This is a genomic window from Kumtagia sp., assembly GCF_059502445.1.
This window is the reverse complement of record NZ_JCACER010000001.1, coordinates 56,163-109,629: the sequence shown is the minus strand read 5'-3', so window position 1 is coordinate 109,629 and position 53,467 is coordinate 56,163. Positions and strand designations below refer to the sequence as shown.

Genomic DNA, 53,467 nt, shown 5'->3' with positions numbered 1-53,467 from the left:
AACGCCCGGGGACAGTCCGCCTTCTCCCGCCCGCGCCAGCGCCGGAACCGCCGCAGCATGTCGGCGGGAAGAAAGTGAACCGTCCCCTGCACCTGGTCCTCCCGCGCCCCCACCGCCGCAACGATGGGGGTGACGAGCCTTCCGGCGCGCCAGGGGAGGTTGGTGAAATGGCTGGGCAGGCTACCCCCACCCCTGGCCCCTCCCCACAAGGGGGAGGGGGACCTTGCGGCCGCTTTGCGGGGCAAAACCGTCGACAAGTTGAGCCCAGCGGAAGTGCGAGCCGGTCCCCCTCCCCCTTGTGGGGAGGGGTTAGGGGTGGGGGTACCGCGCGAACGGATCCCATCAAATCGATCCAGACAAACCCGCCACATCGCCGTCACCGCCCCAGATACACTTCGACCACCCGCTCGTCGGAGGAGACGAAATCGAGCGTGCCCTCGGAAAGAACCGAGCCCTCGTGCAGGCAGGTGACCTTGACGCCGAGCTCGCGCACGAAATGCATGTCGTGCTCGACCACGATCACCGAATGGGTCTTGGCGATGTCCTTGAGCAGGCGCGCCGTCTCCTCCGTCTCGGCGTCGGTCATGCCGGCGACCGGCTCATCGACCAGAAGCAGCTTCGGGTCCTGCGCCAGGAGCATGCCGATCTCGAGCCACTGCTTCTGCCCGTGCGACAGGTTGGCGGCGAGATCGTGCCGCTTGTCTCCGAGGCGGATGATCGAAAAGATCTCGTCGATGCGACGCTTTTCCTCGGCCGAGTGCTTGTGGAAGAGCGCCGGAAAGATCGAGCGCGGCCCCTTCAGCGACAGCAGGATGTTGTCCTCGACGCTATGGTTCTCGAATACCGTCGGTTTCTGGAATTTGCGGCCGATGCCCATCATGGCGATCTCGGCCTCGTCGTGCCTGGTGAGATCGGTCTGGCCGTCGAAGAACACCTCGCCGGTATCCGGCCTGGTCTTGCCGGTGACGATGTCCATCATCGTCGTCTTGCCGGCGCCGTTGGGGCCGATGATCGCCCGCATCTCGCCCTTGTCGAGGACGAGCGACAAATTGTTGATGGCGCGGAAACCGTCGAAGGAGACGGAGACGCCGTCGAGATAGAGGATGGTGCCGCTCTTCGACATGGCCTACTCCGCCGGCTGCGGCGCGAGGCCGCCATGCGGGGGCTTCAACTGCGCCGCCGGGCGCGGCTCGACGCGCACGACCACCTCTTCCTTGGAACCGGCGTCGCCGTCCGCCTCGTCCGGCGCAGCCCGGTGCCGCGAGCGCGCCCGCCACTGATCCCAGGTGCCGACGATGCCCTTCGGCAGGAACAGCGTCACGGCGACGAACAAGCCCCCGAGCGCGAACAGCCACAGCTCCGGCAAGGCGCCGGTGAACCAGCTTTTTCCCGCATTGACCAGCAGCGCGCCGACGATCGGCCCGACGATGGTGGCGCGGCCGCCGACCGCCGTCCACACCACCACCTCGATCGAATTGGCGGGGTCGAATTCGCCCGGATTGATGATGCCGACCTGCGGCACGTAGAGCGCGCCGGCGATGCCGGCCATCACCGCCGACAGGGTGAAGGCGAACAGCTTCACGTTCTCGGCCCGCCAGCCGAGGAAGCGGGTGCGGCTCTCGGCGTCGCGCACCGCCATCAGGAGCTTGCCGTATTTCGAGCCGACGATTTTCCAGGTGACGAACACGCCGAGCGCCAGCGCCAGCGCGCTCGCCGCGAACAGGGCGGAGCGCGTCGTATTGGCCTGCACGCTGAAGCCGAAAATGTCCTTGAAGTCGGTCAGCCCGTTGTTGCCGCCTAGACCCATGTCGTTGCGGAAGAAGGCGAGCAGCAGCGCATAGGTCATCGCCTGCGTGATGATGGAGAGATAGACGCCGGTGACTCTGGAGCGGAAGGCGAACCAGCCGAATACGAAGGCGAGCAGGCCGGGCACCAGCATCACCATCAGGGCGGCGAACCAGAACTGGTCGAAGCCGTGCCAGAACCAGGGCAGCTCCTTGTAGTTCAGGAACACCATGAAGTCGGGCAGCAGCGGGTTGCCGTAGACGCCGCGGTCGCCGATCTGGCGCATCAGGTACATGCCCATGGCGTAGCCGCCGAGCGCGAAGAAGGCGCCGTGGCCGAGCGAGAGGATGCCGCAATAGCCCCAGACGAGGTCGAGCGACAGCGCCAGCAGCGCGTAGCAGAGATATTTGCCGGTGAGCGCCACCATGTAGGAGGGCACATGCAGTGCCGAATCCGGCGGCAGGGCGAGGTTCAGGATGGGCACGACGATCGCCACCGCCACCAGGATCGCGATGGTGATGGCGATGCGCCTGTCGGCGCCGGCTGCGAAGAACTTTCCGGAGATCATGGTTGGGATCTCCGACGTCGAATGCCAAGTGAAAGAGTCTTTGCGAGAGAACCCCCACCCCTAACCCCTCCCCTCAAGGGGGAGGGGAACACGGAGGCGTCTCCGCCAAGTTCCCCTCCCCCTTGAGGGGAGGGGTTAGGGGTGGGGGTATTCTTCGCGATCATGCTTCCACCGCCCGGCCCTTGAGCGCGAACAGGCCGCGCGGGCGCTTCTGGATGAACAGGATGATCAGGATGAGAACGAGAATCTTGCCGAGCACCGCGCCGGCATAGGGTTCGAGAAACTTGTTGAGCACGCCGAGTGAGAACGCGCCGACCAGCGTGCCCCACAGATTGCCGACGCCGCCGAACACGACCACCATGAAGCTGTCGATGATGTAGCCCTGGCCGAGATTGGGCGAGACGTTGTCGATCTGGGACAGCGCGACGCCGGCAATGCCGGCGATGCCGGAGCCGAGCGCGAAGGTGAGCGCGTCGACCCACGGCGTGCGGATGCCCATGGAGGAGGCCATGCGCCGGTTGGCGGTGACGGCGCGCATCTGCAGGCCCCACGGCGTCTTCTTCATGACGAACAGCAGCACGAAGAAGACGGCGAGCGCGAAGCACAGGATCCACAGCCGGTTCCAGGTGATGGAAAGATGGCCGAGCTCGAAGGCGCCGGACATCCAGGACGGGTTGCCGACCTCGCGGTTGGTCGGGCCGAACACGGTGCGCACCGCCTGCTGCAGGATCAGCGACACGCCCCAGGTGGCGAGCAGCGTCTCCAGCGGCCGCCCGTAGAGGAAGCGGATGATGCCGCGCTCGATGGCGAAGCCGACGCCCGCCGCGACCAGGAAGGCGAGCGGCAGGGCGATCGTCAGCGACCAGTCGAACAGGTTTGGCGCCGAGGTGCGGATGACGTTCTGCACGACGTAGGTGGTGTAGGCGCCGAGCATCACCATCTCGCCATGCGCCATGTTGATGACGCCCATGACGCCGAAGGTGATGGCGAGGCCGATGGCGGCGAGCAGCAGCACCGAGCCGAGCGAGATGCCGTACCAGACGTTCTGGCCGGCCGCCCAGATCGCCAGCGAGGAGTTGATCGTGCTGATCGCGGCCGCAGCCGCCTCTTTCTGCGGACCTTCCGCCCTGGCCTGGAAGCCGGTGAGCAGCGACAGCGCGTCGCGGTCGCCGCGCGCCGCCACCACCTGGATCGCCGCCAGCTTGTCGGCTTCCGGCAGATCGGAAGCGAGCGCCGCCGCAGCACGTGCCTGTTCAAGCGCTGTCTTGACGCTGGCGACGCCTTCCTTGGCGATTGCCGCGTCGAGGGCCTCGATCGCATCGGGATCCGGGGTCCTGAACATGGTCTGCGCGGCGGCAAGCCGGGCGGCCGGATCCTCGGCGCCGAGCGTCAGCGACCCCAGCGCCTCGCGGATGGCGCGGCGCAGGCTGTTGTTGACCCTGACCTTGGTCACCTCGGCCTTGACGGCCTCGCCAGCCTCCGCGCCGGTCAGCGGATCGGCGAGCTTCACCGCCTGGCCGCTCTCCCTGCCGATGAAGACGGCGGCATCGGATTTGCGGACATAAAGATCGCCTTCGGCCAGCGCCGCCAACGGCTTTTCGACGGCGGGATCGCCGGCCGCGGCGAGCTCCTTCACGACCGCTTCGGTCGCCTGGAAGTTTTTCGCTTGGGCGAATTTGGCAATGGTCGCGCGCAGGGCGGCTTCGTCGGCGGAGGCGGGGGAGATGGAGGCTGCAAGGAAGGTAAGGAGAAATGCCAGTACTGTAAGAGCCGCGCTCCTTCCCACCCCCCTCTGGCCTGCCGGCCATCTCCCCCGCAAGGGGGGAGATGGGCTGTCATCGCCGCTTTCGCCAATCGCCAGCGTTGCATAACAGGCGGGAAGGGAGACGAAGGCTGATCTCCCCCCTTGCGGGGGAGATGGCCGGCAGGCCAGAGGGGGGTGGGAAGGAGCGCTACAGGTCATAAGGACTGTGCCTTTGGGATCAATTTCCCCGGGCGGGGCGATCGAGGAAACCCCGCCCGGGTGCGCGCGTCGCTTGGGAGGATGCGCGTCAGTTGATGCCCTTGCCGCCGCATTTGCCGGTGGCGACGTTGAAGTTACCGCAGGAGAGCGGCGCCCGCCAATCGGCGATCAGATCCTTGGAATCCGGCAGGTAGTCGGACCATTCGTCGCCGACCACCAGGCCGGAGGTCTGCCACACCGTCTCCATCTGGCCGTCGGCCTGGATCTCGCCGATCAGCACCGGCTTGGTGATGTGGTGGTTCGGCATCATGGTGGAGTAGCCGCCCGACAGGTTGGGCACCGACACGCCGATGATGGCGTCGATGACGGCGTCGGGATCGGTGGTGCCGGCCTTCTCGACCGCCTTCACCCACATGTTGAAGCCGATGACATGGGCTTCCATCGGGTCGTTGGTGACGCGCTTGTCGTTCTTGGTGTAGCCCTTCCACGCGGCGATGAACTCGGCGTTCTCCGGCGTGTCGACCGACTGGAAATAGTTCCAGGCGGTCAGATGGCCGACCAGCGGCGCGGTGTCGAGGCCGGCGAGCTCCTCCTCGCCGACCGAGAAGGCGACGACCGGGATGTCCTCGGCCTTGATGCCCTGGTTGGCAAGCTCCTTGTAGAAGGGCACGTTGGCGTCGCCGTTGATGGTGGAGACGACGGCGGTCTTCTTGCCGGCCGAGCCGAAGTTCTTGATGTCGGTGACGATGGTCTGCCAGTCGGAATGGCCGAAGGGCGTGTAGTTGACCAGAATGTCTTCCTTGGCCACGCCCTTGGATTCGAGGTAGGCCTGAAGGATCTTGTTGGTGGTCTGCGGATAGACGTAGTCGGTGCCCGCAAGCACCCAGCGCTCGACGCCTTCCTCGTTCATCAGGTAGTCGACGGCGGGAATGGCCTGCTGGTTCGGCGCCGCGCCCGTGTAGAAGACGTTGCGCTGGCTTTCCTCGCCCTCATACTGGACGGGGTAGAACAGCAGGTTGTTGAGCTCCTCGAACACCGGCAGCACCGATTTGCGCGACACCGAGGTCCAGCAGCCGAACACCGCCGAGACCTTGTTGACCGAGATCAGCTCGCGCGCCTTCTCGGCGAACAGCGGCCAGTCGGAGGCGGGATCGACGACGACGGCTTCCAGCTTCTTGCCGAGCACGCCACCCTTCTTGTTCTGCTCCTCGATGAGGAACAGCATGGTGTCCTTCAGCGTGGTTTCCGAGATCGCCATCGTGCCCGACAGCGAATGCAGCACGCCGACCTTGATCGTCTCCTCCTGCGACCAGGCGGGCGCGGCCATCAGGCCAGCCGAGAGCGCCCCGGCGGCCAGCAGGCTTCTTATCGTTGTTGTCAGTCCCCTCATACAAACCTCCGAACGGGTTGTTGCACCGCAGCAATGCGATGCAACCGCCGTGCCAGTTGCCGGGCCGGCCTGGTCCAGGATGATTCGGGGATGGATTCCAGAGGTTTAAGGGAGGACGAGCGGAATCGGCGGGCTGGTTCATTGGCGGCTGATGATCGGAGTGCAATTTCTTTGCGCAGCGGCGGGGTGGCGGCTGATCAAAACACTGGCACCTGCACAATGCTGATCAGTAATTGGGCAGGTTCCGGCTGCGCTGGGAGGCCGACCTCGACCGAGCGGCGGAGCGTAGCAGCCGGGGATGTCGTCAGGCGGGTACGGATCGTGAAGGGAGCAATGGGCGAGTCGAGCGGAAGTTGTCTGAACCGCCGGAGCGCTTCACCGCCGCTACGGCATGGATCCCAGGGTCTCCGCCTCCGCTTCGCTCCGGCTCCGCCCTAGGATGACGAAGTCAGGGATGTCTCCCTCAATCTCCACGTCGGCGACTAGCCAGGAATACCAAAGCATTCGTCATCCTAGGGCGAAGCAGGCCGAAGGCCGTCGCGGAGACCCTAGGATCCATGCCGAAAGGATGCGGTAGTGCACCGGCGGTTCAGATGTCCTCCCTCTTCAGAGATCTTCCGGATGTCGCGCACCTCGAATCGTGCCGGCGAACAAACAACCTCGGCCCTGGCGCGCCGGACGATGTCAGAAAACCCTGCCGCGCTACTCCGCGGCGGCCCTGCGCTCCGGGAACAGCTCCGCCAGCCCGTCGCGCGAGGCTTTCGCCACGCCGCGCTCGGTGATCAGTCCCGTCACCAGCCGGGCCGGGGTCACGTCGAAGGCGGGGTTGCGGGCCGGCGTGGCGTCGGGCGAGACGCGCACCTGGGCGATCTCGCCGTCGCCGGTCTTGCCCCACACCAGCGACACCTCGTCGCTCGCGCGCTCCTCGATCGGGATTTCCTTCAGCCCGTCGGCCACCGTCCAATCGATCGTCGGCGAGGGCAGGGCGACGTAGAAGGGCACGCCGTTGTCGGCGGCGGCAAGCGCCTTAAGATAGGTGCCGATTTTGTTGCAGACATCGCCGTTGGCGGTGGTGCGGTCGGTGCCGACGATCACCATGTCGACGTCGCCATGCTGCATCAGGTGGCCGCCGGCATTGTCGACGATCAGCGTGTGCGGCACGCCGTGGCCGGCCATCTCCCAGGCGGTGAGCTGGGCGCCCTGGTTGCGCGGTCTGGTCTCGTCGACATAGACGTGGACCGGAATGCCGGCCTCGACGGCGAGATAAATCGGCGCGGTCGCCGTGCCGTAGTCGACGGTGGCGAGCCAGCCGGCATTGCAATGGGTGAGAATGTTGACCGGCTCGCCCGGCTTCTTGCGGGCGGCGATGTCGCGGATGATCTTCAGCCCGTTCTCGCCGATCGAGCGGTTTAGGCCGACATCCTCGTCGGCGATCTCGGCGGCTTTGCTGTACGCGGCGGCGGCGCGCTCGGAGGGCGGCAGCGGCTTCAGCACGCGGGTCATCTCGTCGAGCGCCCAGCGCAGGTTGATCGCCGTCGGGCGCGTCTCGTGCAGCTTGTGCCAGACCGCTTCAAGCGCGGCGTCGGACGGATCGTCGGCCATCTGCATGGCGACGCCGTAGGCGGCCGTCACGCCAATCAGCGGCGCGCCGCGTACCCACATGTCGCGGATCGCGGTGGCGATGCCGTCGACCGTGTCGACGGTCTCTATGCGGAAGGCATGCGGCAGCCAGCGCTGGTCGATGATGTCGACCGAGCGGCCGTCGGCATTCAGCCAGATGGTGCGGAAATGTTTCTCGCCGACCTTCATAGCCTCTGCTCCTTCTCGATCAGTCCGGCCAGGTTGTTCACCTCCTCAATGCCGTGGATGGCCTTGCGGTTCACCACGAGATGCCGGCCGAAGCGCAGCGCCTTGGCCTCGCAGGAGGCGCGCAGGTCGACATCCTCGATCGTCTCGAAATCGGCATTGTGGGCGAGGCCGAGGATGCGGCGGTGGCACTCGACGCCGGCAAAACCCAGCATGTCGTCGAACAGCTGATGCAGCACGTGGTCGAGCGCCTGCTCGGAGGCCAGCCGGTCGCCCTGATGCTCGAACAGGCTCTTCTCGTAAAGAATGCCGGTGCGCTCGGTGCGCCAAAGATGCGAGAATTCGGCGCGGAACACCGACCACGCCTCGACGATGACGCCGAGCAGGTAGTCGCGCATCTGCTCCCGATCGCTCGGGGCCTTCTCATGGCCGCGCTGCGAGAAGAAGGCCATCCAGAAATTGGCGAGCGCCATGCCGACGTCGAAGGCCATCGGCCCGTAGAAGGCGAATTCCGGGTCGATCATGCGCGTGTCGGCCTCGGTCACCATGATCGAGCCGGTGTGCAGGTCGCCATGCACCAGCGTCTCGGCATTGGCGGCGAAGAGATGTTTCAGCCGCTGCGCCTCCACCTTCAGGTCGCGGTCGGCGCGCAGCTCGGCGACAAGAGAGTCGAGCTGCGGCGAGGTGTGCCGGTTGAGTTTCGCCTCGAAATAGGGATCGGAGAAGACGAGGTTCTCGGTGATGTCGCACAGCTCGACATTGTCGGCGAACAGCGCGAGATCGGCCTTGCGATGCTTCGTTTCCATATGGAAGTCGGAGCCGCGGAACAGCGTGCGGGCCATGAACAGGCCGAGGTCTCGGCCGATCTTCGGATAGATGTTGCCGGCGATCAGCCCGCGCCGCAGGATGATGTGCGGCGACAGAAATTCCATGACGATCAGCGCCTGCGCCTCGTCGAAATGGAAGATTTTTGGCGTCGAGCCGGGGTCGCGCGCTTCCTGCCGGGTCAGCGCGTGATACTCGAAGAAGGAGCGTTTCAGCGGCAGCGGCCAGGAATCGCCGACGAGACGGACGTAGGGCAGCGCCTGCTTGACCACGACGCCGCCGGCCGGGCCTTCGACGATGAAGACGAGGTTGAGGTTGCCGTCGCCGACCTCGCGCACTCGCCAGGCGGTGACATCGTCTCCGATCCGCGACCGCATCGCCTCCAGCTTGCCCAATCGCACGGGCAAGGTCTCCACCGTCAATGCCTTGAAGGCATTCTCCGCCGTCATTTCTGTCCTCCCTGCCGACCGTCCTTGCGGTACGATAGCATGCGGCGGCAAACTAGGAATGCCGCTAGCAATTGTCAATCAACGTGACAATTGCTGAATGCCGTAAGACAAGGGCATCAAGTCATCTTATTGACAGCCGTACGCTATTACCGTACGAATTTTTCGTATGCATTCGATCCGTTCAGCATAAGGTCTCGCCAAGCTGATCGAGGCGAACGATGGGCGCGGGATTAAACCCGAACTCCTCAATCGTATTCGCAATATCCTCGCGGTGCTGATCGTCGCGAGCGATATGAACGAGGTCATGGGTGCGTCCGGCTGGCGCATCCACCAGTTGACCGGTAATCGTGCCGGCACATGGAGCATTTCCGCTTCCGGCAATTGGCGCATCACCTTCCGGATCGACAACGGCGAAATCGTCGACCTGAATCTTGAGGACTATCACTGATGAACGAGCTGCCTGTGGGAATGCTGCCGCCTCATCCGGGAACCTTCATCCGGGAGGAGATTCTGGAGCCTTTGAACCTTTCCGTGACGAAGGCCGCAACCGTGCTCGGCGTGCGGCGCGCCACGCTATCCGACCTGATCAACGCGAAAGCGAGCCTGTCGCCCGAAATGGCGCTCCGCGTCGAGAAGGCGTTCGGCGTCAAGATGGACACGCTTTTGCGCATGCAGGCCTGGCACGACAGCCAGGCCATGCGCGCCCGGTCCGCTCAGATTGTCGTGGAGCCGTTTAAGGCAACGACGAACTGATCGGCCTACCGGAGCGTCGCCGCGATGTTGCCGCCGTCGACGGTGGTGACGTCGGCGGTGGTGCGCTCGGCCAGCGCGTGGTGCAGGAAGGCCTGCGCCACATGCTCGGCCGTCACCTCCTGTCCGAGCAGGTTGCCGGACATATAATCCTTCTCCGAGAGGCCGCGCGCCTTGGAGCGGCTGGCGATCATGTCGGCGGTGAGCAGGCCGGAGCGGATGCGGTCGGCGTTGACGGCGTTGGAGCGCACGCCGATCGGGCCGTATTCCAGCGCGTACTGGCGCGACAGGAACAGCGTCGCCGCCTTGGGCAGGCCGTAGGCGCCGAAATTGGCGCCCGGATTGATCGCCTGCTTGGAGGTGTTGAACAGGAGCACGCCGCCGGTGCCCTGCTGCTTGAAGATGCGCACGGCGTTCTGCGCGGCGTTCTGGTGGGCGAAGAAGTTGAGCTCGAAACTCTTGCGCAGCAGCGCGTCGTCGAGTTCGCCGATCTTGCCCTCCCAGGCAGCACCCGCGTTGGAGACGAGAATGTCGAGGCCGCCATAGACTTCGACCGCCTTGTCGAAGGCGGTGCGCAGCGCGGCCGGATCGGTGATGTCGCAGCCGACGCCGATCGACTGGTTGCCGGCCTTTTTCGCGGCTTCCGCCGCCCGTTCGGCGTCGAGGTCGACGACGACGGCATGCGCGCCGTATTCGGCGAAGAGTTTCGCCGTCGCCGCGCCGATTGCGCCGGCACCGCCGGTGATCAGCACCACCTGGCCGGTCAGCGGCTTCGGCTTGTTGGCGGCGAGCTTCGCCTGCTCCAGCGACCAGTATTCGAGCTCGAACAGGTCGGAATGGACGAGCGGATGGAAGGTGCCGACCGCCTCGGCGCCCTTCACGGCCTCGATCCACATCTCGCCGACGTCCGACGCGATCTTCGCGTCCTTCAGCGTGCGGCCATGGCCGAACATGCCGAGCCCCGGCACCAGGGTGAGGCGCGGCATCGGGTCGAGCATGGTGCGCTTGACGTCGTCGCGGGCGTCGTTGCTGGTGAAGTAGTGTTCGTAGGTCTCGGCGAACTCCGCGACGCGCTTGTCGATGATCTCTCCGAAACCCTTCAGGTCGCCGGCGTCGGGCGCCGGCAGCACCATCGGACCGGTCTTGATGCGGATCGACAGGTCGGGCGTCGAAACGCCGGTCCTCGCCAGCGCCTCCAGCCGCGGCCCGCGCAGGAAGTCGAGGATCGCCGGCGAGGTGCGGAAGTCGCTGACCATGCGGTCGAAGCGGCCTTCCCCCTTGGCGACCGCGACGGCGCCGCGCAGCTTCGCGGCGATGTCGGCCGGCTTGGCGAGGTCGGCGGGCAGGGCCACCGGCGCCGGCGCGGTCTTGCCCGTGCTCGCGACGAAGTCCTCGGCCAGCGTCACGGCGTCGATCATGCGGTCATAGGCTTCCTTCGCCGTATCGCCGAAGGTGAAGATGCCGTGCTTGTCGAGGATCAGGCCGATGACCGACCTGTCCTGCTCGAACACCTCGGCCGCCGCCTTGGCGAGGTCGAAGCCGGGCTTGATGTAGGGCACGAAGCCGAAAGTCCTGCCGAACACCTTTTCGCAGATCGGCTTGCTGTCCTCCTGGTCGATCAGCGACAGGATGGCGGTGGAGTGCGTGTGGTCGACGAATTTGTGCGGCAGGAAGGCATGCAGCAGCGTCTCCACCGACGGGTTCGGGCCGCTCGGGTCGATCAGGTTGGCGCGCTGCAGCGCCACCATGTCCTCGTCCGACAGTTTGTCCAGCTTGCGCGCCTTGAGCAGCGGGTCGAGCTTCACCGCCGGCAGGCCCTGCGGCTCGATCACCCCCATGTCCCAGCCGCTGCCCTTGACGCAGAGCACGTCCCATTCGTCGCCGACCAGGTCTGTCATGGTGAGCTTGACGGAGGTGTTGCCGCCGCCATGCAGCACCAGCCGCGGCTCGCCGCCGAGCAGCCGGGTCGTGTAGACGCGCAGCGCCAGCTCGCGCCCGACGCCCTTCTTTCCATACGCCTCGACGAGGGCTTCGGCTTGCGTGTCGTTCCAGAGGTTCTTCATCGTCGTCTTCCAGTGTGTCCGGGTGTTTCGGGTTCGTTTCGGAGCCATGCGGCTGTGAGAGTGGCAGGCCGCGGGGCCGGCGTTCAGTGCGCGGGTGCCCGCGCTTTCTCCGCGTGCTCCAGCAGACGCCGCGCCATGCGGGTGCCGAGCACGAGATGCGTGCAGAGCCCGCCGGCCAGGGCGGCCTCGAGCGGCTCCAGCTTGTTGTCCTCCCGCACCACGACCAGCCGCCTGGGAATCGCCCGCAAGGTGTCGATGTCGGCGGCAATCAGGCGGCGGTTGTAGCCGCAGTCGAGCGCCCCGCCCCGCGCGTCGATGATGCGGCCGGCGACGACCCCCGCCGCGCCGGCGGCGCGCAGCTCGGCCAGCCCCCGCGCATCGACGGCGCCGCAGTTCACCACATGGCTGTCGGCGTCGACGGTGCCGATCGAGAACAGCGCGAGGTCGCAGCCGGCGATGCCGTCGAGCTGCTCGCGGATCACCGGTTCGGCCCGCAAGGCGGCGGCCAGATTCTCCGTGCTCAGCACCAGCGGCGCGTAGAGATTGAGACCCTTGGCGTTGAGGCGCCGTGCGATCTCCATGGTGCATTCGTCGGGTCGGTAGGAATAGGGGGCGCCGAGATTGCCGCAGAGCTGCACCACGGTGACGCCCTGCAGGTCGGCATGCGCCATCTGGTCGGCGATGGTGTAGACTGTGCGGCCCCAGGCGACGCCGATGCGGGAGCCGCGCTCGACCAGGCCCATGAAGACATTCGCGGCGACGATCGGGACGTCGGCGGTCGGATCGGAGGAATGGGCGCTGTCGGGCACCACCCACACCGCGTCGAGCCGCAGCGCGTCCTCCAGCCGGCGGGCGAGCACGTCCTCGGCGAAGAGCTGCGTTGAGGTCGATATGGTGACGATGCCGGTGTCGCGCGCCCGGCGCAGGTACATGGCCACCGAGGCGCGCGAGATGTCGAGCGCACGCGCGACCTCGTCCTGCGTCAACCCATGCGCATAGTAGAGCCACGCCGCCTTGTGTATGATCTGGTCCGCCGGACGGATCGTCATCAACGCCTCCTACTTTTGACAATAGTCACCGAGATTGACAAAAGTCAAATGCCGATCGGAGCGGTGAAGCAGGGGCGGCCGGGAAGCCACCGTCGCGCGTGTCATGAATCCGGACAGCAGCTTGACAGGCGAGCGGGTTTGCCCTTATGAGCCGGGCAACTCTTACGGGCGCGCTCTCGGGCGCGCCTTTCCGTTGGCCCTGCCGGGGCCGCAGTTCGACAGGCCAGACCGATGAAGATCAAGAACTCGCTCAAGGCCCTCAAGGGCCGCCATCGCGACAACCGCATGGTTCGCCGCAAGGGCCGCATCTACATCATCAACAAGAGCGCGCCCCGCTACAAGGCGCGCCAGGGCTGAGCCCTTGCCGCCGCGGCCGGCTCGCCGGCCGCGCATCACGCGATTTTCAGTTTGACGTTCCGCTTCCGGGGCCTAGAGTCCAGGGAATGCGGAATCGTTTTGTTTTGCTGACGGGACTTGCGCTGGCTTGGGCCGCCGCGCCCGCCCTTGCCGTCGAGACGGCGGCCGCCCCGCCGCAGCAACCTTCCGCCGAGAACCCCGAAGCCGCCGCGCCCAAGACGCAGGCCGAACGCATAGACGCGTTGTTCGTGTCGCTGAAGCGCGAGCGCAACGCCAAGGCGGCGGAGCGCATCGCCGGCCGCATCTGGCAGGAATGGAACGATTCCGGCAGCGCCACCACCGACCTGATGATGCAATGGTCGCAGCAGGCGATCGAGAAGAAGAAGTTCGATGTCGCGCTCGACTTCCTCGATCAGGTCGTGACCCTGTCGCCCGACTATGCCGAGGGCTGGAACCGCCGCGCCACCGTGCATTTCATGATGCGCAGCTTCGGCAAGTCGATGGCCGACATCGAAAGGACGCTGGAACTCGAGCCGCGGCATTTCGGTGCGATCTCCGGGCTTGCCCAGATCATGAAGGAAACCGACCGCAAGCAGCGCGCGCTCGACGCCTACCAGCGCGTGCTCGACATCTACCCCATGCTGCGCAGCGCCCAGGGCGAAGTGGCGACGCTGTCGGAAGAGCTGACCGGCGAAGGCATTTGATCGCGGCACGCCGGCCGGCATATAAGGCAGGACGTCGTCCGCCGGCAGTTTCCGTCCAGCATGAGCCTTTCTTCGACCGCCATTCTCCTGCTTGCTGTTCTTGTCCTGCTCGCCGCCGTCACGCGGCTCGGCGCCTGGTCGATCGCCCGCGCCCATCCGCCGGCCGGCGCCTTTGAAGAGATCGGCGGCGCGCGCATCCACTACGTCCACCATCCCGCGCCCACCGGCGCGGACCTGCCGCCGGTGGTCTTCATCCATGGCGCCAGCGCCAACCTGAACGACCAGATGGTGCCGCTGCGCCCGTTGCTGGAGAGCCGCGCCGAGACGTTGTTCTTCGACCGGCCGGGTCATGGCTGGTCGTCGCGCGGCAGCGGCCACGACACGCCGGAGGCGCAGGCGGCACTCCTGGCGGAGTTGATGCGGCGCCGCGGCATCGCCAGAGCGATCGTCGTCGGCCATTCCTTCGGCGGAGCGATCGCGGCCGCCTTCGCGCTTCACCATCCGGCGAAGGTCGCCGGGCTGCTGTTCGTCTCCGCCGCCACTCATCCGTGGCCGGGCGGCCGCACCTCTTGGTACTATTCGGTGGCGGCCCTGCCCATCGCCGGGCGGCTGTTTTCCGAGCTCGTCGCCTATCCCGCCGGCGCGCTCAGGATCGCGGCGGTGACGGATGAGGTCTTCGCTCCGAACCCAACGCCGAAGGATTATCTCGCCCGCGCCTCGATCGCGCTGGTGCTTCGCCCGGCGGCCTTCCGGGCGAACGCCGTCGACGTGCAGAGCCTCTATCCCGCCGCGCTCGTCCACGCGCCGCGCTATGGCGAGATCGCCGCGCCGACCGTGGTCATGTCCGGCGACTGCGACAGCGTCGTCTACGAGGAGGTCCATTCGCTCGGCCTGGCGCGCGACATCCCCGGGGCCGAACTGGTCTGGGTGAGAAATCTCGGCCACAAGCCGGACTGGATCGCCCCGGACCTGATCGTCGCGGCAGTGGAGAAGCTGTCCGGCAAGCCGATCGACCTCGCCGCCGCGGCGCGGGCCGTCGAGGCGCGGATCGCCGGCGATCGGTCGCGCAGGGCGGTTTGCGTCGATGAGAAGCCAGGCGGGCCGGAACTCGCGCCTTCGTAGCTCTCAGCGGCGTCCGTCGGTGCCGAGATAGGCTATCCTGAGCATGTTGGTCGAGCCGGGGGTGCGCAACGGCACGCCCGCGGTAATGATCACGCGGTCGCCCTCGCCGCCGAAGCCTTCGGCCTGGGCGATCGTGCAGGCGCGCTTGACCATGTCGTCGAGATCGGAAGCGTCGGGCGTGACCACGCAATGCGTGCCCCACAGCAGCGACAGCCGCCGCGCCGTCTCCACCACCGGCGACAGCGCGATGATCGGCACGCGCGGCCGTTCGCGCGCCGCCCGCAGGCCGGTGGTGCCGGAGGCGGTGTAGCTGACGATCGCCGACAGGTTGAGCGTCTCGGCGATCTGCCGCGCAGCCAGCGAGATGGCGTCGGCGCCGGTCGCTTCCGGCTCGGAGCGCTGCGCGTTGATGATGCTCGAATAGAGCGGGTCGCGCTCGACCTGCTCGGCGATGCGGTTCATCATCGCCACCGCTTCGACGGGATAGGAGCCGGCGGCCGATTCGGCCGAGAGCATGATCGCATCCGCCCCCTCGAAGACGGCGATGGAGACGTCCGACACCTCGGCGCGTGTCGGCACCGGCGCGGTGATCATCGATTCCAGCATCTGGGTGGCGACCACCACCGGCTTGCCGGCGCGCCGCGCGGCGCGGGTGATCTGCTTCTGTATGCCCGGCACCATCTCCAGCGGCATTTCGACGCCGAGGTCGCCGCGCGCCACCATCAGCGCATCGGAGAGTTCGATGATCTCGGCCAGCCGGGTAACCGCCTGCGGCTTCTCGATCTTGGACATCAGCAGCGCCCGGCCACGCGCGATCTTGCGCGCCTCGGCAAGGTCGTCCGGCCGCTGGATGAAGGACAGCGCCACCCAGTCGACGCCGGTCGCCAGCACCGCGTCGAGATCGGCGCGGTCCTTCTCGGTCAGCGCGCCCACCGGCAGTTCCGTGTCTGGCAGGCTGACGCCCTTCTTGTCGGAGATCCGGTCGCCCGCCACCACGATCGTTCCGATCGACCGGCCGTCGCAGCGCACCGCCTTCAGCTGCAGCTTGCCGTCGTCGATCAGCAGGCGGTCGCCGACGGCAACAGACTGCAGGATCTCCGGATGCGGCAGGTGCACGCGCCGGGCGTCGCCGGGCGTCGGATCGTCGTCGAGGGTGAAGGCCTGGCCGACCTCGAGCGCCACCTTGCCGTCGGCGAACTTGCCGACCCGGAGCTTCGGACCCTGCAGGTCGGCGAGGATGCCGATCGGCCGTCCCAGCTCCTGCTCGACCGACCGGATGCGTTCGACCAGCGTGCGCATCAGCGCATGGTCGCTGTGGCTCATGTTGATGCGGAAGACATCCGCACCCGCCTCGAACAGCTTGCGGATCATCTCGACCGACGACGACGCCGGACCGATGGTTGCGAGGATCTTGACCTTGCGGCTGCGTCTCATGGCGGCGAAGCTCCGTTTGCTGCGGCGTTCGCGCCGTCTGCGGGCTGATCAGTCAGCTGAACCATCCAGCTCGCCTGCTCGGCCGTGTCGTATTCCTGGAAGCCGACGCGCTGGAAACCGCGCGCGACGCAGTCCGTGACACCGGCGATCTTGAATTCCTTCTCGGCCACGCACATCGTGATCGGGCCGTCCCAGCGGCCGCCGCGCTCGGCGTCCTCGGCATAGAGATAGTAGAAGCGCGACGACAGCGGCCCCTCGATCAGCGTCTTGCAGCTCGAGCCGTCGATATGCCACCAGCCCTCGGTCACCCAGCCCGCCTTGGCGCGGTAGCCGATGCCGACGCCGACGAGATTCTGCGTGGCGTTGCAGACGCGGAAATCGGCTCGCGCCTGGCTCGTGCCCAGAGCTAGTCCCGCCGCGAAAACGGCGGCCGCGGCGACGGCGCAGTGCCTGCGCTGGCCGGCGGCAAGGACCATTCCCATACCTCTCGAAATCGACGAAATCATCTCGGAGACCCCTTTTCGGCAAACTGCGCGTGCATGTCAACGCGCCCGGCCGCCCGATCCAATCGATTTAATGACCGGCGCACCGTCCGCCTTGCCCGCACTACCGATGTCGGCCGCAAGATTGTCGAAACAACGGCATTGCGCCAGTCCCCGCTTCATGGAAAGACGCGCCATCCTGCCGCATGAATTGAGATTCCAGATGACACGCATGGCAGTTTTCGCCCCGTTCGAACTGATCGAGGGCGACCGCCGCAGGGGCATCGTGCTGGTTGCCGATCATGCCCGCCGCGATCTTCCGGAGGAATATGGCGACCTCGGGCTGCCCGCCGGCGAATTCGAACGGCACATCGCCTACGACATCGGTGTCGAGACGGTGCTGCGACGGCTTGCCGCGCGGCTCGGTGCGCCGGCCGTCTTCGCCGCCTTCTCGCGGCTGCTGATCGACCCCAATCGCGGCGAGGACGACCCGACCCTGATCCGCCAGCTTTATGACGGCACCGTCGTGCCGGCCAACTACCCGATGGACGCCGAGGAGCGCGAGCGGCGGCTAGCGCGCTACTATCGCCCCTACCACGATGCGGTGTCGGCGATGGTGGCGTCGGTGGCGCATGAGAGCGGCGCGCCGCCGCTGATCTTTTCCGTGCACTCCTTCACCCCGGTCATGCAGGGCCGCCCGCGGCCGTGGCACGCCGGCGTCCTGTGGGACAACGACGATCGAGTCGCGCGGCCGCTTATCGACATGCTGGCGGCCGATCCGCTGCTGACCGTCGGCGACAACGAGCCCTATGACGGCGCCCTCAAGGGCGACACCATGTACCGGCACGCCATCGTCAACGGCTTCGCCCACGCCCTGATCGAGATACGCCAGGACCTGATCGCCGAAGAGGCCGGCGCCGCAGCCTGGGCCGACAGGCTCGCGCCCATCGTTGACGCGATCAACCGCCGGCCCGATATACACGAAGTCAGGCGCTACGGCTCGCGCACCGGGCCGCTATGAAGGAGGCATCGATGCCGGAACTCACCGAAGAGCAGAAACGCGATTTCGAGGCGGCGGCGTTCCGCAGGCTGGTCGCGCATCTGCGCGAACGCAGCGACGTGCAGAACATCGACCTGATGAACCTCGCCGGCTTCTGCCGCAACTGCCTGTCCAACTGGTACCGCGAGGCCGCCGAGGCCGCCGGCGCGTCGCTGTCCAAGGACGAGTCCCGCGAGATCGTCTACGGCATGCCTTATGCCGACTGGCAGGCGCTCCACCAGACAGAGGCCTCCGACGCCAAGAAGGCGGCCTTCGAGGCCAGCCGGCCGAAGGATCACTGAATCCCGGGAACTGCCCCTTCGGCAGCGCGCGTCGCTCTTGACCCTGCCAGCCGCTTCGGGCATCGAACCGCGTCCGCCGCGGCCCTGCCGAGTCGCGGCATGAACGAATTCGCCGATCCGGAGACAGACATGGCCGAAGACATCACCGAATCCAGCCAGACCGTGGCGGCCGGCCAACTCAAGGCCTTCATCGAGCGCATCGAGCGGCTGGAGGAGGAGAAGCAGACCATCGCCGACGACATCAAGGACGTCTATGCCGAGATGAAGGGCACCGGCTTCGACACCAAGGCGGTGCGCACCATCATCCGCCTGCGCAAGAAGGACGCCAACGAGCGCCAGGAGGAGGAGGCGATCCTCGACCTCTACATGGCCGCCCTCGGCATGGCCTGAGGCAAAGCCGCCGTACCGGCTCCCCGCCGGCTCGGCCCTGCAATCGTTTTTCGCCGGCTCAGGCCACGTCCAGCACGATCTTGCCGATGTGCTGGCCTTCCTCCATCCGCTCGTGCGCCCGCCAGGCTTCCTTGAGCGGGAAGATCATGTCGAGCAGCGGCTCGATCCGCCGGGTGGCGAGCAGCGGCCAGACCTGCGCCTCCAGCGCGGCGGCGACCGCGCCCTTGAACTCGAGCGAGCGCGGCCGCAGCGTCGAGCCGGTGTGGACGAGCCGCTTCACCATCAGCTTCGAGAAGTCGGCGCTCGCCACCGCGCCGGCCTGCGTGGCGATCTGCACGATGCGGCCCTCGACCGCGGCGGCGGAATAGTTGCGGCCGACATAGTCGCCGCCCACCATGTCGAGGATGACGTCGGCGCCCTTGCCATCGGTGAAGCTCTTCACCTGTTCGACGAAATCCAACTCGCGATAGTTGATGGCGAGGTCGGCGCCGAGCTTGCGGCAGGCCTCGCATTTCTCCTCGCCGCCGGCGGTGACGATGACGGTGGCGCCGAACGCCTTGGCGAGCTGGATGGCGGTCGTGCCGATGCCGGACGTGCCGCCATGCACCAGCAGCGTCTCGCCGGGCTTCAGCGCACCCCGCTCGAACACGTTGTGCCAGACGGTGAAGAAGGTTTCCGGCAGCGCCGCCGCCTCGGTCATGGTGAAGCCGGCGGGTATCGGCAGCGCCTGCGCTTCGGGAACCTTGCAGAATTCGGCATAGCCACCGCCGGGGGCAAGCGCGCACACGGCATCGCCGACGCGCCACCGCCGCGCTCCCGCGCCGAGCGCCGCCACCTCGCCGGCAACCTCCAGCCCCGGCAGATCGGAGGCGCCGGGCGGCGGCGGATAGGCACCCTTGCGTTGCATGACGTCCGGCCTGTTGACGCCGGCGGCGCGCACCCTGATCAGGATCTCGCCCTCGCCCGGCTCGGGCACCATCCGCTTCTCCGGCTTCAGCACCAGCGGCCCGCCGGGCTGGGAGATCGCCACGGCGGTCATCCGCGCCGGAATTTTCACGTCACCTGCCATCGTCGCTCCAAACCGATTCGTCCGGCATTTGCCTCCGGGCCTCCCCCTTATGTAATCTCGCCGCCGATCTGGCAAACCGGAGGACAACCCGATGGCCGTGTTCGACGAGGAGCCGCGCAAGCCGGCGAGCGCGCATGTGGTGGGGCAGGATATTTCGTTGATGTCTGCGGACGAGCTGAGCGAGCGGATCGCCCAGCTCACCGCCGAGATCGCCCGCCTGGAGGAGGAGCGCGGCCGGCGCGGCGCCACCAAGTCGGCGGCCGAGGCGCTGTTCCGAAGGTGAGAACGGACGGTTATCGGCGGCAATGTCGCTAACAATAATTGCGCTGTTTATGTTATGGGTTGCGACGGTAGCACCAAGAGGAGGCTGCGCCGTGAACGTGTCGATCGGAAAACGCTGGGAAAATTCGTCAACGACCTGGTGAGGGAGGGCCGCTATGGCTCGCAGAGCGAGATCGTGCGGGAGGGGCTGCGTCTGGTGGAGGAGCGCGAGGCGAAGTTGAAGGCCTTGCGCGAAACCATCGATGCGTCGATTGCGCAGGGCGGCAGTCACAGTGCCGACGAGGTCGATGCCTACATCGACGAGCGCCTCGATCAATGGGAAGCTGCCCAGGCCCAGGGCAAATAGTGGCAAGGCTGCGATATACCGACGCTGCGCGGGCTGATATCGCCGACATCACGCTTTACATCGCGCGGGAGACGGAAGCCGCAGGGTGGCCGAGAACTTCCGCGAACAGATTCATCAAAAATGTCGGCATCTTGCGAGGTTGCCCGGCAGCATGGGCCGGCCACGACCGGAGTTGCGGGCGGATCTGCGCAGCGTGGCCTTCAAGAACTATGTGATTTTCTTCCGCTATCGGGATGACGTGTTCGAGGTCGTCGACGTGATGGCGGGGCATCGGGACATCGAAGACTATTTTGGCGGGGATGAGACATAGTCATCCACGCGGAGAGAACTCCCCGAACCAGCCTACGCCGAGCGTCGGTCGAGCGTGGTCACGCTATCGACGGAATCGGCTATTGTATCGGAGGCGCTTCGTACCTCTGACTCGGATTGAATCATGTTCGCGACCTACCGGCCGATCCTCTCGCTGCTGCGCGGCACCGCCTTCCTGCTCGCCGCATCGGGCCTGCACGGCCTGCTTCTGCCGCTTCGCGGCCAGGCCGAGGGATTTTCCACCGCGGTGCTCGGCCTGCTCGGCACCGCCTGGGCCGGCGGCTTCGTCGCCGGCTGCTTTTTCGCACCGCGCCTGGTGCGGCGCGCCGGTCATGTGCGCGCCTTCGGTGCCTTCGCCGCGTCCGGCGCCATCATCGCCCTGCTGACCGGGCTGTGGATCCACGAGGTCTCCTGGATCGTGCTGCGTGCCGCCACCGGCTTCACCATGGCCGGCGCCTTCATGGTGATCGAGAGCTGGCTGAACGAGAAGGCCACCAACGAGAACCGCGGCACCGTCTTCGGCCTCTACATGATGGTCACCTACGCCTCGATCATGGCCGGGCAGATGATCGTGGCGGCGGGCGACATCCGTTCCGATTCGCTGTTCATGGTCGCCGGCATCTTCTTCTGCCTGGCGCTGCTGCCGACAGCCATGTCGACCGCCGACACGCCGAAGCCGCTGCAGGACGTGTCGCTCGACGTGAAGGGGCTCTACGTCAATTCGCCGGTCGCCTCGGTCGGCTGCCTGCTGATCGGGGTCGCCAACGGCGCCTGGGGCACGCTCGGCGCCGTCTACGGCGCGCGCATCGGCGTCACCACGGCCGAGATCGCGCTGATGATGAGCCTTGTCGTCGTCGCCGGCGCCTCCCTGCAGCTGCCGATCGGACGCATCTCCGACCGCACCGACCGCCGCTACGTGCTGGCGGCGGCGGGAGCCGGCGCGGCGGTGTTCGGCCTGCTGGTCTTCTTCGTGGCGCCGCGCGCCGGCGCCGTGGTGATCGCCATGACGGCCTGCTACGGCGCGCTCGCCTACACGCTTTATTCGCTGGCCGTCGCCCATGCCAACGACCACGCGGCGCCCGAGGACTTTGTGAAAGTGTCGGGCGGGCTGCTGCTGCTCTACGGCTTCGGCACGATGATCGGTCCGGTCATCGGCGCCTCGCTGATGAGCTGGATGCGGCCGGAGAGCCTGTTCCTGGCCACCGCGCTCGCTCATCTCGGGCTCGCCGCCTACACGCTGCTGCGCATCTCGCGGCGCGCGCCGGTGCCCGTCGAGGCACGCGAGGCATTCACCACGCTGCCCTCCGAGCGCGGCGCCACCCCCGAGGCGGCGCGGCTCGATCCGCGCACGCCGGCCGAACAAGAGGGTTGAGAATCCGCCGCGCTTGCATGAAGCTGGCGCGCCCGGAACGCAATGCCGGCATCCGGCCAAACCTCGTCGCGGAGGGTAGGGGCATGCTCAACGACGCCTTCGTCGCCATTTCCGATCCGAACCGCCGGCATCTCCTGGAGGAGCTGCGCCGCGGCCCCAAGACGGTCGGCCAGCTCGCCTCGGGCCTGCCGGTGTCGCGCCCGGCGGTCTCGCAGCATCTCAAGGTCCTGCTCGATGCCGGCCTGGTGAGTGCGCGGGCCGACGGCACACGGCGCGTCTATGCGGTGAGCGCGCCGGGATTCCTCAAGCTCAACATCTGGCTGGACCAGTTCTGGCAGGCTTAGCTTAGCGGCGGCGGGCGCCGCCGTATAATCGACGAAGACCCACGCCGGCGTCAGTGCGCTGCAAGGAGCGGCCGGACCGTTGCGATGCCCGCTGCAAATCCGCTCCACGAAATGGGTCGGGCGTATCGCGCGAACAACAGGGACATCAGGCCGCTGAGGGAAATGGTTCGGCAGCGGCAGCCAGGAAACTACGAAAACTACCCTGAGGGCCAGCGGCAGACATGCCGCCGGCTGCCTTCAAGGTCGGTCTATGGTTCTCTTCAGTGCGTGGTATGCCGCAACTTCTCAATCTCGTCCTTGATCGCCAACTTGCGCCGCTTGAGACTGACGATTTCGAGATCGTCCACCGACGGATGCGTCAAAGCTTCGTCGATCTGGCGCTCGATGTCGCCGTGCTTCCGCTGCAGCTCGTCAAGGTGGTTGGCAAGAGACATGATTGCTGCTCCCTTCATGGTTTCCTCGATCGTCCGCATCTGAAGCGGCGCCCGCCCATGCCGCCTCGCGACGGTACGGTGACAGTCTGCCACCAGATTGTGGCAATGTCGAATGCCGCGTGGTAGCATTTCCTGAACCGGCGAAATGTGGTATTCAATCCGCGCCGGGTGGGCTGGCGCGCCCGGACCCGCCCCCATAGGTGCACGCAGCGCCGGAACTTCTGCTGACGGAAGCCATGTCCGACCAGGATCAGACCGAGATTCGTCTTGAGTTTGCAAAGCTTAAGCAGGAGCACGCCGATTTCGACGCAGCCATCAACGCGATGATCGCCATGGCCTGCGACCCGCTGCAGATCCAGCGCATGAAGAAGAAGAAACTGGTGATCAAGGACCGGCTGGCGAAGCTCGAAGACCGGATGATCCCGGACATAATTGCGTGACCGGCCGGCGGGCCGGACGCAGGCGATCTGCCTGCCCCGCAACGAGAGTCATCCCCGGCATTTGCGATTGCTTTCCGCCGCGGCAATGGCAAAGATCGCTGGCGTGGCTGCGACCGGCGGCATAGCCTGATCGGCGGTCGACCGGCGTGTCATGGGAGGGTGCGACGATCCACGTCCTGGCTGCCCTGCACAGCAAGGAGACGAGCCCTGCCGGGACCTCGCAGCGCGTGGCCTATTCCGGCGCGGTGCTGGGCTGGTTTCTCTCGGCGGGCGTCTACATAGCCGCGCGATGGGCGAACGCCGAAATGCCGCCATGGACGCTGTGCTTCTGGCGGCTGACGCTTGCCTGCGCGCTGCTGCTCCCCTTCGTACGCCATCACTTTCCGGTCATGCTTCACCTCCTGCGGTCGAGGCCGATCGAACTGCTGGTGGTCGCCGGCATCGGCCTGACCCTCTGCCAGGGGTTGCTCTACACGGCGCTGCACTTCACCGATGCGACGACGGCCGGCATCATCATGGCGCTTTCGCCGGTGATGACGATGATCCTGGCCCGGCTGATCCTCGGTGAGACATTGAGCGGATGGCAAGGGGTGGGCGCCGTCCTGTCCCTCCTCGGCATGATCGTGATCGTCGCGCATGGCGACCTCGCCGCCCTCGTCCGGCTGCAGGTGAACCCGGGGGAGCTGCTGATCTTCGTCAGCGCGCTCAGCTGGGCCCTCTACACCGTCCTGCTGCGGCGTCTCAAATTCGACGTCGAGCGCCTGCCATTGCTGGTTCTGCTGCTGGGCGCCGGCGCGATCGTGGCAGCTCCGCTCTATGGGCTGGAGCTCATCTGGGACGAACGGTCGGCGCTCGACGGCAAGGGTCTTCTCGCCCTTGCCTATGTTGCCGGCCCGGGCGGGGCCTTCATGTATTATCTTTACAACCGTAGCGTCGACACGCTGGGTGCCAGCCGCGCAGGCATGCTGCTGTATCTTCAGGCCGTCTTCGTTGCGCTGCTGGCCTTCCTGCTGCTGGGCGAGAGCCTGCATGGATATCATGTGGCCGGCGCGGCCATCATCGTCTGCGGGCTTCTGATCGCCAACATGATCAGGTCGACGCCCAATGCGGCTTCCGGCCGGACGAGCGGCTGAGGCGGCGCCCGCGCCGGGTCGCGGCCGCGCTTGCATCACAGGCGCCTGCGGAGGAAACCTTCTACGCCAGCCGTCCTTGCGACCAGGGCGGATTTCCGCTAAGCGCGCCGCATGCCGCCGACCGGGAGACGAAGCGTGGCCGACGTCGCGATCATCATGGGCAGCCAGTCCGACTGGGCGACGATGCGCCACGCCGCCGAGACGCTGGATGCGCTCGGCGTCGCACATGACGACAGGATCGTCTCGGCGCACCGTACGCCGAAGCGGCTCTACGACTTCGCCACCGGTGCCAAGGCCGCCGGCTACAAGGTGATCGTCGCCGGCGCCGGCGGCGCGGCGCACCTGCCCGGCATGACGGCGGCGCTGACGCCCTTGCCGGTGTTCGGCGTTCCCGTTGAATCCAAGGCGCTGTCCGGCCAGGATTCGCTACTGTCGATCGTGCAGATGCCGGCCGGCATTCCCGTCGGCACGCTGGCCATCGGCCGCGCCGGCGCCGTCAACGCTGCGCTGCTCGCCGCCGCCGTGCTGGCGCTCGGCGATCCGGATCTGGCGATGCGTCTCGACGACTGGCGGGCGCGGCAGGCCGATGCGGTCGCAGAGGCGCCGACCGACGCATGAGCGCTCCGCTCCCCATCGGCTCGACCATCGGCATTCTCGGCGGCGGCCAGCTCGGCCGCATGCTGGCGATTGCCGCCGCCCGGCTCGGCTACCGCACCGTCGTGCTCGAGCCGCAGCCCGATTGCCCGGCCGCGCAGGTCGCCAGTGCCCAGATCGTCGCGGCCTATGACGACTCCGCCGCCCTCGACGAGCTCGCCGCCCTGTCGGCTGTCGTCACCTACGAGTTCGAGAACGTGCCAGTGGCCGCCGCGGCGCGGCTTGCCGGAAACGTCCCGGTCTTCCCGCCGGCCAAGGCGCTGGAGGCCGCGCAGGACCGGCTCGTCGAAAAATCCTTCCTCAACCGCGTCGGCGTCTCCACCGCCGATTTCCGCGCCGTCGACAGCGATGACGACCTGCGCGCCGGCCTCGCGGCGTTCGGCGGCAGCGGCGTCCTGAAGACACGGCGCCTCGGTTATGACGGCAAGGGCCAGCGCCTCTTCCGCGACCATGCGGGAGACGTCGCCGGCAGCTTTGCCGCCATGGGCGGCGTGCCGCTGATCCTGGAAAGCCTGGTGCCGTTCGCGCGCGAGATCTCGATCATCGCCGGGCGCGGCGTTGACGGCGCCATGGCCGCCTATGATCCCGCCGAGAACGTTCATCGCGCCGGTATCCTGCACAGCTCCACCGTGCCGGCGGCCATCTCGCCGAACACGGCCGAGGCGGCACGCGAGGCGGCTTTCTCGATCCTGCGGGCGCTCGATTATGTCGGCGTCATCGGCGTCGAGTTCTTCGTGCTTGCCGACGGCCGCCTGCTTGCCAACGAGATGGCGCCGCGCGTCCACAATTCCGGCCACTGGACGGAGGCCGCCTGCGCCGTCTCGCAATTCGAGCAGCACATCCGCGCCGTCGCCGGGCTGCCGCTGGGCGACGCCAACCGCCACAGCAATTGCGTGATGGAAAACCTCATCGGCGACGACATCGAGCGCACGCCCGCGCTGCTCGCCGAGCCCAACCTGGTACTCCACCTCTATGGCAAGGCGGAGGCGCGGCCGGGCCGCAAGATGGGCCACTTCACCCGGATCGCCGCCCGGTCCTGACCGGTAGCGGCGGTGAATCGGCTCCAGGCCGGGGACGACGGTCAGTAGTCGCTGAGCTTGATGCCGGGCTCGTAGTCCTTGCCGTCAACGTCCTTCACCACCGCCTGACCGCACATCATGGTCTTGGTCTCGGCGTTGAAGGAATAGGTGGGCGAGCCGAACAGGTGCCAGCCCTTGTTCAGGGCCGCGGTCACCTTGTGGCAGAAGGCGGAATCGTCCGGTCCGCTGAGGAAACGGTAGAGTTTCATGGGTCCTTCTCCGATCGGTCCGTCGCCGGCGCGGCGGCAGCGCGGGCAAGCAACCGCTGCGCCTGGGCAAGGTGAAGCCGCTCCACCATGCGGTCGTCAAGCACAATCACGCCCTTGCCGGCGTTTTCAGCCAGCGCGAAGGCCTCGACGATCCGCCTGGCTTCCGCAACGGCCATCTCGGACGGGGAGAAGGCGGCGTTGGCCGGGCCGATCTGCGCGGGATGAATCAGCGTCTTGCCGTCGAAACCCATCGCCGCCGCCTCGGCGCATTCCAGCTCGAAGAGCGCCGCAGTGCGGAAATCATTCATGACGCCGTCGAGCGCCACCAGCCCGCCGGCGCGCGCGGAGAGCACGATCTGCATCAGCCACGGCACCAGGTAGCGGCGGTCAGGCGTGGCGAGCACGCCGGTTTCCTTAACGAGGTCGTTGGTGCCGGCGACCAGCCCGGCCAGCCGCGCCGCCGAGTCGCGGCCGAGCTCGGCGATCGCGCCGAGGTTGAGCAGGCCGCGCGGCGTCTCCACCATCGCCCACAGCTTCACCCGTTCCGGCACCGCCTCCTCGTCGAGCAGGTCGCCGGCCTCCAGCAGGTCGCGCGGCGTGTCGACCTTGGGCAGCAGGATGCCGTCCGGCTCGAGCGTTCGGGCGAGCGCGAGGTCGTCGGCGCCCCATTCGGTCGCGAGCGCGTTGATGCGCACGATCGCGGTCGGCGAGCCAACCGGCCTGCGGCCGAACCAGTCCTTCAGATTGGCGCGCGCCGCCTGCTTGTCACCGGGTGCCACGGCATCCTCGAGGTCGAGGATGACGGCGTCGCAGGCGAGCGAGCCCGCCTTGGCCAGCGCCTTGGGATTGGAGGCGGGCACGTAGAGCACGGAACGGAAGGGCTTTTCGACGGCTGCGGCCATCCGTCCTTCTTGCCCGGCGTCGCCGGCCCTTGCAAGAGCTTGCCTTGTCCCGCGGTTGCTGCTTGGTAAGCCGATGACGGCATTGGAACGGAAGCATCATGGCTCGCTACGACATCGTCATCATCGGCGGAGCGATCGTCGGCAGCTCGGTCGCCTGGTATCTGCGCGAGGAGGGCTTTTCCGGCACCATCGCCCTGATCGAGCGCGATCCGCAATTCACCCGATCCGCCACCACGCTGTCGGCGGCCTCCATCCGCCAGCAGTTCTCCATCGCCGAGAACATCCGGCTGTCGCAGTTCACGCTTTCGCTGTTTCGCCGCCTGCCCGAGGAATTCGGCGCGGAGGCCGACATCGGCTTTCGCGAGAAAGGCTATCTCATCCTCGCCAGCGAAGACGGGCTGCCGGTGCTCAAGGCCAATCACACGGTACAGGCCGCGGAGGGCGCCGACATCCTGCTGGAGGACGCCGCCGCGCTGTCCCGCCGCTTCGCCTGGCTGTCGACCGAGGGTGTCGCCGCCGGTGCCTATGGCCGCAGCGGTGAGGGCTGGTTCGACGCGCACGCGCTGCTGATGCTGTTCCGCAAGGCGGTGCGGACGAAGAACGTCGACCTTGTCACCGCCTCGGTCGCCGGGATCGAGCGCGACGGCGCGCGGGTGACGGCCGTCACCCTGGACAACGGCGAACGGCTCGAAGCCGGCATCGTCGTCAACGCCGCCGGCCCGAACGCCGGCAGGGTGGCGGAAATGGCCGGCATCGCGCTGCCGGTCGAGCCGCGCAAGCGCAGCGTCTTCGTCTTCGAGGCGCGCGAAAAATTCGACGACATGCCGCTGCTGGTCGACCCGTCCGGCATCTATGTGCGGCCGGAAGGCGCGGTCTACATCACCGGCGGCGCCGAATCCGAGGAGAACGAGGGATCGGCCGATCCGGCCGACTTCGATCCGGACTGGCCGCTCTTCGAAGAAGTGATCTGGCCGGTGCTCGCCACCCGCATCCCTGCTTTCGAGGCGATCAAGCCGACGCGCGCCTGGGCCGGCCACTACGACTACAACACGCTCGACCAGAACGGCGTGGTCGGGCGGCATCCGGAGATCGGCAATTTCCTGTTCGCCAACGGCTTCTCCGGCCACGGCCTGCAGCAGGCGCCGGCCGTCGGCAGGGCGCTGGCCGAGCTGGTCGTGCATGGCGGCTACCGCACGGTCGACTGCTCCGCCTTCGGCTACGAGCGGATCGCGGCGGGCAGGCCGTTCCGCGAGCTGAACGTGATCTGAGCAGCGTCAGCCGAACCGCCACACCGTGGTGCGCTTCACCTCCGCATCCTCCAGCGCCCGGGTGACCGGCACCTCGTAGACGGCGAGCTTTTCCAGCCGCTGCTTCGGCAGGTAGGCGCGGCCGGGATCGCCGACCAGCACCGTCGCCCCGCGCGCGGCGAGTGCCGAGAACCACGGTTTCAGCCGGTCGGCGAAGGCGCGGTCGTAGAAGACGTCGCCGGCGAGCACGACGTCCCAGCCCTCGTCGCGCCCGACCAGGTCCTCCGCCGAGAACACGATCCGTACGTCGTTGGCCTCGGCGTTCAGCGCGATCGCGGCCTCGCAGAAGGGATCGATATCGGCGGCGAGCACCCGTCCCGCGCCGGCCTTAGCCGCGGCTATGGCGACCAGGCCGGAGCCCGTGGCGAAATCGAGGACGGAGAGGCTGCGCACGATTTCCGGATGATCGAGCACATGGCGGGCGAGGCCCTGCCCGCCGGCCCAGGCGAACGCCCAGAAGGGCGGCTGCAGGCCGATCTGCTGCAGCTCGTCCTCGGTGCGGTGCCAGAGGTCGTGCGCCTCGTCGGCGAGATGGAGCCGGATCTCCGGCACATGCGGCGGCGCCATCAGCGCCGTGTTGGCGCGGATGAACGGCGTCCTGTCGCCGACGCGCGGACGTGCCGCCGGCGACCCGGTCACGGCGCGGGGTCGACCCCGCCGACGCGGCAGATCTCGCGCCATTCGTCCGGCTGCACCGGCTGCACGGACAGCCGCGAATTGTTGACCAGCACCATCTTGGCGAGCTTCGGATTGGCCCTGCAGTCGTCCAGCGTCACCGGCTTCGGCACATCCCTGACGGCGCGGATGTCGACGCATTCCCAGCGCGGGTCGTCGGTGGTCGAGTCGGGATGCGCCAGCTTGCACACCTCGGCGATGCCGACCACCGCGAGGCCCTCGTTCGAGTGATAGAAGAAGCCGAGGTCGCCGATTTGCATGGCGCGCATGTTGTTGCGCGCCTGGTAATTGCGCACGCCGTCCCATTCCTGGCCGGCCTTGCCCTTGGACTTGAGCATGTCCCACGAAAAGGCGCTCGGTTCGGATTTGAAGAGCCAGTACTGCACGGTGCTTCCCCTCGTCTCAGATCCGCGGCGCTCAGGCGGCCGGATTGTTGAACACCCAGTTCCACGGCCGGATGTCGACGGATTCGAACAGGCCGGCCTTGGCGTAGGGATCGCCCGCGGCGATCGCCTCCGCCGCGGCAAGGTCCGCCGCCTCGACGGCGACCAGGCTGCCGCATGGCTTGCCGTCGCCGTCGAGGAAGGGGCCGGCGAACTTCAGCGTGCCCTCGGCATTGAGCTTGTTAAGGTATTCGACATGGGGCGGGCGGTTGTCCATCCGCGTCTGGAGGTGGCCGGGCTTGTCCTTGCAGGTGAAGACGAAAATCATGGATTGCTCCTCGTTCGATGCTTTCTAATGCAAGGCGCGGTCGGCGGGAAAGGCCACGGAGTTCATTTCAGTCGGCCTCCGCCTTCAGCGGCCGCGACATCAGGCTTTCGACCGCCTGCGAAATCGTCAGTTTTCCCGCCAGGATTCTTGCCGTCGCGGCGATGATCGGCGCGTCGACGCCCTTCTGGGCGGCGATGCGCACCGCGATGCCCGCCGTCGCCACGCCTTCGGCGAGCGGCCGGCCAGCCAGCGGCTCGCCGCGTCCCAATGCCAACCCGTAAGCGAAGTTGCGCGATTGCGCCGACGCGCAGGTCAGCACCAAGTCACCCAGTCCCGACAGGCCCATCAGCGTCTCCGGCTGCGCACCGAAGGCAATGCCGATGCGCCGCAGCTCGACGAAGCCGCGCGTCACCAGAGCGGCCTGCGCGCTGGCGCCGAGCCCGGCGCCCTGCGCCGCGCCGGCTGCGATCGCCAGCACGTTCTTCAGCGCGCCGCCGATCTCGACGCCGGTCTGGTCGCCGGTCGAATAGCAGCGGAAGGTCGGCGTCGACAGCAGCGCGGCGAGGTCGGCGGCGAGCGCCTCATCCCTTGCCGCGACCACGACGGCTGTCGGCATGGCGCGCGCCACGTCGGTCGCGAAGCTCGGGCCGGACAGGGTCGCGGTGCTGCTGCCCGGGCAGGCTTCCGCGGCGATCTCGGACAGCAGCCTGCCGGTTCCGCTCTCGATGCCTTTGGCGCACAGCACCAGCGGCGCGCCGGCGGGAAGATGCGGCCCGGCCGACGCCAGGGTGTCGCGCAATGCCTGTGCCGGCACGACGACGAGTACGGTTTCGGCGCCGGCGAGTGCTGTCGCAATGTCGGTCGTGGCCCTTATCCCGGCCTCGAAGGCGAGGTCCGGCAGGTAGCGCGGATTGCTGCCCATGGCGATCGCCTCGGCAGCCTGCGGTTCGCGCGCCCACAGCGACACCTGACGGCCGGCACGTAGTGCCGTAAGAGCAAGCGCCGTGCCCCAGGCACCGCCGCCGAGCACGCAAACGCGGCTCATGCCTTGGCGCCCCGGCGGCCGGAGCCGACGACCGGTGCCGACACGCTGTCGAGCGGCCAGCGCGAGCGCGGCGAAAAATCCATGCCGTCGGCTTGCGCGAGCCCGGCGCGCAGCCGTTCGATGCCCGCCCAGGCGATCATCGCCGCATTGTCGGTGCACAGCGCCAAGGGCGGCGCGACGAAACCGAAGCCGTTGTCGGCGCAGAGCTTTTCCAGGGTCGAGCGCACCAGCCGGTTGGCCGCCACGCCGCCCGCCACCACCAGCGCCGGCCCCGCCGCGTCCGGGTATTCGGCGCGGAACCGCTCCAGCGCCCGCGACACCCGGTCGGCGAGCGCGTCGGTGACGGCCGCCTGGAACGACGCGCATATGTCGGCGACGTCCTGCTCGCTGAGCGGCGCGATGGCGGTCGCGGCCTGCCGGACAGCGGTCTTCAGGCCCGAGAACGAAAAATCCGGCCGCGCCTCGCCCTTCATCGGACGCGGGAAGGCGAAGCGGGCGGCATCCCCGGCCCTCGCCGCCTTCTCGACGTTCGGGCCGCCGGGATAGGGTAGGCCGAGCATCTTCGCCGTCTTGTCGAAGGCTTCTCCGAGCGCGTCGTCGATGGTGGTCGCCCAGCGCTGGTAGTCGCCGACGCCGCGCACCAGCACGATCTGCGTATGGCCGCCGGAGACGAGCAGCAGCAGGTAGGGGAAAGGCAGGCCGTCGGTCAGCCGCGGCGTCAGCGCGTGGCCCTCGAGATGGTTGACGGCGAGCAGCGGTTTGCCCGCCGCGGCGGCGATCGCCTTGGCCGTCATCAGCCCGACGATCAGCCCGCCGACCAGCCCCGGCCCGGCGGTCGCCGCCACCGCGTCGACATCGGCAAGCGTCGTGCCGGCGTCGGCGAGCGCGGCCTCGATCAGCCCGTCCAGCGCCTCCACGTGCGCTCGCGCTGCGATCTCCGGCACCACCCCGCCGAACGCGGCATGCTCCTCGATCTGGCTGAGCACGGCATTCGACAGGATCTGCGGCCGGCCGTCATCGGCGAGCGCTACGACGCTCGCGGCTGTTTCGTCGCAACTGGTCTCTATGCCCAGGACGCGGATCATGCCTTAAGATGGTCCAAGATTGTCCATCGGGGATTTCCCCGTTAGGAGGGGCCCGGCCGGGCATCTCCGCCGGGCTGCCTATCACGGACCGGGCAGGATGCAAACAGCGACGCTCACCATCGGAACCCGCGGAAGCCCCCTGGCGCTCGCCCAGGCGCATGAGGCGCGCGCCCGGCTGATGGCCGCCCATGGCCTGCCGGAAGAGGCCTTCGCCATCGAGGTGATCTCGACCAGCGGCGACCGCATCCAGGACCGGCCGCTGTCGGAGGCCGGCGGCAAGGGCCTGTTCACCAAGGAGATCGAGGAGGCGCTGCTCGACCGCCGCATCGACATCGCCGTGCATTCCTCCAAGGACATGCCGACGCAACTGCCCGACGGGCTTGAGCTCTCGGCCTTCCTGCCGCGCGAGGACGTCCGCGACGCCTTCATCGGCAGGGCGGCCCCGACGATCCGAGGATTGCCGCACGGCGCGACGGTGGGGTCGTCCTCGCTGCGGCGCCAGGCGCTGATCCGGCGCATGCGGCCGGACATTTCCGTGGTCACCTTCCGCGGCAATGTGCAGACCAGGCTGCGCAAGCTGGAGGAGGGTCAGGTCGCCGGCACGATGCTCGCCTGCGCCGGACTCAGGCGGCTGGGCATGGCCGACGTCATCACCGACCTGATGCCGCTCGACGTCTTCCCGCCGGCGCCCGGCCAGGGAGCGATCTGCATCGAGAGCCGCATCGGCGACGAGCGAATCGCAAGGCTGCTGGAACCGCTCGACCACCGCGACACGGCACTGGCGCTGGCCTGCGAGCGCGCCTTCCTGGCGGCGCTCGACGGCTCCTGCCGCACACCGATCGCCGGCCATGCGGTCGTGGATGGCGGCCGCCTGCGATTCGGCGGCCTGATTCTGTCGCCGGACGGGCAGAACGCCCATGACGTGACGATCGAGGGACGCGCCGGCGACGCGGCATCGCTCGGCCGTCGTGCCGGCGAAACGGTGCGCGCCAAGGCCGGCCCCCGCTTCTTCGAAGGCTGGAGCTGAATGGCCGCGCGCGTCCTGGTGACGCGGCCCGAGCCGGGCGCTACGCGCACTGCCGCGCGGCTGGCCGAACGCGGATTCGTCCCGGTGCGGCTGCCGCTGACCGAAACCGTCGCGCTTCCAGTCGAGCTGCAATCCCCGCCGGGGGATATCGACGCCGTCGCCGTCACCAGCGCCAACGCGCTGCGGCATGCGCCCGCGGGATTGATCGAAGCCCTCAAAGCCAAAAAATGCTTCGCCGTCGGCGAGCGGACGGCGAAGCAGGCGCGGGCGCTCGGTTTCGCCGCCGTGGAGACGGGGGACGGCGATGCCGACGCGCTGGCGGGGCTGGTGATGCGCCGCGTCCGGCACGGCGCCCGCCTGGTCTATCTGTGCGGGCGGGTACGGATGAGCGGTTTCGAGGCGCGGCTGGCGGAGGCCGGCATCGCCGTTTATCCGCTGGAAACCTACGACACGCGCACGATCGGCTACGAGCGCGACCAGCTCGCCACGGCCGTCGGTGCGGAACCGATCGACGCTGTGCTGCTTTATTCCGCCAAGGCTGCCGGCCGCTTTCTCGAACTCTCCTGGCCGCCGGAAGCGGTGCGGATGCTCGCGGCGGCGGAATTTCTATGCCTGTCGCAGCGGGTCGCCGAGCGGCTCGCCGACGTCTTCGGCGCCCGCATCCGCATCGCGGCGGAACCCAGCGAGGCAGCGCTGTTGCGGCTGCTCGGGCCGCCTGCCGTCTGAGGCCGATCGCCCCGTCATGCCCGCGCCCCTTTTCAGGGCAGGCTGGTGTGGTAGGTATCCTGAAGGTGGCCGGCGCGCCGGTGCCAGGACGAACGAAACGGAGGCCAGGCATGGTCAAGACGCCGAGGACCCGGCACTCGAAGACGCAGCGCGAGCCGCTGACCATCGAGCTCGATCCGGCCGATGTCTCGCGTGTGTCCGAGACGGAGACCGTGTCGCCGGCCGCGGCCGATTCGATCCCTGGTGCTCCGGAATCGCCCTCGGAGGCGCGGGTCGCCGCCGAAGATTCCGCCGACGCGACCGCACAGGGTACCGACGCGACCGCACAGGGTACCGACGCGACCGCACCTGGCGCGGACGAAATTCCAGCCGCCGGGACGGAAGCCAGGTCGGACGATGTACCGAACGACCCCGTGTCGAATGAATCCGAGCCGGCGACCGAGACAGGCACAGCCCCGCAACCCGACCAGGAATACCAGCCGGGCGAACCGGTACGCGAACCCGCCGGCTACCGGTTCGATGAAGCGGAAGAGCGGCAGCCGCAGCCGGGCCGGGCCGAATCGCCTGCCTCGCGCGACGATGCGGCCGCGCCGCCACAGCTGCCCCCGCGCAGTGACGGCTTTTCGCGCATCGCCGCCGGCGTGATCGGCGCGGTCGTGGCGCTGGCCGCCGCCGGAGGTTTGCAATATGCCGGACTGCTTGGCGCACCGCATGCCTCGCCGGGCAGCAGCCCGCAGGCGAATGCCGAGATCGAAAGCCTGCGACAGGAGATCGCGGCCGTCCGCAGCGATGCCGGAGCCGGCGACCTCGCCGCCCGCGTCGATGGCCTGTCCTCGGCGCTCGACACGCTCAAGGCGGACGTCGCGGCGCTGCGCGAGGCCGCTCCCGCCGCCGGCTCCGGCGATGCCGCGGCGCTTCAGGGGCTGGACGACAGGATCAAGCAAATCGAGGCCGATATCGCCGCGCTCGGCCAGGCGCCGGATGCGGCCGACCTGAGCGCGCTCGGCGAGCGGGTTGCCGCCGTCGAGGCGCTGGCGAGAACCGAGAACGACTCGGCCGCGGAGGCCGGCGACCGGCTTGCCGCGCTCGAGCAGACGGTCGGCAGCCTGGCCGGACGGGTGGATGCGCAGGCGCAGCAGCCGAAGATCGCGCTCGCCATCGCCACTGCCGCCCTGAAGGCGGCGGTGGACCGTGGTGCGCCCTTCGCGGCCGAACTGGAGACGTTCGCGGCGATCTTTCCGGCCGCGCCGGAGCTGGCGGCGCTGCGCGCGCATGCCGAGAAAGGCGTGTCGACCCGCGAGGCGCTGCTGGCCGAGCTCGAGCCGGCCGCCACAGCCATGATCGCCGCCGCGAAACCCGTCGATCCCGACGCCGGCATCGTCGACCGCCTGATGCAGAGCGCCGAATCGCTGGTCACCGTGCGGCCGGTCGGCGCGGTCGAGGGCGCGGGCGTGCCGGAGATCGTGGCGCGCATGGAAGCGGCGCTGACGGCGGGCGACCTCGACAAGGCGATCGCCGAATACGATTCGCTGCCCGACGCCGCCAAGGCGGCGGCCGGCGGGTTCGGCGACAAGCTCAAGGCGCGGCGCGACGTCGAGAAGCTGGTCGACCAGGCCATCGCCGGCGCGATGAAGGCGTGAGGACGGCATGATCCGCATCCTGTTCTTCCTCCTCGTCGTCTTCCTGCTCGGCCTCGGCTTCGCCTGGCTGGCCGACCGGCCGGGCGACATGGTCGTCACCTTCCAGGGCTACCGCTACACGGTCAGCCTGATGGCGGCCGCGGTCGGCGTGGTGGCGATCGTCGCCGCCGTGATGATCGCCTGGTGGCTGGTGAAGTCGATCTGGAACAGCCCTTACACCGTCGCCCGCTATTTTCGCGTGCGCCGCCGCGACCGCGGTTATCAGGCATTGTCGACCGGCATGATCGCCGCCGGCGCGGGCGACGCCGCGCTCGCCCGCAAGAAGAACAAGGAAGCCGCCAAGCTGATCCGCTCCGACCAGGAGCCGCTGATCCGGCTTCTCGACGCGCAGGCGGCGCTGCTGGAGGGCGACCATGACGGCGCCCGCGACAAGTTCGAGGCGATGCTGGACGATCCGGAGATGCGGTTGCTCGGCCTGCGCGGGCTCTATCTGGAGGCTGAACGGCTGGGCGACCGCGCCGCGGCGCGCCACTATGCCGGCCGCGCCGCCGATATCGCGCCGCAGCTCGGCTGGGCGGCGGATTCGACGATCGAGGAGAAGATCGTCAGCGGCGACTGGGACGGCGCGCTGAAGATCGTCGACGCGCAGAAGGCGACGCACCAGATCGAGCGCGACGCCGCCAACCGCCGCCGCTCCGTGCTGCTCACCGCCAAGGCGACGGCGCTGTTCGACGTCGATTTCCCGCATGCCAAGACGGCGGCGCTGGAGGCCAACCGGCTGCGGCCGGATTTCGTGCCGGCGGCGCTCGTCGCGGCGCGGGCGCTGTTCCGCGGTGACGACACGCGCAAAGGTGCGAAGATCCTCGAGGCTGCCTGGAAGGCCGAGCCGCATCCGGACGTCGCCGATCTCTACGTGCATGCCCGCCACGGCGACGCCGTCGCCGACCGTCTGACGCGCGCCAGGCGGCTGCAGTCGCTCAGGCAGAACCATCCCGAATCCTCGCTCGCCGTCGCCCGCGCCGCCCTCGACGCGGCCGACTACCGGCTGGCGCGCAAGGAAGCCGAGGCGGCGATCCGCATGCAGCCGCGCGAGGGTGCGTGGCTGCTGCTCGCCGATATCGAGGAAGCCGAGACCGGCGACGTCGGCAAGGTGCGCCAGCTGCTCGCCAGGGCGGTGCGCGCGCCGCGCGATCCCGCCTGGGTGGCCGACGGCTTCGAGACCGATAAATGGGCGCCGTTCTCGCCGGTCAGCGGACGGCTCGACGCCTTCGAGTGGCGGGTGCCGGTCGAGCGGCTGGGCACGCTGATCGAGGAAGAGAAAGCGCCGGTCGCTCCGGTCGAGCCGCCGGTGCTGGAGGCGCCCGCTCCGGTTCCCGCGCCCGGGCCGGTGGTCGAGGTCCAGGCCGAGCCGGCGCCGCCGAAATCGGTGCCGCCGCCCGCCCCGGAACCGGCGAACGACCGCAAGCCGGCCGAGCCGCAGCCCGCGAAGCCGGCTGCCGTCGCCGGCGTGGTTGCACCGGCGTTTGCAGACACCACATTTGTCGATGATGAAAGCGAACCGACGCAGCCGCCCTTGCCGGACGATCCCGGCGTCGACCCTGACGAGGCCGCCAAGCCCCGGCGGCGCTTCAGCCTGTTCTGATGAGTGACCCCTCGATGCTCGAACGCATGATCTCCTTCCTCAAGGAGCTGCCGCGCAACGGCGGCACCGCCGCGCGCGGCGACGATCCGCGGGTCGCCGCGGCGGCGCTGATGTATCATGTGATGGATGCGGACGGCGTGCGCCAGGACGCCGAGTGGGACCGCATCAAGCAGCTGCTCGGCGAAACCTACCACATTGGCGGGCGCGAGCTCGACGATCTCGTCAATGCCGGCGAGAACGCCGAGCACGAGGCGATCGACCTCTACGCCTTCACCAGCGTGCTTAACCGGCATCTCGACGACGAGGGCCGCATCGCTTTCATCCGGCTGATGTGGGACGTCGTCTATGCCGACGGCGTGCTGCACGAGCTCGAGGACAACACGCTGTGGCGGGTGGCGGAACTGCTCGGCGTCGACGGCCGCGACCGCGTCCTGGCGCGGCAGGACGCGGCACGCAGGGTTCCAGGAGCCAAGGGCACGCCATCGAATGAGTAGGCTGGGGGCGGACGCCGGTCGACCGCGCGTCCTCGTCGTGCTGCATCAGGAAACATCCAGCCCCGGGCGGGTCGGCCACATGCTGATCGAGGCGGGGTTCGAACTCGACGTCCGGCGGCCGCCGCTCGGCGACGCGCTGCCGGAGACGCTTGTCCACCATGCCGGCGCCGTTGTCTTCGGCGGGCCGATGAGTGCCAACGATCCCGAGGATTTCGTCAGGCGCGAGACCGACTGGCTGGCCGTGCCGCTGAAGGAGAACCGTCCCTTTCTCGGCATCTGCCTCGGCGCGCAGATGCTGGTCAACCATCTCGGCGGCAAGGTCGAAGGCCACCGCGACGGGCTGGTCGAGATCGGCTGGTATCCGCTCAAGGCCACCGACGACGGCAGGAAACTGATGCACTGGCCGGAGATGGTCTACCAGTTCCACCGCGAGGGCTTTTCGCTGCCTTCCGGCGCCTCGCTGCTGGCCACCGCCGAGCACTATCCCAACCAGGCCTTCCGCTACGGCGACAACGCCTGGGGCATCCAGTTCCATGCCGAGCTGACGCGGGTGATGATGCACCGCTGGGTGGTGCGCGGCGCGCACCGCTTCGAGCTGCCGGGCGCGCAGCCCGGCCGCGACCATCTCGGCGGCCGCATGATCTGGGACATGCACCTCAAGCGCTGGCTGGCGGAATTTCTCGAAACGGTGTTCGGAAAACCGGAGGTCGGCTGACCGCGAGCCTCAATGCTCGGTCAGCGCCTCGTTGAGCAGGTCGAGATCGACGTAGAAATAGCGCACCAGGCAGAGCTGGACCTCTTCGGCGTCGAAGCCGTGGCTCCTCAGATAGGAGACCGATTCGTAGATCGCCCGCCGGTCGACGAGCTTGGTCTTGATGCCGCCCTGCGCCTCGATGAAGGCGTCCATCTCGGCAATGTTCCGGTGCTTTGAAAGTGTCTGCATGTGTGCCCCCACATCACACGCACAAGTTTAGCGAATTGTGGATAACAAAATACTAACGATTGCGCGAGCGGTTCGTTGGGGGGCTATTCGTCGCTGATGGCGTAGCCGGCGCCGCGCACGGTGCGGATGACGTCCGGCATCCGTCCGTTGTTCACCGCCTTGCGCAGCCGTCCGACATGCACGTCGACCGTGCGCTCGTCGATATAGATCGTCTCGCCCCAGACGTTGTCGAGGAGCTGTCCGCGCGAAAACACCCGGCCGGGATGCCGCATCATGAATTCGAGCAGGCGGAACTCGGTCGGGCCGAGCCTGATCTCGCTTTTCTTGCGGTAGACGCGATGCGATTCGCGGTCGAGCACGATGTCGCCGACCTTGAGCACGGAGGACAGCACCTCCGGCTTGGCGCGCCGCAGCAGCGCCTTCACCCGCGCCACGAATTCCGGCGTCGAGAACGGCTTGACCAGGTAATCGTCGGCGCCGGTGGCCAGGCCGCGGACCCGGTCGCTCTCCTCGCCGCGCGCCGTCAGCATGATGATCGGCAGGCGCTCGGTCTCCGGCCGCATCCTCAGCCGCCGGCACAGCTCGATGCCGGAGAGCGCCGGCAGCATCCAGTCGAGCACCAGCAGGTCCGGCACGTTCTCCTGCAGCCGGATCTCGGCCTCGTCGCCGCGCGCGACGACCTCGACCTGGTAGCCTTCGGTCTCCAGGTTGTAGCGCAGGAGCACGCCCAGCGGCTCCTCGTCCTCAACCACCATGATTTTTGGAGCGATCATCGCGCCTCGCTTCTACTCGGCCAGCACGGTCGTCGCCGTCTCGTCCTGCTTCGGCCGGTTGGCCGGAAGCTGCGAGCCGGTCAGCACATAATAGGCGTTCTCGGCGATGTTGGTCATATGGTCGCCGATGCGCTCGAGATTCTTGGCGCAGAACAGGAGATGCGTGCAGGCGGTGATGTTGCGCGGATCCTCCATCATGTAGGTGAGGAGCTCGCGGAACACCGAGGTGTATTTGAGGTCGATCTTCTCGTCGTCGACGCGAAGCGTCCGCAGGTCCTCGGGCTTGCGCGCCGCATAGGCGGCGATCACGCCCTTGATCTGCGCCAGCACCAGCGTCGCCATGTCGTCGATGCCGTGCGACAGGCCGCGCGGCGTCGAGCCCTCGCCGACCGCGCCGACGCGCTTGGCGACGTTCTTGGCGAGGTCGCCGATGCGCTCCAGGTCGCCGGCCATGCGGATGGCGCCGAGCACGGCGCGCAGGTCCTGCGCCATCGGCTGGCGCTTGGCGATCAGCGTGATGGCGCTGTCGTCGATCTCGCGCTGCTTGGCGTCCATCACGGCGTCTTCCGAGATGATGCGCTGCGCCGCCGCCGCGTCGGTATGGAGCAGCGCGCGGATCGCATCGCGGACCATCGAGGCCGCCAGGTCCGACATCTCGCGGATCAGCTTGTCGATGTGCTCGAGATCCTGGTCGAAGGAGGAGACGGTATGTTCGCCCATTGCAGCTTTCCTCAATACCCACTCAGCCGAAGCGGCCGGTGATGTAGTCCTGCGTGCGCTTGTCGTCGGGATTGGTGAACATCTTGTCGGTCGCCCCCTCCTCGACGAGATAGCCCAGATGGAACATGGCGGTGCGCTGCGACACGCGCGCCGCCTGCTGCATGGAATGGGTCACGATGACGATGGTGTAGTTCTGCTTGAGCTCGTCGATGAGCTCCTCGACCTTGGCCGTGGCGATCGGGTCGAGCGCCGAGCACGGCTCGTCCATCAGGATCACTTCCGGCGACACGGCGATGGCGCGGGCGATGCACAGGCGCTGCTGCTGGCCGCCGGAAAGCCCGGTGCCGGGCTCGTTCAACCGGTCCTTGGCCTCGTTCCACAGCGCCGCCTTCTTGAGGCTCGACTCGACGATCTGGTCCAGTTCGGACTTGTTCTTGGCGAGCCCGTGGATCTTCGGTCCGTAGGCGACGTTCTCGTAGATCGACTTGGGGAACGGGTTGGGCTTCTGGAACACCATGCCGACGCGGGCGCGCAGCTCGACCACGTCGATCTTCGGGTCGTAGACGTCCTCACCGTCAAGCGTGATCTTGCCAGTCACGCGGGCCGAGTCGATGGTGTCGTTCATGCGGTTGAGGCAGCGCAGGAAGGTCGACTTGCCGCAGCCCGACGGGCCGATCAGCGCCGTCACCTGGTTCTGCCGGACGTCGAGGTCGACGTCGAACAGCGCCTGCTTGTCGCCGTAGAAGACGCCGACCTTGCGGCCCTGCATCTTGATCACTTCGTTGGGCTTCGCAGTCATACCGCCGCTCACCGCCTCTTCGAGTTTCTCTTGGCTCATGATGTTCATGATATCTGCCCCCGTCTACCAGCGTCTTTCGAATCGCCGGCGCAGCACGATTGCGGTGATGTTCATCGCCATGAGGAACACCAGCAGGATGATGATGGCGCCGGACATGCGCTCGACGAAGGCGCGTTCGGCCTCGTTCGCCCACATGTAGATCTGCACCGGCAGCGCCGTGGCCGGATCGAGCGGCGTCTTCGGATAGTCGGCGACGAAGGCCACCATGCCGATCAGCAGCAGCGGCGCGGTCTCGCCGAGCGCGCGGGCGAGCCCGATGATCGTGCCCGTCAGGATGCCGGGCGTGGCCAGCGGCAGCACGTGCTGGAACACGGTCTGCGTCTTGGAGGCGCCGAGCCCGAGCGCGGCCGAGCGGATCGACGGCGGCACCGCGGCCAGCGCGGCGCGCGTCGCGATGATGATGGTGGGCAGCGTCATCAGCGTCAGCACCAGGCCGCCGACCAGGGCAGCCGAGCGCGGCAGGCCGAGGAAGTTGATGAAGACGGCGAGGCCGAGCAGGCCGAACACGATCGACGGGACCGCGGCCAGGTTGTTGATGTTGACCTCGATGATGTCGGTGAGCCGCGTCTTCTTGGCGAATTCCTCGAGGTAGATCGAGGCGGCGACGCCGATCGGCAGCGCCAGCAGCAGCACGATCGCCATCATGTAGAGCGAGCCGATGATCGCGACACCCATGCCGGAGGTCTCGGGCCGGCTCGAGGCGCCGTAGGTGAACAGGCCGGTGTTGAACTTGCCGGCCATCGCCCCTTCGGCGCGCAGCTGGTCCATCCAGCCGATCTGCCGGTCGGAGACCTTGCGGTTGCCCTCGGCGACTTCGAGGTCGATCTGACCCTTGAAGGCGGAGTCGAGATTGGCGCCGGCGAGCACCCAGACGTCGCGCGTCGTGCCGATGAGGGACGGATCGGCGACGACCATGTCGCGAAGCTGCGTGCGCACGCCGTCGGAAACGAACCCCCGCAAGGCCGCGATCTGCGGCTTGTCGTCGAGCGAGATTCCCAGCTTCTGGGCCAGCGCGTCGCGGGCAAGCTGCGGATAGTTGGCCTTCACCAGCACGCTCGGATCGGTGTCGCGCCTGTCCTGCGGGTCGATGACCTGCGCGTCGAAGGTGATCGGCAGCAGGATCGAGGTCTGGAGGAAGGAGGTGTAGCCCTTGCCGATGATCGAGGCGAGCATCACCACCAGGAAGATCAGGCCGACCGAGATCGCCGCCAAGCCGTACCAGCGGAAGCGCCGCTCGGCGGCATAGCGCCGCCTGAGCCCGATGTCGCGGCGCGGCGGCGCCGAGGCGATGGGGAGGCTGCCGATCGCTGCGTCGGTCATTCGTACTGCTCCCGGTATTTGCGCACGATGTAGAGCGCGACGATGTTCATGACGAGCGTGACGGCGAACAGCGTGATGCCGAGCGCGAAGGCGACCAGCGTCTGCGGCGAGTTGAATTCGAGGTCGCCGGTGAGCTGGTTGACGATCTTGACCGTGATCGTCGTCATCGCCTCGAACGGGTTGAGGGTCAGGTTGGCGGCGACGCCAGCCGCAAGCACCACGATCATCGTCTCGCCGATGGCGCGCGAGGCGGTGAGCAGGATGGCGCCGACGATGCCGGGCAGCGCCGCCGGCAGGATGACCCGCTTGATCGTCTCGGAGCGCGTCGCGCCGAGCCCGAGCGAGCCGTCGCGCATGGCGCGCGGCACCGCGGTGATGATGTCGTCGGAGAGCGACGACACGACCGGGATCAGCATGATGCCCATGACGAAGCCGGCGGTGAAGATCGACTGCGCCTGGATGAAGGGCGAGCCGCCGGCGAGTGCCGCGCTGAGGTCGCGCAGGAACGGCCCGAGCGTCACCAGCGCGAAGATGCCGTAGACGATGGTCGGGATGCCGGCGAGCAGTTCGAGCGCCGGCTTGACCACGGAACGCACGCTGCGCGAGGCGTATTCGGCCATGTAGACGGCCGACATCAGGCCGACCGGAACGGCGACAAGCAGCGCCACGAGCGCGATGTAGAGCGTGCCGGCGAGCAGCGGGATCAGGCCGAACTGGCCGGCCGAGTCGGTGGCGCCGGCGGCGGCGAAGCGCGGGTCCCACACCGTGCCGAAGAAGAAGCCTGCGGGCGGCACGACGGAGAAGAAATGGAAGGTCTCGAACAGCATCGACAGCACGATGCCGACGGTGGTCAGGATGGCGATCATCGACGAGCCGAGCAGGCCCCACAGCACGACGCGCTCGACATTGTTGCGCGCCCTGGCCCGCGGCTGGATCGAGCGGATGCCGAGGGCGGCGCCGCCGAGCGCCAGCGCCAACGCCAGGACGCCGCCGGTCAGCCGCAGCGTGTCGCTGGTGCTGTTCGCCTCGGTGGCGATCGGGATCATGTAGTCCTGCGTGTCGGGTGCGAGCGCCGCGCCCTTGGCGGCGAGCGCCGGCTGCAGTTCGGCAAAGGTCGCAGGCAGGTTGTCGAGCGCCTGGGCGTCGAGCCGACGCAATGCGTTGGCGAGACTCTTGACCATGCCCAGCGCCAGCGAGCGGCTGGCGATCGGGCTGTCGGCGGTCTGCTCGGGCAGCTGCGCTTCGACGTGGCGCTCCATATAGAGCGAGGAGCCGACGCTCCACACGATGATCAGCAGCAGCGCCGGCAGGGCGGCGAGCATGAATGCCCACCAGCCGTGATAGTGCGGCCGGGAATGCTGCTTCTGAGCCCCGCCGGTCTGCGCGGCGGCGCGCCCTCGGCCGATGATGTAGGCGGCCACGCCGATCGCAAGGACGATGGCGAGAAAATAGATCATCGGCATCAGCGGAAACCCCGGGCGCTTACGATCTCGAACCTGAAAAAAGAGTGTCGCCGCGCGGCCGGGCCGCGCGGCGACATCGGATATTACATGGACTTGCCGGCAGTGAAGGCGTCGCGCTGTTCCTGACGCTCGCCGTCCGGAGCGGCGACGAGGCCGTATTCGGCGAGTGGGCCTTCCGGGCCGACCATCTGGTCGTCGAGGAAGAACTCGACATATTCCTTCAGGCCCGGCACGACGCCGAGATGCGCCTTCTTCACATAGAAGAACAGCGGACGGGAGACCGGATACTCGCCCGAGGCGATGGTTTCGGTCGAAGGCGTCACGCCGGAGACCGTCGCGACCTTCAGCTTGTCGGCGTTGTTCTCGTAGAAGGACAGGCCGAACACGCCGACGCCGGTCTTGTTCGAGTCGATGCGGGCGAGCGTCTCGGTGTAGTCGCCGTCGATATCGACCGCCTTGCCGTCCTTGCGGACCGCGACGCAGGCCTTGGTCACTTCCTTCTCGCCGACGCCGGCGGCCTTGACGGCCTCCTTGTCGCAGCCGGCCGCCATCAGCTTCTCCTCGAAGACTTCGCGGGTGCCGTGCTTCTCGCCGGGGATGTAGGCGGCGATGTCCCAGTCCGGCAGCGCCGGATTGACCTGGTTCCACTTGGTGTTCGGGTTGGCGACGAGCTTGCCGTCGACGACCAGCTGGGCGGCGAGCGCCTTGTAGAGGTCGGCCGGGGTCAGCGCCCAGTCCGGACCCTTGATGTCGGTGGCGAAGACGATGCCGTCATAGCCGATCTTGACTTCCTGGACTTCCTTGACGCCGGCGTCGACGCAGGACTTCAGCTCGTCCTCCTTCATCTTGCGCGAGGAGTTGGCGATATCGATGGTGTTCTCGCCGACGCCCTTGCAGAATTCCTTGATGCCGGCGCCCGAGCCGCCGGACTCGACGACGGGGGTCTTGAACTCGGTGAAGGTCTCGCCGAAGGACTCGGCGACGATCTTGGCGTAGGGCAGAACGGTCGACGAACCGGCGATCTGGACCTGGTCGCGGGCGGCGGCATAACCGGCCGAGGCGGCAAGCGCCAGGACCGCAGCCGACGCTGTGAGGATAGCTTTCTTCATTGGGCCTGCTCCTGTCGAAAATTCGCTAAGACGCCTTGTTCAGCAGCGTCGTGGAGAGGCCATAACGAGCCTATGTAACAGTTGGATGACAGTTTCATGTCGAAAGCATAACCCCTGCCGGGCGACGGCGTTCCGCCCTTGCCGGCAGGCGGCGACAGGTTCATAGTTCATCCCGCGCATGCCGGTCGAAGCCTGGAAACGATCGAGGCTACCATGGGCGAGCAGGATCTGCAGGCCGTCAGGGACGCGGTCGCCAAGGCCAAGTCCGCGCTGGTCTTCGAGGACTGGAAGCCGGTCGTCCATGCCGTCAGCCGGCTGGCCATGCCGGACATGCTGAAGGCGCTGGCGGCGCTCAGCGAGAGCGATCGCGAGCTGCTGCTGCGCAACGCGCTGGCGATCTTCGGCAACACCATGTCCTTCCAGCGCATCGAGTTCGCCGCCGGCGTCATCGACAACCGGGAGATCTACGATCTCGGCCTGCTGCCGGATCAGGTCAATGACGGCCGCGAGTTTCTCGGCTGCACCCGGCTGGACGATACCGGGGTGCAGAACGCCATAAACGACGCCATCAACAAGGCGCCGGCCGCGATCCGCGGCGGTGAAAAGGGCACCGAATGGGCGGCGCTGGCGGGCGAGGCCAATTCCTGCTGCGGCGCCTATTTCGTCGCCTGGAAGCCGATCCTGGTGGACCAGCGGCGCGTTCCCGGCGCGTCGCTGAACTCCAACCTCGCCGCCGCGGCGCACTATATGCTGTCGCGCTTCCACGTCTGCGCCGGCAAGGCGACCGTTTCGCAGATGCGCACCTTCATCGACGGCTACGATTCGAAGAAGCGCCTGGCGATCATGCGGGGCGACAAGGACCTGAAATCGATGGCGCTCACCCAGAACCGCCCTTTTCCGCCCGATTTCGCCATCAGGGCCTGGGCCTACAAGGGTGCCAGCGACGGTGAGGCGGATCGCCGGCGGTGCAACTCGAACACCGACACGCCCTACGTGTTTCCCGACATCAAGGGCGACGACCTGCCGTAGCCGTTCTGCGCCGGCTGGGCTTTCGGCCGCGCCCCCAGTTCGCTGCGCCGCCAGGCGGCCGGCGCGATGCCGACCGAGCGCTTGAACTCGCGGCCGAAGTGATAGACGTCGCAGAAGCCGCATTGCTCGGCGATCTCGGCCAGGGGGGCGTCGCTTTCGACCAGCAGCGCCTGCGCGTGCATGAGCCGTTCCCGGATGAGCCACTGGCGCGGGCCGGTGCGCAGGTGCTTCCTGAACAGCCGCCGCGTCTGCGAATGGCCGAGGCCGGTCACGGCCGACAGGTCGGACGCGTTCCAGGGCAGGCCGAGATCGGCGCGCATGGCGCCGAGCGCGGCCGCCAGCGGCGCCGGAACGTTCTGCGCGGCGGTGCCGGCGAGCGCATGGTCGACCATGGTCAGGAACTCGGCGACGAACTGGTTCAGCCGCAGGTCGAGGCGGGCATCGCGGCCGCGCATCGCCGCGAACAGCCGTTCGAACCACGGCGCCGGATTGGCGCTTTCCGCGAGGGCGGCGCGGGGCGGGCCGTCGCCGAACAGCTTTCTGCGCAGCGCCGCCGGATCGGGACCGTCCAGCCGGAACCACAGCACGGTCCACGGGTCCGCCGGATCGGCCATATGCGCGTGCGGTGCCTCGTTGGCGATCCAGGCGAGCTGACCCGGGCGCACCTCCAGGCGCTGCCCGAGCGTCTCCACCATGCCGCCGCCGGACAGGCAGTAGATGACGTCCTGGCCGGGATGGACGGCGCGCGCGACCCGGTAGTCGGGCGCGGCCGCGACCTTGCCGGCGCGCAGCACGCTGAAGGCCGTGCGCGTCCAGCCTGGCTCCGGAACATAGTGCAGGCTTTCCAGGAAAGTGGTCTTTTCCAGCATGCGCGTTTTATACAAAGACGCTGTCCCGTTTGTCCATTTCCCCGCGCGCGGGCCGCGTCTAATGTCACCTTCGAGAGTTTGAGGACCTCGACGGTTCGGCGTCGAAATCCGGGAATTCCGATGCCCGCGGCCATGCTGCCGGTGCCTTTCGGACCCAGCCGGCCGTGCATGCCAGGGAGAGACCGATGCTCGCGATGAGCAAGCAGGAAGCCGAGCTGTACGCTCGCGACGGATACATCATTCGCAAGGGGCTGCTGTCCGCCGAGGAGGTGCAGATCTTCCGCGACCGGGCCCGCGCTCAACTCGAGGCCGAGAGCAAGGCCGGCGCCGTGATGGCGAAGGGCGACAAGGAGGGCAAGACCACCCTCCTGAAGATGTGGAACACGGCGGAAGACGACCAGTACGGCTTTCTCGCCCGCGACGAGCGCATGGTCGACCTCGCCGAGGACGCCATCGGCAAGCCGATCTATCTCTACAGCCACAAGATGACCATGAAGCAGCCCAACGAGGGCGGCGCCTGGGAATGGCACCAGGACTTCGGCTACTGGTACAATTACGGCTGCCTGGCCCCCGAGATGATGAGCATCTACGTGGCGCTCGACAAGGCGACGAAGGAGAACGGCTGCCTGCAGGTGCTGAAGGGTACGCACAAGCTCGGCCGCCTCAACCACATCCGCGAGAACGACCAGACCAATGTCGAGCAGGAGCATCTGGAGGCCGCGCTGAAGCGCTTCGAGCATGTCTATGTGGAGATGGAGGCGGGCGACGTGCTGGTGTTCGACGGCAATTTGCTGCACCGCTCCGACGCCAACCGCTCCGACACATATCGCTGGGGCTATATCTGCTCCTACAACGCGGTGGAGAACGCGCCCTTCAAGAAGGTGCGCGACTACGGCAACTACGACGAGATGAAGAAGGTGCCGGCGGGCACGTTCCTCATGGCCGCCGACAAGGCCGCCTGAAGACACGCGCGTAACCGGTCCGGCCGTGTTTCGGCCGGATCGCCAGGGAAGGATTTGGCGACGGCATCCTGGAGCCGCCGCCGCAAGGCACGGCGGCGCCGGCAGGTGTCCGCCGGACCCAACGGGAGGACGGAATGGCCGATACGGTCGGGACCGGCGCGCGCGCGCCCGCCATGGACCGCTTTTCGATGTCGAGGCTTCTGCGCGCACGCGAGACGGGCGTGTTCGTCGCGCTGGTCGCGCTGTGCCTGTTCCTGGCCTTCGCCACGGACGGCTTCCTGACGTCGGTGAACCTGCTCAACATCGGCCGCCAGATCTCGCTGCTCGGCATCATGGCCGTCGGCATGACCTTCGTGCTCATCTCCGGCGAGGTGGACCTGTCCGTCGGGTCCACCTACGCCTTTTCCGGCCTGGCCGCCGGCATGCTGATCATCGCCGGCTGGCCGCTGGCGCCGGCGCTGGTCGTCGGCCTGCTCACCGGCATGGCGATCGGCCTGATCAACGGCGTGCTGTCGACCTATGGCCGGCTGCCGTCGCTCATCGCCACGCTCGGCATGCTGTCGATGGTGCGCGGCGCCGCGCTCATCCTGACCAACGGCCAGCCGGTCACCGTCAACGTGCGCAACGGCGCCGACGCGGGCGTGCTCGAGACCTTCGCCTTCATGGGCCAGGGCTACCTGTTCGGGGTGATCCCGATGCAGCTCGTTTTCTTCATCATCGTGGCCGCGCTCGCCTGGGTTGTGCTGTCCTACACCAATTTCGGCTTCAAGGTGTTCGCCGTCGGCGGCAGCGCCAAGGCGGCGCGGGTGTCGGGCATTTCCGTCAACACGGTCAAGATCTGCGCCTTCGTGCTGATGGGCCTGCTCGCCGCCTTCGCCGGCATCCTCAGCCTCGCCTTCCTGCCGAGCGGCCAGGCCGGACGCACCGGCCTCGGGCTGGAGCTCGACGTGATCGCCGCCACCATCGTCGGCGGCGCCTCGCTGTCGGGCGGCGAGGGCACCATCCTCGGCACCATCCTCGGCGTGCTCATTATCGGCGTCATGCGCAACGGCCTGGTGCTGATGGGGGTGTCGCCCTTCGTGCAGGAACTGATGATCGGCCTGGTCATCATCATCGCAGTCGGAATCGACAAGTGGACGATGCGCCGAAGGGCATGAAGCCAGGGCGCTATCAAAAAAGGGAGGACTATCCATGAAACTCAGACACGTCATCCTGGCAGCGGCGCTCGGCCTGCTGCCGCTGCAGGCGAGCGCCGAATCGAAACTCGCCGACTTCCCGCTCGCCGAGCGCATCAAGGCCAAGGTCGATGCCGGCCAGCCGCTCGACATCTACGTCTCCTACCACGACGTCTCCAACGAGTTCGCGCCGTTCATGAAGGCCGGCGTGGCGCGCGCCGCCGCGGAGGAGAAGGTCAACGCCAGCTTCATCGGCCCGGTCGGCGCCGATGCCGACGGCCAGATCAGCGAGATCGAGACGCTGATGGGCAAGATGGACGGCCTCGCCATCTCCTCGGTCTCCACCGACGCGCTGGCGCCGCTGATCGACCGCGTGCTCGCCGCCGGCATCCCGGTCGTCACCTTCAACACCGACAATCCGGACTCCAAGCGCCTCGCCTTCGCCGGCCAGGACCTGGTGCAATCCGGCCGCGAGGCCGGCAAGCTGATGGCAAAGGTGCTCGGCGGCAAGGGCAAGGTGATGATCACCACCATCGACGCCGCCGCGCAGTGGTCGATCGACCGCGAGAGCGGCGCGCGCGAGGCGCTCAAGGCCGAGCCCGGCATCGAGGTGGTGCAGACGCTCAACACCGGCACCGACCCGCAGAAGATCTATTCGGCGATCGAGAACGCCATGCTCGCCAATCCCGACCTGACCGGCGTGCTGTCGCTCGAATGCTGCTCGACGCCGGCTGCCGGCACCTGGGTGGAGCGCAACAAGGCCGCCGAAAAGGTCAAGGTCGTCGGCTTCGACCTGCTCGACCAGACGGTCGGCCTCGTCGAGAGCGGCGACATCCAGGCGACCATCGACCAGGCGCCGGAAAAGCAGGGTTTTGCCGCCGTCGACCTGCTCGCCAAGTTCGTCAAGGGCGAGCCGATCGCCAATGTCGACACCGGCGTCGGCATCTACACCAAGGAGAACATCGCGGAGGTGGCGAAGCAGTAGCGGCGGCCTTACGCCCCCTCCACCGCCTTCGGCGGTCCCCCTCCCCCTTGAACGGGGGAGGATCAGGGCTGCGGCCGGTCGCGCCGCTGGTTCCTCCCCTGCGAAGCGGGGAGGGGGACCGCGCGAAGCGTGGTGGAGGGGGCGCCCGAAACATGTGAAACACCCAATGACCCATCCATCCTCCCAGGACGCGATCGTCGAAATCTCTGGGGTGACCAAGCGGTTCCCCGGAGTGCTTGCGCTCGACCGCATCTCCGTCGACTTCCGTCCCGGCGAGGTGCATGCCGTCGTCGGCGAGAACGGCGCCGGCAAGTCGACGCTGATGAACATCCTTGCCGGCGACCTGCAGCCGGACGGCGGCGAGATTTTCGTCGACGGCAAGCCTACCGCCATCTCGACGCCGCTGGTCAGCCGCGCCGCGGGCATCACCGTCGTCTACCAGGAGCTGGCGCTCTGCCCGACGATGAGCGTGGCGGAGAACATCATGATGTCCGACATGGCGGCGCGTCCGGCCGTCTCGCTGGTGCCGCGCGACACCATGCGCGCTGAGGCGCGCGCCGCGCTGGCGCGGCTGGGCATGGCGCGGCTCGATCCCGACACCAGGGTCGGCCGCCTGTCGGTCGCCGAGATGCAACTCGTCGAGATCGCCCGCGCCATCCGCCAGAACGCGCGCCTGCTGGTGCTCGACGAGCCCAATTCGGCGCTGTCCAGGCGCGAGAGCGAACGCCTGTTCGAGGTGGTGCGGCAGCTGCGCGCCGAGGGCGTCACCGTCATCTACGTCTCGCACCATCTCGCCGAGGTGCTGGCGCTCTCCGACCGCATCACCGTTATGCGCGACGGCCGCACCATCGAGACGATGGCCAATGACGCCGTGTCCGAGGGCCGGCTGATCCGCGCCATGGTCGGGCGCGACCTCGATGCCGCCACGCAATGGTCGCTGCAGGGGGAGGGGCGTTCCGACGGCGCCGCCGTCGCGCTGTCGGTCGACGGGCTGACGGCGCCGGGACTCACGGATATCAGCTTCAACGTCCGCGCCGGCGAGATTCTCGGCATCGGCGGCCTGCCGGATTCCGGCAAGGACGGGCTCGGCGAGGCGCTGTTCGGCCTGGTCGAGCGCAGCGGCCGGGTGGCGATCGACGGCAAGGAGCTGCGGCCGGGCGATCCGCTGGCGGCGATCCGCGACGGCATGTCGTTCGTCCCGGCCGACCGGCGCGGCGCCGGCGGGCTCCTGTCCATGAGCGTCGCCGACAACGTCGTCTCGGCCTCGCTGCCGCGCTTTTCCATGGCCGGCTTCCTGCGCCGCGGCGCCATCCGCCGCGAGGCGCGCGCGCAAGCTGCGCGGCTCGACGCCCGCATCTCGCATCTCGGCCAGCGGCTTGGCACGCTGTCCGGCGGCAACCAGCAGAAGATCATCCTCGGCCGCAGCCTGGTCACCAATCCGCGCGTGCTCGTCCTGCACGAGCCGACGCGCGGCATCGACGTGGGCGCCAAGGCCGAGATCTATTCGATCCTGCGCGGCATTGCCGAAGAGGGCGTCGCCGTGGTCATGATCTCGTCGGAAATCCCCGAGCTTATCATGAATGCCGAGCGCGTGCTGGTGCTGCGTGCGGGGCGCATCGCCGGCGAGCTGACCGGCGCCGGCGTCAGCGAGGAAGCGATCCTGGCAAGGGCGATGGTGTCGTGAGATCGGTTCGGATGCCCCCTCCACCGCCGGAGCCTGTCCTTGGGCCGGCCTTCGGCCGGATCCGGGGGGCGGTCCCCCTTCCCCGCTTCATAGGGGAGGAACCAGGTTTTCAGCCGGCTGCGGCATCGATCCTCCCCCGTTTACGCAAGGCGATCGCATATGGAAGTTCTGGAAGCGTCGCCCGGCCGGCTACCCCCACCCCTGACCCCTCCTCTCAAGGGGGAGGGAGACGTTGCGGCCGCCATGCCGAGCGAAATCGTCACCGATTCATGTCTGGCGCAACAGCGGCAATATCCCCCTCCCCCTTGAGGGGAGGGGTTAGGGGTGGGGGTAGCTCCATATGCGATTGCCCTGCCCGCTTACGGGGGAGGGGGACCGCCCCCCGGGTCCGGTTGAAGGCCGGCCCAAGGACAGGCTCCGGCGGTGGAGGGCGCGCGCACCCCCTCAACGGCTCCGACCACACGGGCACATTTCAATGACGAAACCCAACATCACCATCGTCGGCAGCTTCGCGGTCGGGCTGACCATGCGGGCGCCAAAGCTGCCGATCTTCGGCGAGACCATGCTCGGCACCGATTTCGACATGGGGCCTGGTGGCAAGGGCTCCAACCAGGCCGTCGGCACCGCGCGGCTGGGCGCCTCCTCCGCGCTCGTCGCCCATATCGGCACCGACAAGCTGGCCGGCATCGCCACCGACCTCTATGCCGCCGAGGGCGTCGACACGCGCTTCGTCACGGCGCGCAGCGAGCGCGCCACCGGCGTCGGCTTCATCATCCTCAACGACAAGGGCGAGAACTTCATCATCCTCGACATGGGAGCGAACGAGCTGCTGGATGCCGGCGCTGTCGATGCGGCCGAGTCCCGCATCGCCGAAAGCGACGTGGTGATGACGGTGCTCGAAATCCCCATCCCCGCCGCCGCGCGCGCCATGGAACTCGGCCGCAGGCATGGCGCGAAGACCATCCTCAACCCGGCGCCGGCGCGCGCCCTGCCGGACGCGATCTTCGCCTCGGTCGACTATCTCACGCCGAACGAGAGCGAGCTGCGCATCCTGCTCGGCCTGCCCGCCGACGATCCGCGCTCGTCGCGCGAGCTGGCCGGCGAGCTGCGCCGCCGCGGCGTCCGCAACGTCGTGGTCACGCTGGGGCGGGCCGGCGCGCTGATCCTCACCGACGAGCTCGACGTCATGGTGCCGGCCGTGCCGGTCGAGGTGACCGACACCACCGGAGCCGGCGACGCCTTCAACTCGGGTTTCGCCGTGGCGCTGGCGGAAGGCCGCGGCATCGTCGAGGCCGTGCGCTTCGGCGTGGTGTGCGGCGCCATCGCCTGCACCAGGCTCGGCGTCATCCCAGGCCTGCCCGACCGCGCCAGCGCCGACGCCATGTACAGTGAAGCCCTGCAAACCGTGTGGAAGGACAAGCCGTGAACCGCAACCGACTGCTCAACGCCGAACTCGCGCACGCCGTCGCCTCGATGGGCCACGGCGACCTGATGATTGTCTGCGACGCCGGCTTTCCGATCCCGTCGAGCGCCTGGCGCATCGACCTCGCCATCACGCCCGACGTGCCGGACCTGGAGACGGTGCTGACGCCGATCGCCGAGAATTTCATCGCCGAAAAAGTGTCCTACGCCGACACGCTGCCGGTCCATAATGCGTCGCTGCTGGAGAAGGTGAAGCGCCTGTTCGCCGACGCCGAGCACGCGCCGATCAGCCACGAGACCATTCTGGGCGAGATGGCGGCCAAGGCCAAGGTGATCGTGCGCACCGGCGCCTTCGACCCCTGGGGCAACATCCTGCTTTATTCCGGCGTCGACGTGCCAAAATGGTTTTCCAAGCCCGGCGTGGTTGCGCCGGACTATTATGCGAAGAAGATGAAGTAAGCCCATATGCCCCGCATCTTCGATTTCGGCGGCCGTGAGGTCGAGCGCAGCACCACCGTCGCCGGCCTGCGTGCCCTGAAGGGTTCCGGCCGGCACGCCGCGCAGGTCACCGCCGAGACCGCCGACGAGGCGGCCGCGGCGGAGGCTGCCGGCGTCGAGATGGTGGTGTGCCGCGCCGTCAACGTGCCGAAGGTGCGGGAGGGCTCGAAAAAAGTCTTCGTCACCGCCGCGCTCGGCTTTGCCGACGCCGTCGCTGCCGACGAAGTGCTGCGCACCGCCTTTTCGGCGATCG

60 protein-coding genes (1 of these 60 running past the window's edge) are annotated in these 53,467 nt (G+C 67.8%); 32 read left to right on the top strand and 28 right to left on the bottom strand.

Annotated features, from left to right (window positions below; translation table 11 throughout):
- Positions 1 to 376: 376 nt before the first annotated feature.
- From urtD to mtnK, 6 genes are all read right to left on the bottom strand, one after another.
- Complete coding sequence (gene urtD, locus AC5JDC_RS00540) at positions 377 to 1,123, bottom strand: urea ABC transporter ATP-binding protein UrtD (protein ID WP_495838128.1); 747 nt, start codon at positions 1,121 to 1,123, stop codon at positions 377 to 379.
- Between the two features lie 3 nt (positions 1,124 to 1,126).
- Positions 1,127 to 2,353 carry an urea ABC transporter permease subunit UrtC gene (urtC, locus tag AC5JDC_RS00535; protein ID WP_495838126.1) on the bottom strand — a complete coding sequence of 409 codons (1,227 nt, stop codon included), beginning with the start codon at positions 2,351 to 2,353 and terminating at the stop codon, positions 1,127 to 1,129.
- Positions 2,354 to 2,513: 160 nt separating this feature from the next.
- Positions 2,514 to 4,112, bottom strand: coding sequence for an urea ABC transporter permease subunit UrtB (gene urtB, locus AC5JDC_RS00530; protein ID WP_495838213.1), 1,599 nt, complete (start codon positions 4,110 to 4,112; stop codon positions 2,514 to 2,516).
- Between the two features lie 292 nt (positions 4,113 to 4,404).
- A complete protein-coding gene (gene urtA / locus AC5JDC_RS00525) occupies positions 4,405 to 5,706 on the bottom strand; it encodes an urea ABC transporter substrate-binding protein (protein WP_495838124.1) in 1,302 nt (433 codons plus the stop codon).
- Positions 5,707 to 6,408: 702 nt separating this feature from the next.
- Positions 6,409 to 7,515 (bottom strand): S-methyl-5-thioribose-1-phosphate isomerase, encoded by a 1,107-nt coding sequence (gene mtnA, locus AC5JDC_RS00520; protein ID WP_495838122.1) that lies wholly within the window; start codon positions 7,513 to 7,515, stop codon positions 6,409 to 6,411.
- Positions 7,512 to 8,786, bottom strand: coding sequence for an S-methyl-5-thioribose kinase (gene mtnK / locus AC5JDC_RS00515; RefSeq protein WP_495838120.1), 1,275 nt, complete (start codon positions 8,784 to 8,786; stop codon positions 7,512 to 7,514). Before mtnK ends, mtnA begins: the two co-directional genes overlap by 4 nt.
- Positions 8,787 to 8,988: 202 nt before the next feature.
- On the opposite strand from mtnK, the gene AC5JDC_RS00510 reads away from it, so the two are divergent.
- Both AC5JDC_RS00510 and AC5JDC_RS00505 read left to right on the top strand, forming a co-directional pair.
- Positions 8,989 to 9,234, top strand: a complete 246-nt coding sequence (locus AC5JDC_RS00510) for a type II toxin-antitoxin system RelE/ParE family toxin (RefSeq protein WP_495838211.1) — start codon at positions 8,989 to 8,991, stop codon at positions 9,232 to 9,234.
- A complete protein-coding gene (locus AC5JDC_RS00505; protein WP_495838118.1) occupies positions 9,234 to 9,539 on the top strand; it encodes a HigA family addiction module antitoxin in 306 nt (101 codons plus the stop codon). Before AC5JDC_RS00510 ends, AC5JDC_RS00505 begins: the two co-directional genes overlap by 1 nt.
- Before the next feature lie 5 nt (positions 9,540 to 9,544).
- On the opposite strand, the gene AC5JDC_RS00500 is transcribed toward AC5JDC_RS00505, so the two are convergent.
- Complete coding sequence (locus tag AC5JDC_RS00500; protein ID WP_495838116.1) at positions 9,545 to 11,599, bottom strand: bifunctional aldolase/short-chain dehydrogenase; 2,055 nt, start codon at positions 11,597 to 11,599, stop codon at positions 9,545 to 9,547.
- An 83-nt stretch (positions 11,600 to 11,682) separates the two neighbouring features.
- Entirely contained in the window at positions 11,683 to 12,648 is a 966-nt protein-coding gene (locus AC5JDC_RS00495; RefSeq protein ID WP_495838114.1) for a sugar-binding transcriptional regulator, read from the bottom strand.
- Between the two features lie 231 nt (positions 12,649 to 12,879).
- Between AC5JDC_RS00495 and ykgO the strand changes: the two genes are divergently transcribed.
- The 3 genes from ykgO (at position 12,880) to AC5JDC_RS00480 (ending at position 14,831) form a co-directional block, all read left to right on the top strand.
- Positions 12,880 to 13,005 carry a type B 50S ribosomal protein L36 gene (gene ykgO, locus AC5JDC_RS00490; protein ID WP_106773163.1) on the top strand — a complete coding sequence of 42 codons (126 nt, stop codon included), beginning with the start codon at positions 12,880 to 12,882 and terminating at the stop codon, positions 13,003 to 13,005.
- Between the two features lie 86 nt (positions 13,006 to 13,091).
- The gene (locus tag AC5JDC_RS00485; protein ID WP_106773164.1) at positions 13,092 to 13,709 is read left to right on the top strand and encodes a tetratricopeptide repeat protein; all 618 of its coding nucleotides are present in this window, start codon (positions 13,092 to 13,094) and stop codon (positions 13,707 to 13,709) included.
- A 60-nt stretch (positions 13,710 to 13,769) separates the two neighbouring features.
- Positions 13,770 to 14,831 (top strand): alpha/beta fold hydrolase, encoded by a 1,062-nt coding sequence (locus tag AC5JDC_RS00480; protein WP_495838111.1) that lies wholly within the window; start codon positions 13,770 to 13,772, stop codon positions 14,829 to 14,831.
- A 3-nt stretch (positions 14,832 to 14,834) separates the two neighbouring features.
- On the opposite strand, the gene pyk is transcribed toward AC5JDC_RS00480, so the two are convergent.
- From pyk to AC5JDC_RS00465, 3 genes are all read right to left on the bottom strand, one after another.
- Positions 14,835 to 16,265, bottom strand: a complete 1,431-nt coding sequence (gene pyk / locus AC5JDC_RS00475; RefSeq protein WP_495838109.1) for a pyruvate kinase — start codon at positions 16,263 to 16,265, stop codon at positions 14,835 to 14,837.
- Complete coding sequence (locus AC5JDC_RS00470) at positions 16,262 to 16,669, bottom strand: DUF1036 domain-containing protein (protein ID WP_106773211.1); 408 nt, start codon at positions 16,667 to 16,669, stop codon at positions 16,262 to 16,264. Before AC5JDC_RS00470 ends, pyk begins: the two co-directional genes overlap by 4 nt.
- Positions 16,670 to 16,807: 138 nt before the next feature.
- On the bottom strand, positions 16,808 to 16,981 hold the full coding sequence (locus tag AC5JDC_RS00465; protein ID WP_165816097.1) for a hypothetical protein: 174 nt from the start codon (positions 16,979 to 16,981) through the stop codon (positions 16,808 to 16,810).
- On the opposite strand from AC5JDC_RS00465, the gene AC5JDC_RS00460 reads away from it, so the two are divergent.
- From AC5JDC_RS00460 to AC5JDC_RS00450, 3 genes are all read left to right on the top strand, one after another.
- Positions 16,971 to 17,768, top strand: coding sequence for an N-formylglutamate amidohydrolase (locus AC5JDC_RS00460; protein WP_495838106.1), 798 nt, complete (start codon positions 16,971 to 16,973; stop codon positions 17,766 to 17,768). The genes AC5JDC_RS00465 and AC5JDC_RS00460 overlap by 11 nt on opposite strands.
- Positions 17,769 to 17,779: 11 nt before the next feature.
- Entirely contained in the window at positions 17,780 to 18,088 is a 309-nt protein-coding gene (locus AC5JDC_RS00455) for a DUF1244 domain-containing protein (RefSeq protein WP_495838104.1), read from the top strand.
- Positions 18,089 to 18,217: 129 nt separating this feature from the next.
- Positions 18,218 to 18,478 carry a DUF2312 domain-containing protein gene (locus AC5JDC_RS00450; RefSeq protein WP_106773212.1) on the top strand — a complete coding sequence of 87 codons (261 nt, stop codon included), beginning with the start codon at positions 18,218 to 18,220 and terminating at the stop codon, positions 18,476 to 18,478.
- A 58-nt stretch (positions 18,479 to 18,536) separates the two neighbouring features.
- Here the strand turns inward: AC5JDC_RS00450 and AC5JDC_RS00445 are convergent, their stop codons facing one another.
- Positions 18,537 to 19,547 (bottom strand): NAD(P)H-quinone oxidoreductase, encoded by a 1,011-nt coding sequence (locus AC5JDC_RS00445; protein ID WP_495838102.1) that lies wholly within the window; start codon positions 19,545 to 19,547, stop codon positions 18,537 to 18,539.
- Between the two features lie 91 nt (positions 19,548 to 19,638).
- Here AC5JDC_RS00445 and AC5JDC_RS00440 point away from each other — a divergent pair, with 91 nt between their 5' ends.
- The 5 genes from AC5JDC_RS00440 to AC5JDC_RS00420 all read left to right on the top strand — a co-directional run bounded on the left by AC5JDC_RS00440 (position 19,639) and on the right by AC5JDC_RS00420 (position 22,200).
- Positions 19,639 to 19,830: a DUF1192 domain-containing protein gene (locus AC5JDC_RS00440; protein ID WP_106773170.1), complete on the top strand. Its 192-nt coding sequence runs from the start codon at positions 19,639 to 19,641 to the stop codon at positions 19,828 to 19,830.
- A 54-nt stretch (positions 19,831 to 19,884) separates the two neighbouring features.
- Entirely contained in the window at positions 19,885 to 20,175 is a 291-nt protein-coding gene (locus AC5JDC_RS00435; RefSeq protein WP_495838100.1) for a type II toxin-antitoxin system ParD family antitoxin, read from the top strand.
- Positions 20,176 to 20,260: 85 nt separating this feature from the next.
- Positions 20,261 to 20,485 (top strand): type II toxin-antitoxin system RelE/ParE family toxin, encoded by a 225-nt coding sequence (locus tag AC5JDC_RS00430; RefSeq protein WP_495838098.1) that lies wholly within the window; start codon positions 20,261 to 20,263, stop codon positions 20,483 to 20,485.
- A gap of 123 nt (positions 20,486 to 20,608) precedes the next feature.
- Positions 20,609 to 21,856, top strand: coding sequence for an MFS transporter (locus AC5JDC_RS00425; protein ID WP_106773173.1), 1,248 nt, complete (start codon positions 20,609 to 20,611; stop codon positions 21,854 to 21,856).
- 83 nt (positions 21,857 to 21,939) lie between these two features.
- Entirely contained in the window at positions 21,940 to 22,200 is a 261-nt protein-coding gene (locus AC5JDC_RS00420) for an ArsR/SmtB family transcription factor (protein WP_106773213.1), read from the top strand.
- A 260-nt stretch (positions 22,201 to 22,460) separates the two neighbouring features.
- Here AC5JDC_RS00420 and AC5JDC_RS00415 read toward each other — a convergent pair whose 3' ends face one another.
- Positions 22,461 to 22,634 (bottom strand): YdcH family protein, encoded by a 174-nt coding sequence (locus tag AC5JDC_RS00415; protein WP_106773174.1) that lies wholly within the window; start codon positions 22,632 to 22,634, stop codon positions 22,461 to 22,463.
- A 236-nt stretch (positions 22,635 to 22,870) separates the two neighbouring features.
- Here AC5JDC_RS00415 and AC5JDC_RS00410 point away from each other — a divergent pair, with 236 nt between their 5' ends.
- The 4 genes from AC5JDC_RS00410 to AC5JDC_RS00395 all read left to right on the top strand — a co-directional run bounded on the left by AC5JDC_RS00410 (position 22,871) and on the right by AC5JDC_RS00395 (position 25,901).
- Positions 22,871 to 23,074 carry a YdcH family protein gene (locus AC5JDC_RS00410; RefSeq protein WP_106773175.1) on the top strand — a complete coding sequence of 68 codons (204 nt, stop codon included), beginning with the start codon at positions 22,871 to 22,873 and terminating at the stop codon, positions 23,072 to 23,074.
- A gap of 167 nt (positions 23,075 to 23,241) precedes the next feature.
- On the top strand, positions 23,242 to 24,207 hold the full coding sequence (locus tag AC5JDC_RS00405; RefSeq protein WP_495838207.1) for a DMT family transporter: 966 nt from the start codon (positions 23,242 to 23,244) through the stop codon (positions 24,205 to 24,207).
- Positions 24,208 to 24,363: 156 nt separating this feature from the next.
- On the top strand, positions 24,364 to 24,825 hold the full coding sequence (gene purE, locus AC5JDC_RS00400) for a 5-(carboxyamino)imidazole ribonucleotide mutase (RefSeq protein ID WP_495838205.1): 462 nt from the start codon (positions 24,364 to 24,366) through the stop codon (positions 24,823 to 24,825).
- Positions 24,822 to 25,901, top strand: a complete 1,080-nt coding sequence (locus tag AC5JDC_RS00395; protein ID WP_495838095.1) for a 5-(carboxyamino)imidazole ribonucleotide synthase — start codon at positions 24,822 to 24,824, stop codon at positions 25,899 to 25,901. The genes purE and AC5JDC_RS00395 overlap by 4 nt, the downstream gene beginning before the upstream one ends.
- 41 nt (positions 25,902 to 25,942) lie before the next feature.
- Here the strand turns inward: AC5JDC_RS00395 and AC5JDC_RS00390 are convergent, their stop codons facing one another.
- A complete protein-coding gene (locus tag AC5JDC_RS00390; RefSeq protein ID WP_106773178.1) occupies positions 25,943 to 26,149 on the bottom strand; it encodes a DUF1737 domain-containing protein in 207 nt (68 codons plus the stop codon).
- Complete coding sequence (locus tag AC5JDC_RS00385; protein ID WP_495838093.1) at positions 26,146 to 27,051, bottom strand: HpcH/HpaI aldolase/citrate lyase family protein; 906 nt, start codon at positions 27,049 to 27,051, stop codon at positions 26,146 to 26,148. The genes AC5JDC_RS00390 and AC5JDC_RS00385 overlap by 4 nt, the downstream gene beginning before the upstream one ends.
- Before the next feature lie 98 nt (positions 27,052 to 27,149).
- Between AC5JDC_RS00385 and AC5JDC_RS00380 the strand changes: the two genes are divergently transcribed.
- Entirely contained in the window at positions 27,150 to 28,319 is a 1,170-nt protein-coding gene (locus tag AC5JDC_RS00380; protein WP_495838091.1) for an NAD(P)/FAD-dependent oxidoreductase, read from the top strand.
- 6 nt (positions 28,320 to 28,325) lie between these two features.
- On the opposite strand, the gene AC5JDC_RS00375 is transcribed toward AC5JDC_RS00380, so the two are convergent.
- The 5 genes from AC5JDC_RS00375 to tsaD form a co-directional block, all read right to left on the bottom strand.
- Positions 28,326 to 28,925 (bottom strand): class I SAM-dependent methyltransferase, encoded by a 600-nt coding sequence (locus AC5JDC_RS00375; protein ID WP_495838203.1) that lies wholly within the window; start codon positions 28,923 to 28,925, stop codon positions 28,326 to 28,328.
- Between the two features lie 68 nt (positions 28,926 to 28,993).
- Entirely contained in the window at positions 28,994 to 29,419 is a 426-nt protein-coding gene (locus AC5JDC_RS00370) for an EVE domain-containing protein (protein ID WP_495838089.1), read from the bottom strand.
- Positions 29,420 to 29,450: 31 nt separating this feature from the next.
- On the bottom strand, positions 29,451 to 29,744 hold the full coding sequence (locus AC5JDC_RS00365; protein ID WP_106773183.1) for a YciI-like protein: 294 nt from the start codon (positions 29,742 to 29,744) through the stop codon (positions 29,451 to 29,453).
- A gap of 67 nt (positions 29,745 to 29,811) precedes the next feature.
- Positions 29,812 to 30,789 carry an NAD(P)H-dependent glycerol-3-phosphate dehydrogenase gene (locus tag AC5JDC_RS00360; protein ID WP_495838086.1) on the bottom strand — a complete coding sequence of 326 codons (978 nt, stop codon included), beginning with the start codon at positions 30,787 to 30,789 and terminating at the stop codon, positions 29,812 to 29,814.
- Entirely contained in the window at positions 30,786 to 31,871 is a 1,086-nt protein-coding gene (gene tsaD, locus AC5JDC_RS00355; protein ID WP_495838201.1) for a tRNA (adenosine(37)-N6)-threonylcarbamoyltransferase complex transferase subunit TsaD, read from the bottom strand. Before tsaD ends, AC5JDC_RS00360 begins: the two co-directional genes overlap by 4 nt.
- A 100-nt stretch (positions 31,872 to 31,971) precedes the next feature.
- Between tsaD and hemC the strand changes: the two genes are divergently transcribed.
- From hemC to AC5JDC_RS00325, 6 genes are all read left to right on the top strand, one after another.
- Positions 31,972 to 32,901 carry a hydroxymethylbilane synthase gene (gene hemC / locus AC5JDC_RS00350; protein WP_495838084.1) on the top strand — a complete coding sequence of 310 codons (930 nt, stop codon included), beginning with the start codon at positions 31,972 to 31,974 and terminating at the stop codon, positions 32,899 to 32,901.
- Complete coding sequence (locus AC5JDC_RS00345; protein WP_495838082.1) at positions 32,902 to 33,627, top strand: uroporphyrinogen-III synthase; 726 nt, start codon at positions 32,902 to 32,904, stop codon at positions 33,625 to 33,627.
- Between the two features lie 110 nt (positions 33,628 to 33,737).
- Positions 33,738 to 35,267 (top strand): COG4223 family protein, encoded by a 1,530-nt coding sequence (locus tag AC5JDC_RS00340; protein WP_495838080.1) that lies wholly within the window; start codon positions 33,738 to 33,740, stop codon positions 35,265 to 35,267.
- 7 nt (positions 35,268 to 35,274) lie between these two features.
- Positions 35,275 to 36,909, top strand: coding sequence for a heme biosynthesis protein HemY (locus AC5JDC_RS00335; protein ID WP_495838078.1), 1,635 nt, complete (start codon positions 35,275 to 35,277; stop codon positions 36,907 to 36,909).
- A gap of 14 nt (positions 36,910 to 36,923) precedes the next feature.
- Complete coding sequence (locus tag AC5JDC_RS00330) at positions 36,924 to 37,403, top strand: tellurite resistance TerB family protein (protein WP_495838199.1); 480 nt, start codon at positions 36,924 to 36,926, stop codon at positions 37,401 to 37,403.
- Complete coding sequence (locus AC5JDC_RS00325; RefSeq protein ID WP_495838076.1) at positions 37,396 to 38,118, top strand: glutamine amidotransferase; 723 nt, start codon at positions 37,396 to 37,398, stop codon at positions 38,116 to 38,118. The genes AC5JDC_RS00330 and AC5JDC_RS00325 overlap by 8 nt, the downstream gene beginning before the upstream one ends.
- A 9-nt stretch (positions 38,119 to 38,127) precedes the next feature.
- Here AC5JDC_RS00325 and AC5JDC_RS00320 read toward each other — a convergent pair whose 3' ends face one another.
- From AC5JDC_RS00320 to AC5JDC_RS00290, 7 genes are all read right to left on the bottom strand, one after another.
- Entirely contained in the window at positions 38,128 to 38,346 is a 219-nt protein-coding gene (locus AC5JDC_RS00320) for a hypothetical protein (protein ID WP_133170106.1), read from the bottom strand.
- Between the two features lie 83 nt (positions 38,347 to 38,429).
- Positions 38,430 to 39,119 (bottom strand): phosphate regulon transcriptional regulator PhoB, encoded by a 690-nt coding sequence (gene phoB / locus AC5JDC_RS00315; protein WP_106773193.1) that lies wholly within the window; start codon positions 39,117 to 39,119, stop codon positions 38,430 to 38,432.
- Positions 39,120 to 39,131: 12 nt separating this feature from the next.
- Positions 39,132 to 39,839 carry a phosphate signaling complex protein PhoU gene (gene phoU, locus AC5JDC_RS00310; RefSeq protein ID WP_106773194.1) on the bottom strand — a complete coding sequence of 236 codons (708 nt, stop codon included), beginning with the start codon at positions 39,837 to 39,839 and terminating at the stop codon, positions 39,132 to 39,134.
- Between the two features lie 22 nt (positions 39,840 to 39,861).
- Complete coding sequence (pstB, locus tag AC5JDC_RS00305; RefSeq protein WP_495838072.1) at positions 39,862 to 40,686, bottom strand: phosphate ABC transporter ATP-binding protein PstB; 825 nt, start codon at positions 40,684 to 40,686, stop codon at positions 39,862 to 39,864.
- A gap of 15 nt (positions 40,687 to 40,701) precedes the next feature.
- On the bottom strand, positions 40,702 to 42,018 hold the full coding sequence (gene pstA, locus AC5JDC_RS00300) for a phosphate ABC transporter permease PstA (protein WP_495838070.1): 1,317 nt from the start codon (positions 42,016 to 42,018) through the stop codon (positions 40,702 to 40,704).
- Positions 42,015 to 43,475: a phosphate ABC transporter permease subunit PstC gene (gene pstC, locus AC5JDC_RS00295; RefSeq protein ID WP_165816098.1), complete on the bottom strand. Its 1,461-nt coding sequence runs from the start codon at positions 43,473 to 43,475 to the stop codon at positions 42,015 to 42,017. Before pstC ends, pstA begins: the two co-directional genes overlap by 4 nt.
- Positions 43,476 to 43,564: 89 nt before the next feature.
- Positions 43,565 to 44,590: a PstS family phosphate ABC transporter substrate-binding protein gene (locus AC5JDC_RS00290; protein WP_106773198.1), complete on the bottom strand. Its 1,026-nt coding sequence runs from the start codon at positions 44,588 to 44,590 to the stop codon at positions 43,565 to 43,567.
- A gap of 213 nt (positions 44,591 to 44,803) precedes the next feature.
- Here AC5JDC_RS00290 and AC5JDC_RS00285 point away from each other — a divergent pair, with 213 nt between their 5' ends.
- A complete protein-coding gene (locus AC5JDC_RS00285; protein WP_106773199.1) occupies positions 44,804 to 45,619 on the top strand; it encodes a hypothetical protein in 816 nt (271 codons plus the stop codon).
- On the opposite strand, the gene AC5JDC_RS00280 is transcribed toward AC5JDC_RS00285, so the two are convergent.
- The gene (locus AC5JDC_RS00280; protein WP_495838067.1) at positions 45,580 to 46,488 is read right to left on the bottom strand and encodes an AraC family transcriptional regulator; all 909 of its coding nucleotides are present in this window, start codon (positions 46,486 to 46,488) and stop codon (positions 45,580 to 45,582) included. The two genes, AC5JDC_RS00285 and AC5JDC_RS00280, sit on opposite strands and share 40 nt — an antisense overlap.
- 185 nt (positions 46,489 to 46,673) lie before the next feature.
- On the opposite strand from AC5JDC_RS00280, the gene AC5JDC_RS00275 reads away from it, so the two are divergent.
- The 7 genes from AC5JDC_RS00275 to AC5JDC_RS00245 all read left to right on the top strand — a co-directional run.
- Positions 46,674 to 47,450, top strand: a complete 777-nt coding sequence (locus AC5JDC_RS00275; protein WP_106773201.1) for a phytanoyl-CoA dioxygenase family protein — start codon at positions 46,674 to 46,676, stop codon at positions 47,448 to 47,450.
- 134 nt (positions 47,451 to 47,584) lie between these two features.
- Positions 47,585 to 48,607, top strand: coding sequence for an ABC transporter permease (locus AC5JDC_RS00270; protein WP_495838064.1), 1,023 nt, complete (start codon positions 47,585 to 47,587; stop codon positions 48,605 to 48,607).
- A gap of 34 nt (positions 48,608 to 48,641) precedes the next feature.
- Positions 48,642 to 49,610, top strand: coding sequence for a sugar ABC transporter substrate-binding protein (locus tag AC5JDC_RS00265; protein WP_495838062.1), 969 nt, complete (start codon positions 48,642 to 48,644; stop codon positions 49,608 to 49,610).
- Positions 49,611 to 49,776: 166 nt separating this feature from the next.
- A complete protein-coding gene (locus tag AC5JDC_RS00260; RefSeq protein WP_495838060.1) occupies positions 49,777 to 51,294 on the top strand; it encodes a sugar ABC transporter ATP-binding protein in 1,518 nt (505 codons plus the stop codon).
- Between the two features lie 475 nt (positions 51,295 to 51,769).
- Positions 51,770 to 52,720: a ribokinase gene (locus AC5JDC_RS00255; RefSeq protein ID WP_495838058.1), complete on the top strand. Its 951-nt coding sequence runs from the start codon at positions 51,770 to 51,772 to the stop codon at positions 52,718 to 52,720.
- Positions 52,717 to 53,175 (top strand): D-ribose pyranase, encoded by a 459-nt coding sequence (gene rbsD / locus AC5JDC_RS00250; protein ID WP_495838056.1) that lies wholly within the window; start codon positions 52,717 to 52,719, stop codon positions 53,173 to 53,175. The genes AC5JDC_RS00255 and rbsD overlap by 4 nt, the downstream gene beginning before the upstream one ends.
- Before the next feature lie 6 nt (positions 53,176 to 53,181).
- Positions 53,182 to 53,467, top strand: the beginning of a protein-coding gene (locus tag AC5JDC_RS00245) for a 3-methyl-2-oxobutanoate hydroxymethyltransferase (RefSeq protein WP_495838054.1). It continues 545 nt past the right edge of the window; 286 of the gene's 831 nt are visible here — the first part of the coding sequence; its start codon is at positions 53,182 to 53,184; its stop codon lies beyond the right edge, outside the window.

Excerpts from the sequence above, each read along its gene's own strand:
- urtD (WP_495838128.1), bottom strand. The coding sequence starts at position 1,123 with ATGTCGAAGAGCGGCACCATCCTCTATCTCGACGGCGTCTCCGTCTCC.
- urtC (WP_495838126.1), bottom strand. The coding sequence starts at position 2,353 with ATGATCTCCGGAAAGTTCTTCGCAGCCGGCGCCGACAGGCGCATCGCC.
- urtA (WP_495838124.1), bottom strand. The coding sequence starts at position 5,706 with ATGAGGGGACTGACAACAACGATAAGAAGCCTGCTGGCCGCCGGGGCG.
- mtnA (WP_495838122.1), bottom strand. The coding sequence starts at position 7,515 with ATGAAGGTCGGCGAGAAACATTTCCGCACCATCTGGCTGAATGCCGAC.
- mtnK (WP_495838120.1), bottom strand. The coding sequence starts at position 8,786 with ATGACGGCGGAGAATGCCTTCAAGGCATTGACGGTGGAGACCTTGCCC.
- AC5JDC_RS00505 (WP_495838118.1), top strand. The coding sequence starts at position 9,234 with ATGAACGAGCTGCCTGTGGGAATGCTGCCGCCTCATCCGGGAACCTTC.
- AC5JDC_RS00500 (WP_495838116.1), bottom strand. The coding sequence starts at position 11,599 with ATGAAGAACCTCTGGAACGACACGCAAGCCGAAGCCCTCGTCGAGGCG.
- AC5JDC_RS00495 (WP_495838114.1), bottom strand. The coding sequence starts at position 12,648 with ATGACGATCCGTCCGGCGGACCAGATCATACACAAGGCGGCGTGGCTC.
- ykgO (WP_106773163.1), top strand. The coding sequence starts at position 12,880 with ATGAAGATCAAGAACTCGCTCAAGGCCCTCAAGGGCCGCCATCGCGAC.
- AC5JDC_RS00485 (WP_106773164.1), top strand. The coding sequence starts at position 13,092 with ATGCGGAATCGTTTTGTTTTGCTGACGGGACTTGCGCTGGCTTGGGCC.
- AC5JDC_RS00480 (WP_495838111.1), top strand. The coding sequence starts at position 13,770 with ATGAGCCTTTCTTCGACCGCCATTCTCCTGCTTGCTGTTCTTGTCCTG.
- pyk (WP_495838109.1), bottom strand. The coding sequence starts at position 16,265 with ATGAGACGCAGCCGCAAGGTCAAGATCCTCGCAACCATCGGTCCGGCG.
- AC5JDC_RS00460 (WP_495838106.1), top strand. The coding sequence starts at position 16,971 with ATGACACGCATGGCAGTTTTCGCCCCGTTCGAACTGATCGAGGGCGAC.
- AC5JDC_RS00465 (WP_165816097.1), bottom strand. The coding sequence starts at position 16,981 with ATGCGTGTCATCTGGAATCTCAATTCATGCGGCAGGATGGCGCGTCTT.
- AC5JDC_RS00455 (WP_495838104.1), top strand. The coding sequence starts at position 17,780 with ATGCCGGAACTCACCGAAGAGCAGAAACGCGATTTCGAGGCGGCGGCG.
- AC5JDC_RS00450 (WP_106773212.1), top strand. The coding sequence starts at position 18,218 with ATGGCCGAAGACATCACCGAATCCAGCCAGACCGTGGCGGCCGGCCAA.
- AC5JDC_RS00445 (WP_495838102.1), bottom strand. The coding sequence starts at position 19,547 with ATGGCAGGTGACGTGAAAATTCCGGCGCGGATGACCGCCGTGGCGATC.
- AC5JDC_RS00440 (WP_106773170.1), top strand. The coding sequence starts at position 19,639 with ATGGCCGTGTTCGACGAGGAGCCGCGCAAGCCGGCGAGCGCGCATGTG.
- AC5JDC_RS00435 (WP_495838100.1), top strand. The coding sequence starts at position 19,885 with ATGGGTTGCGACGGTAGCACCAAGAGGAGGCTGCGCCGTGAACGTGTC.
- AC5JDC_RS00425 (WP_106773173.1), top strand. The coding sequence starts at position 20,609 with ATGTTCGCGACCTACCGGCCGATCCTCTCGCTGCTGCGCGGCACCGCC.
- AC5JDC_RS00420 (WP_106773213.1), top strand. The coding sequence starts at position 21,940 with ATGCTCAACGACGCCTTCGTCGCCATTTCCGATCCGAACCGCCGGCAT.
- AC5JDC_RS00415 (WP_106773174.1), bottom strand. The coding sequence starts at position 22,634 with ATGTCTCTTGCCAACCACCTTGACGAGCTGCAGCGGAAGCACGGCGAC.
- AC5JDC_RS00410 (WP_106773175.1), top strand. The coding sequence starts at position 22,871 with ATGTCCGACCAGGATCAGACCGAGATTCGTCTTGAGTTTGCAAAGCTT.
- purE (WP_495838205.1), top strand. The coding sequence starts at position 24,364 with ATGGGCAGCCAGTCCGACTGGGCGACGATGCGCCACGCCGCCGAGACG.
- AC5JDC_RS00395 (WP_495838095.1), top strand. The coding sequence starts at position 24,822 with ATGAGCGCTCCGCTCCCCATCGGCTCGACCATCGGCATTCTCGGCGGC.
- AC5JDC_RS00390 (WP_106773178.1), bottom strand. The coding sequence starts at position 26,149 with ATGAAACTCTACCGTTTCCTCAGCGGACCGGACGATTCCGCCTTCTGC.
- AC5JDC_RS00385 (WP_495838093.1), bottom strand. The coding sequence starts at position 27,051 with ATGGCCGCAGCCGTCGAAAAGCCCTTCCGTTCCGTGCTCTACGTGCCC.
- AC5JDC_RS00380 (WP_495838091.1), top strand. The coding sequence starts at position 27,150 with ATGGCTCGCTACGACATCGTCATCATCGGCGGAGCGATCGTCGGCAGC.
- AC5JDC_RS00375 (WP_495838203.1), bottom strand. The coding sequence starts at position 28,925 with ATGGCGCCGCCGCATGTGCCGGAGATCCGGCTCCATCTCGCCGACGAG.
- AC5JDC_RS00365 (WP_106773183.1), bottom strand. The coding sequence starts at position 29,744 with ATGATTTTCGTCTTCACCTGCAAGGACAAGCCCGGCCACCTCCAGACG.
- AC5JDC_RS00360 (WP_495838086.1), bottom strand. The coding sequence starts at position 30,789 with ATGAGCCGCGTTTGCGTGCTCGGCGGCGGTGCCTGGGGCACGGCGCTT.
- hemC (WP_495838084.1), top strand. The coding sequence starts at position 31,972 with ATGCAAACAGCGACGCTCACCATCGGAACCCGCGGAAGCCCCCTGGCG.
- AC5JDC_RS00345 (WP_495838082.1), top strand. The coding sequence starts at position 32,902 with ATGGCCGCGCGCGTCCTGGTGACGCGGCCCGAGCCGGGCGCTACGCGC.
- AC5JDC_RS00340 (WP_495838080.1), top strand. The coding sequence starts at position 33,738 with ATGGTCAAGACGCCGAGGACCCGGCACTCGAAGACGCAGCGCGAGCCG.
- AC5JDC_RS00335 (WP_495838078.1), top strand. The coding sequence starts at position 35,275 with ATGATCCGCATCCTGTTCTTCCTCCTCGTCGTCTTCCTGCTCGGCCTC.
- AC5JDC_RS00330 (WP_495838199.1), top strand. The coding sequence starts at position 36,924 with ATGCTCGAACGCATGATCTCCTTCCTCAAGGAGCTGCCGCGCAACGGC.
- AC5JDC_RS00325 (WP_495838076.1), top strand. The coding sequence starts at position 37,396 with ATGAGTAGGCTGGGGGCGGACGCCGGTCGACCGCGCGTCCTCGTCGTG.
- AC5JDC_RS00320 (WP_133170106.1), bottom strand. The coding sequence starts at position 38,346 with ATGCAGACACTTTCAAAGCACCGGAACATTGCCGAGATGGACGCCTTC.
- phoB (WP_106773193.1), bottom strand. The coding sequence starts at position 39,119 with ATGATCGCTCCAAAAATCATGGTGGTTGAGGACGAGGAGCCGCTGGGC.
- phoU (WP_106773194.1), bottom strand. The coding sequence starts at position 39,839 with ATGGGCGAACATACCGTCTCCTCCTTCGACCAGGATCTCGAGCACATC.
- pstB (WP_495838072.1), bottom strand. The coding sequence starts at position 40,686 with ATGAACATCATGAGCCAAGAGAAACTCGAAGAGGCGGTGAGCGGCGGT.
- pstA (WP_495838070.1), bottom strand. The coding sequence starts at position 42,018 with ATGACCGACGCAGCGATCGGCAGCCTCCCCATCGCCTCGGCGCCGCCG.
- pstC (WP_165816098.1), bottom strand. The coding sequence starts at position 43,475 with ATGATCTATTTTCTCGCCATCGTCCTTGCGATCGGCGTGGCCGCCTAC.
- AC5JDC_RS00290 (WP_106773198.1), bottom strand. The coding sequence starts at position 44,590 with ATGAAGAAAGCTATCCTCACAGCGTCGGCTGCGGTCCTGGCGCTTGCC.
- AC5JDC_RS00285 (WP_106773199.1), top strand. The coding sequence starts at position 44,804 with ATGGGCGAGCAGGATCTGCAGGCCGTCAGGGACGCGGTCGCCAAGGCC.
- AC5JDC_RS00280 (WP_495838067.1), bottom strand. The coding sequence starts at position 46,488 with ATGCTGGAAAAGACCACTTTCCTGGAAAGCCTGCACTATGTTCCGGAG.
- AC5JDC_RS00275 (WP_106773201.1), top strand. The coding sequence starts at position 46,674 with ATGCTCGCGATGAGCAAGCAGGAAGCCGAGCTGTACGCTCGCGACGGA.
- AC5JDC_RS00270 (WP_495838064.1), top strand. The coding sequence starts at position 47,585 with ATGGCCGATACGGTCGGGACCGGCGCGCGCGCGCCCGCCATGGACCGC.
- AC5JDC_RS00265 (WP_495838062.1), top strand. The coding sequence starts at position 48,642 with ATGAAACTCAGACACGTCATCCTGGCAGCGGCGCTCGGCCTGCTGCCG.
- AC5JDC_RS00260 (WP_495838060.1), top strand. The coding sequence starts at position 49,777 with ATGACCCATCCATCCTCCCAGGACGCGATCGTCGAAATCTCTGGGGTG.
- AC5JDC_RS00255 (WP_495838058.1), top strand. The coding sequence starts at position 51,770 with ATGACGAAACCCAACATCACCATCGTCGGCAGCTTCGCGGTCGGGCTG.